At 71.3% G+C, this 55,537-nt stretch carries 55 protein-coding genes and 2 tRNA genes (1 of these 57 cut by a window edge); 38 read left to right on the forward strand and 19 right to left on the reverse strand.

Features of this window, described 5'->3' with window-relative positions; genetic code table 11:
- The first annotated feature begins 178 nt into the window (after positions 1-178).
- The 4 genes from gatC to ilvD all read left to right on the forward strand — a co-directional run bounded on the left by gatC (position 179) and on the right by ilvD (position 5,363).
- Positions 179-478, forward strand: a complete 300-nt coding sequence (gene gatC / locus AC54T1_RS04965) for an Asp-tRNA(Asn)/Glu-tRNA(Gln) amidotransferase subunit GatC (protein WP_484344895.1) — start codon at positions 179-181, stop codon at positions 476-478.
- On the forward strand, positions 475-1,989 hold the full coding sequence (gatA, locus tag AC54T1_RS04970) for an Asp-tRNA(Asn)/Glu-tRNA(Gln) amidotransferase subunit GatA (protein WP_484344894.1): 1,515 nt from the start codon (positions 475-477) through the stop codon (positions 1,987-1,989). Before gatC ends, gatA begins: the two co-directional genes overlap by 4 nt.
- Positions 1,986-3,494: an Asp-tRNA(Asn)/Glu-tRNA(Gln) amidotransferase subunit GatB gene (gatB, locus tag AC54T1_RS04975; RefSeq protein ID WP_484344893.1), complete on the forward strand. Its 1,509-nt coding sequence runs from the start codon at positions 1,986-1,988 to the stop codon at positions 3,492-3,494. The genes gatA and gatB overlap by 4 nt, the downstream gene beginning before the upstream one ends.
- Positions 3,495-3,629: 135 nt before the next feature.
- The gene (gene ilvD / locus AC54T1_RS04980) at positions 3,630-5,363 is read left to right on the forward strand and encodes a dihydroxy-acid dehydratase (RefSeq protein ID WP_484344892.1); all 1,734 of its coding nucleotides are present in this window, start codon (positions 3,630-3,632) and stop codon (positions 5,361-5,363) included.
- Between the two features lie 28 nt (positions 5,364-5,391).
- On the opposite strand, the gene AC54T1_RS04985 is transcribed toward ilvD, so the two are convergent.
- Positions 5,392-6,012, reverse strand: coding sequence for a DUF4352 domain-containing protein (locus AC54T1_RS04985; RefSeq protein WP_496911266.1), 621 nt, complete (start codon positions 6,010-6,012; stop codon positions 5,392-5,394).
- A gap of 416 nt (positions 6,013-6,428) precedes the next feature.
- On the opposite strand from AC54T1_RS04985, the gene AC54T1_RS04990 reads away from it, so the two are divergent.
- The 5 genes from AC54T1_RS04990 (at position 6,429) to AC54T1_RS05010 (ending at position 11,066) form a co-directional block, all read left to right on the forward strand.
- Entirely contained in the window at positions 6,429-8,306 is a 1,878-nt protein-coding gene (locus AC54T1_RS04990) for an acetolactate synthase large subunit (RefSeq protein WP_484344890.1), read from the forward strand.
- A gap of 21 nt (positions 8,307-8,327) precedes the next feature.
- On the forward strand, positions 8,328-8,849 hold the full coding sequence (ilvN, locus tag AC54T1_RS04995; protein WP_484344889.1) for an acetolactate synthase small subunit: 522 nt from the start codon (positions 8,328-8,330) through the stop codon (positions 8,847-8,849).
- Between the two features lie 45 nt (positions 8,850-8,894).
- The gene (ilvC, locus tag AC54T1_RS05000) at positions 8,895-9,923 is read left to right on the forward strand and encodes a ketol-acid reductoisomerase (RefSeq protein WP_484344888.1); all 1,029 of its coding nucleotides are present in this window, start codon (positions 8,895-8,897) and stop codon (positions 9,921-9,923) included.
- Positions 9,924-10,062: 139 nt separating this feature from the next.
- The gene (locus AC54T1_RS05005; RefSeq protein ID WP_484344887.1) at positions 10,063-10,527 is read left to right on the forward strand and encodes a nitroreductase family deazaflavin-dependent oxidoreductase; all 465 of its coding nucleotides are present in this window, start codon (positions 10,063-10,065) and stop codon (positions 10,525-10,527) included.
- A complete protein-coding gene (locus tag AC54T1_RS05010; protein ID WP_496911267.1) occupies positions 10,524-11,066 on the forward strand; it encodes an ASCH domain-containing protein in 543 nt (180 codons plus the stop codon). Before AC54T1_RS05005 ends, AC54T1_RS05010 begins: the two co-directional genes overlap by 4 nt.
- 50 nt (positions 11,067-11,116) lie before the next feature.
- Here the strand turns inward: AC54T1_RS05010 and AC54T1_RS05015 are convergent, their stop codons facing one another.
- A complete protein-coding gene (locus AC54T1_RS05015; protein ID WP_484344885.1) occupies positions 11,117-11,440 on the reverse strand; it encodes an antibiotic biosynthesis monooxygenase family protein in 324 nt (107 codons plus the stop codon).
- Between the two features lie 87 nt (positions 11,441-11,527).
- Here AC54T1_RS05015 and AC54T1_RS05020 point away from each other — a divergent pair, with 87 nt between their 5' ends.
- From AC54T1_RS05020 to lplAB, 4 genes are all read left to right on the forward strand, one after another.
- Positions 11,528-12,571 carry a 3-isopropylmalate dehydrogenase gene (locus AC54T1_RS05020; RefSeq protein ID WP_496911268.1) on the forward strand — a complete coding sequence of 348 codons (1,044 nt, stop codon included), beginning with the start codon at positions 11,528-11,530 and terminating at the stop codon, positions 12,569-12,571.
- A 118-nt stretch (positions 12,572-12,689) separates the two neighbouring features.
- Positions 12,690-13,817, forward strand: coding sequence for a branched-chain amino acid aminotransferase (locus AC54T1_RS05025; RefSeq protein ID WP_496911269.1), 1,128 nt, complete (start codon positions 12,690-12,692; stop codon positions 13,815-13,817).
- A 262-nt stretch (positions 13,818-14,079) separates the two neighbouring features.
- Positions 14,080-15,669: a citramalate synthase gene (gene cimA / locus AC54T1_RS05030; RefSeq protein ID WP_484344882.1), complete on the forward strand. Its 1,590-nt coding sequence runs from the start codon at positions 14,080-14,082 to the stop codon at positions 15,667-15,669.
- An 85-nt stretch (positions 15,670-15,754) separates the two neighbouring features.
- Positions 15,755-16,804, forward strand: a complete 1,050-nt coding sequence (gene lplAB / locus AC54T1_RS05035; RefSeq protein WP_484344881.1) for a lipoate-protein ligase LplAB — start codon at positions 15,755-15,757, stop codon at positions 16,802-16,804.
- Between the two features lie 7 nt (positions 16,805-16,811).
- On the opposite strand, the gene AC54T1_RS05040 is transcribed toward lplAB, so the two are convergent.
- The 5 genes from AC54T1_RS05040 to AC54T1_RS05060 form a co-directional block, all read right to left on the reverse strand.
- Positions 16,812-17,261 carry a hypothetical protein gene (locus tag AC54T1_RS05040; protein WP_496911270.1) on the reverse strand — a complete coding sequence of 150 codons (450 nt, stop codon included), beginning with the start codon at positions 17,259-17,261 and terminating at the stop codon, positions 16,812-16,814.
- Complete coding sequence (locus AC54T1_RS05045; protein ID WP_496911271.1) at positions 17,248-17,442, reverse strand: helix-turn-helix transcriptional regulator; 195 nt, start codon at positions 17,440-17,442, stop codon at positions 17,248-17,250. The genes AC54T1_RS05040 and AC54T1_RS05045 overlap by 14 nt, the downstream gene beginning before the upstream one ends.
- Positions 17,443-17,456: 14 nt before the next feature.
- Positions 17,457-18,341: a CPBP family intramembrane glutamic endopeptidase gene (locus tag AC54T1_RS05050; protein ID WP_496911272.1), complete on the reverse strand. Its 885-nt coding sequence runs from the start codon at positions 18,339-18,341 to the stop codon at positions 17,457-17,459.
- Between the two features lie 104 nt (positions 18,342-18,445).
- Positions 18,446-19,243, reverse strand: coding sequence for a hypothetical protein (locus tag AC54T1_RS05055; protein WP_496911273.1), 798 nt, complete (start codon positions 19,241-19,243; stop codon positions 18,446-18,448).
- Positions 19,244-19,312: 69 nt separating this feature from the next.
- Positions 19,313-20,071: a YggS family pyridoxal phosphate-dependent enzyme gene (locus tag AC54T1_RS05060; protein ID WP_496911274.1), complete on the reverse strand. Its 759-nt coding sequence runs from the start codon at positions 20,069-20,071 to the stop codon at positions 19,313-19,315.
- A 78-nt stretch (positions 20,072-20,149) separates the two neighbouring features.
- Here AC54T1_RS05060 and AC54T1_RS05065 point away from each other — a divergent pair, with 78 nt between their 5' ends.
- Positions 20,150-21,664, forward strand: a complete 1,515-nt coding sequence (locus tag AC54T1_RS05065; RefSeq protein WP_496911275.1) for a DUF2079 domain-containing protein — start codon at positions 20,150-20,152, stop codon at positions 21,662-21,664.
- A 77-nt stretch (positions 21,665-21,741) separates the two neighbouring features.
- Here the strand turns inward: AC54T1_RS05065 and ybaK are convergent, their stop codons facing one another.
- Complete coding sequence (ybaK, locus tag AC54T1_RS05070) at positions 21,742-22,245, reverse strand: Cys-tRNA(Pro) deacylase (protein ID WP_496911276.1); 504 nt, start codon at positions 22,243-22,245, stop codon at positions 21,742-21,744.
- Positions 22,246-22,324: 79 nt separating this feature from the next.
- On the opposite strand from ybaK, the gene AC54T1_RS05075 reads away from it, so the two are divergent.
- Complete coding sequence (locus tag AC54T1_RS05075; protein ID WP_496911277.1) at positions 22,325-22,963, forward strand: GNAT family N-acetyltransferase; 639 nt, start codon at positions 22,325-22,327, stop codon at positions 22,961-22,963.
- A gap of 10 nt (positions 22,964-22,973) precedes the next feature.
- Here AC54T1_RS05075 and AC54T1_RS05080 read toward each other — a convergent pair whose 3' ends face one another.
- Together AC54T1_RS05080 and AC54T1_RS05085 are read right to left on the reverse strand one after the other, a co-directional pair.
- A complete protein-coding gene (locus tag AC54T1_RS05080) occupies positions 22,974-25,577 on the reverse strand; it encodes a DEAD/DEAH box helicase (protein ID WP_496911278.1) in 2,604 nt (867 codons plus the stop codon).
- Positions 25,578-25,662: 85 nt separating this feature from the next.
- Positions 25,663-26,484: an endo alpha-1,4 polygalactosaminidase gene (locus AC54T1_RS05085; protein WP_496911279.1), complete on the reverse strand. Its 822-nt coding sequence runs from the start codon at positions 26,482-26,484 to the stop codon at positions 25,663-25,665.
- A 71-nt stretch (positions 26,485-26,555) separates the two neighbouring features.
- Here AC54T1_RS05085 and AC54T1_RS05090 point away from each other — a divergent pair, with 71 nt between their 5' ends.
- Positions 26,556-28,019, forward strand: coding sequence for an alanine/glycine:cation symporter family protein (locus tag AC54T1_RS05090; RefSeq protein WP_496911280.1), 1,464 nt, complete (start codon positions 26,556-26,558; stop codon positions 28,017-28,019).
- Here AC54T1_RS05090 and AC54T1_RS05095 read toward each other — a convergent pair.
- Genes AC54T1_RS05095 through AC54T1_RS05105 form a run of 3 tightly spaced genes read right to left on the reverse strand, consistent with a single transcriptional unit; the run spans position 27,944 to position 30,354 of the window.
- Positions 27,944-28,960, reverse strand: coding sequence for a 3-methyladenine DNA glycosylase (locus AC54T1_RS05095; RefSeq protein ID WP_496911281.1), 1,017 nt, complete (start codon positions 28,958-28,960; stop codon positions 27,944-27,946). The two genes, AC54T1_RS05090 and AC54T1_RS05095, sit on opposite strands and share 76 nt — an antisense overlap.
- A 10-nt stretch (positions 28,961-28,970) precedes the next feature.
- Positions 28,971-29,369 (reverse strand): MmcQ/YjbR family DNA-binding protein, encoded by a 399-nt coding sequence (locus AC54T1_RS05100; protein WP_496911282.1) that lies wholly within the window; start codon positions 29,367-29,369, stop codon positions 28,971-28,973.
- A gap of 1 nt (position 29,370) precedes the next feature.
- Positions 29,371-30,354, reverse strand: a complete 984-nt coding sequence (locus AC54T1_RS05105; protein ID WP_496911283.1) for an aldo/keto reductase — start codon at positions 30,352-30,354, stop codon at positions 29,371-29,373.
- A 109-nt stretch (positions 30,355-30,463) separates the two neighbouring features.
- Here AC54T1_RS05105 and AC54T1_RS05110 point away from each other — a divergent pair, with 109 nt between their 5' ends.
- The 6 genes from AC54T1_RS05110 (at position 30,464) to AC54T1_RS05135 (ending at position 35,021) form a co-directional block, all read left to right on the forward strand.
- Positions 30,464-31,360, forward strand: coding sequence for a class I SAM-dependent methyltransferase (locus AC54T1_RS05110; RefSeq protein ID WP_496911284.1), 897 nt, complete (start codon positions 30,464-30,466; stop codon positions 31,358-31,360).
- Positions 31,361-31,377: 17 nt separating this feature from the next.
- Positions 31,378-32,169 (forward strand): fumarylacetoacetate hydrolase family protein, encoded by a 792-nt coding sequence (locus AC54T1_RS05115; RefSeq protein WP_496911285.1) that lies wholly within the window; start codon positions 31,378-31,380, stop codon positions 32,167-32,169.
- 108 nt (positions 32,170-32,277) lie between these two features.
- Positions 32,278-33,825, forward strand: a complete 1,548-nt coding sequence (gltX, locus tag AC54T1_RS05120; protein ID WP_496911286.1) for a glutamate--tRNA ligase — start codon at positions 32,278-32,280, stop codon at positions 33,823-33,825.
- Positions 33,822-34,643, forward strand: a complete 822-nt coding sequence (locus AC54T1_RS05125; RefSeq protein ID WP_484344864.1) for an HAD family hydrolase — start codon at positions 33,822-33,824, stop codon at positions 34,641-34,643. The genes gltX and AC54T1_RS05125 overlap by 4 nt, the downstream gene beginning before the upstream one ends.
- 125 nt (positions 34,644-34,768) lie before the next feature.
- Positions 34,769-34,840 (forward strand) — tRNA-Gln (locus AC54T1_RS05130).
- 108 nt (positions 34,841-34,948) lie between these two features.
- Positions 34,949-35,021, forward strand: a tRNA-Glu gene (locus tag AC54T1_RS05135).
- Positions 35,022-35,169: 148 nt separating this feature from the next.
- On the opposite strand, the gene AC54T1_RS05140 is transcribed toward AC54T1_RS05135, so the two are convergent.
- Positions 35,170-35,889: an IclR family transcriptional regulator gene (locus AC54T1_RS05140; RefSeq protein ID WP_484344863.1), complete on the reverse strand. Its 720-nt coding sequence runs from the start codon at positions 35,887-35,889 to the stop codon at positions 35,170-35,172.
- A gap of 111 nt (positions 35,890-36,000) precedes the next feature.
- Here AC54T1_RS05140 and leuC point away from each other — a divergent pair, with 111 nt between their 5' ends.
- The 5 genes from leuC (at position 36,001) to AC54T1_RS05165 (ending at position 41,459) form a co-directional block, all read left to right on the forward strand.
- Entirely contained in the window at positions 36,001-37,440 is a 1,440-nt protein-coding gene (leuC, locus tag AC54T1_RS05145; protein ID WP_484344862.1) for a 3-isopropylmalate dehydratase large subunit, read from the forward strand.
- A gap of 38 nt (positions 37,441-37,478) precedes the next feature.
- Complete coding sequence (gene leuD, locus AC54T1_RS05150) at positions 37,479-38,117, forward strand: 3-isopropylmalate dehydratase small subunit (RefSeq protein WP_484344861.1); 639 nt, start codon at positions 37,479-37,481, stop codon at positions 38,115-38,117.
- A 131-nt stretch (positions 38,118-38,248) separates the two neighbouring features.
- Positions 38,249-39,565 (forward strand): UDP-N-acetylglucosamine 1-carboxyvinyltransferase, encoded by a 1,317-nt coding sequence (murA, locus tag AC54T1_RS05155; protein ID WP_484344860.1) that lies wholly within the window; start codon positions 38,249-38,251, stop codon positions 39,563-39,565.
- Positions 39,566-39,645: 80 nt separating this feature from the next.
- A complete protein-coding gene (locus AC54T1_RS05160; RefSeq protein ID WP_496911287.1) occupies positions 39,646-40,464 on the forward strand; it encodes a lysophospholipid acyltransferase family protein in 819 nt (272 codons plus the stop codon).
- Complete coding sequence (locus AC54T1_RS05165) at positions 40,461-41,459, forward strand: NAD(P)H-dependent glycerol-3-phosphate dehydrogenase (protein ID WP_484344858.1); 999 nt, start codon at positions 40,461-40,463, stop codon at positions 41,457-41,459. The genes AC54T1_RS05160 and AC54T1_RS05165 overlap by 4 nt, the downstream gene beginning before the upstream one ends.
- A gap of 18 nt (positions 41,460-41,477) precedes the next feature.
- On the opposite strand, the gene AC54T1_RS05170 is transcribed toward AC54T1_RS05165, so the two are convergent.
- Both AC54T1_RS05170 and AC54T1_RS05175 read right to left on the reverse strand, forming a co-directional pair.
- Positions 41,478-42,194 carry an AMIN-like domain-containing (lipo)protein gene (locus tag AC54T1_RS05170; RefSeq protein ID WP_496911288.1) on the reverse strand — a complete coding sequence of 239 codons (717 nt, stop codon included), beginning with the start codon at positions 42,192-42,194 and terminating at the stop codon, positions 41,478-41,480.
- Positions 42,195-42,231: 37 nt separating this feature from the next.
- Positions 42,232-43,395, reverse strand: coding sequence for a trans-sulfuration enzyme family protein (locus AC54T1_RS05175; RefSeq protein ID WP_496911289.1), 1,164 nt, complete (start codon positions 43,393-43,395; stop codon positions 42,232-42,234).
- A gap of 61 nt (positions 43,396-43,456) precedes the next feature.
- Between AC54T1_RS05175 and AC54T1_RS05180 the strand changes: the two genes are divergently transcribed.
- On the forward strand, positions 43,457-44,659 hold the full coding sequence (locus tag AC54T1_RS05180; protein WP_496911290.1) for a D-alanine--D-alanine ligase family protein: 1,203 nt from the start codon (positions 43,457-43,459) through the stop codon (positions 44,657-44,659).
- A gap of 57 nt (positions 44,660-44,716) precedes the next feature.
- Here the strand turns inward: AC54T1_RS05180 and AC54T1_RS05185 are convergent, their stop codons facing one another.
- The gene (locus AC54T1_RS05185; RefSeq protein ID WP_496911291.1) at positions 44,717-45,256 is read right to left on the reverse strand and encodes a DUF3515 family protein; all 540 of its coding nucleotides are present in this window, start codon (positions 45,254-45,256) and stop codon (positions 44,717-44,719) included.
- 35 nt (positions 45,257-45,291) lie between these two features.
- Here AC54T1_RS05185 and AC54T1_RS05190 point away from each other — a divergent pair, with 35 nt between their 5' ends.
- Complete coding sequence (locus AC54T1_RS05190) at positions 45,292-46,272, forward strand: thiamine-phosphate kinase (RefSeq protein ID WP_496911292.1); 981 nt, start codon at positions 45,292-45,294, stop codon at positions 46,270-46,272.
- Between the two features lie 29 nt (positions 46,273-46,301).
- Here the strand turns inward: AC54T1_RS05190 and AC54T1_RS05195 are convergent, their stop codons facing one another.
- Positions 46,302-46,817 (reverse strand): GNAT family N-acetyltransferase, encoded by a 516-nt coding sequence (locus tag AC54T1_RS05195; protein WP_484344852.1) that lies wholly within the window; start codon positions 46,815-46,817, stop codon positions 46,302-46,304.
- Positions 46,818-46,926: 109 nt separating this feature from the next.
- Positions 46,927-47,118, reverse strand: coding sequence for a 50S ribosomal protein L28 (gene rpmB, locus AC54T1_RS05200; protein WP_198733004.1), 192 nt, complete (start codon positions 47,116-47,118; stop codon positions 46,927-46,929).
- A 263-nt stretch (positions 47,119-47,381) separates the two neighbouring features.
- Between rpmB and AC54T1_RS05205 the strand changes: the two genes are divergently transcribed.
- The 9 genes from AC54T1_RS05205 to mutM all read left to right on the forward strand — a co-directional run.
- A complete protein-coding gene (locus tag AC54T1_RS05205) occupies positions 47,382-49,208 on the forward strand; it encodes a DAK2 domain-containing protein (protein ID WP_496911293.1) in 1,827 nt (608 codons plus the stop codon).
- 2 nt (positions 49,209-49,210) lie between these two features.
- A complete protein-coding gene (locus tag AC54T1_RS05210) occupies positions 49,211-51,490 on the forward strand; it encodes an ATP-dependent DNA helicase RecG (protein ID WP_484344850.1) in 2,280 nt (759 codons plus the stop codon).
- A 58-nt stretch (positions 51,491-51,548) separates the two neighbouring features.
- A complete protein-coding gene (gene rsmD, locus AC54T1_RS05215) occupies positions 51,549-52,118 on the forward strand; it encodes a 16S rRNA (guanine(966)-N(2))-methyltransferase RsmD (RefSeq protein ID WP_496911294.1) in 570 nt (189 codons plus the stop codon).
- Between the two features lie 4 nt (positions 52,119-52,122).
- On the forward strand, positions 52,123-52,635 hold the full coding sequence (coaD, locus tag AC54T1_RS05220) for a pantetheine-phosphate adenylyltransferase (RefSeq protein ID WP_484344848.1): 513 nt from the start codon (positions 52,123-52,125) through the stop codon (positions 52,633-52,635).
- A 1-nt stretch (position 52,636) separates the two neighbouring features.
- On the forward strand, positions 52,637-53,167 hold the full coding sequence (locus AC54T1_RS05225) for an ATP synthase subunit B family protein (RefSeq protein WP_484344847.1): 531 nt from the start codon (positions 52,637-52,639) through the stop codon (positions 53,165-53,167).
- 125 nt (positions 53,168-53,292) lie between these two features.
- Positions 53,293-53,862 (forward strand): YceD family protein, encoded by a 570-nt coding sequence (locus AC54T1_RS05230; RefSeq protein ID WP_484344846.1) that lies wholly within the window; start codon positions 53,293-53,295, stop codon positions 53,860-53,862.
- Between the two features lie 2 nt (positions 53,863-53,864).
- Entirely contained in the window at positions 53,865-54,059 is a 195-nt protein-coding gene (gene rpmF, locus AC54T1_RS05235) for a 50S ribosomal protein L32 (protein WP_083941789.1), read from the forward strand.
- 48 nt (positions 54,060-54,107) lie between these two features.
- On the forward strand, positions 54,108-54,845 hold the full coding sequence (rnc, locus tag AC54T1_RS05240) for a ribonuclease III (RefSeq protein WP_484344845.1): 738 nt from the start codon (positions 54,108-54,110) through the stop codon (positions 54,843-54,845).
- Positions 54,838-55,537, forward strand: partial view of a bifunctional DNA-formamidopyrimidine glycosylase/DNA-(apurinic or apyrimidinic site) lyase gene (mutM, locus tag AC54T1_RS05245; protein ID WP_496911295.1) — the 5' portion only. 230 nt of this gene lie beyond the right edge of the window; only the first 700 of its 930 coding nucleotides appear in the window; the start codon lies at positions 54,838-54,840; the stop codon falls past the right edge of the window. Before rnc ends, mutM begins: the two co-directional genes overlap by 8 nt.

Below are 55,537 nucleotides of genomic sequence, written 5' to 3' on the forward strand. Positions count from 1 at the left end.
GGAGACTGTGTGGGAGAGTAGGACGCCGCCGGACAACCATTGTCGAAGGCCCACCCCTCAAGGGGTGGGCCTTCGTCGTACCCAGACAGTTTTCAGCGCCAGGGACTGCACAGGGAACGGCTCGACTGCGCGAACGAGGCCTCACGGACGGCCGTGGCGCAGGCTCTAGACTGGGACCATGTCCACACTTTCTCGCGATGAGGTCGCGCGCGTAGCAGCGCTCGCCCGCATCGATCTGCGCCCAGAAGAGCTCGACCGTCTCGCCGGCGAGCTCGTCGTCATCGTCGATGCCATCGCCGAGGTCGGAAGCATCGTCACCCCCGACGTCCCCGCGACGAGCCACCCGCTGCCGTTGACGAACGTCTTCCGCGAGGACGTGCCGGTCGCGCCGCTCGACGTCGACGAGATCATGGCCGCGGCGCCTTCGAGCATCGACGGCCGCTTCGCTGTCCCGCAGATCCTCGGGGAGGACTCATGACCGACCTCATCCGCTCGTCGGCCGCCGACCTCGCTGCGGCGATGGAGTCGGGCGAGCTCACGAGCACCGAGATCACGCGCGCCCACCTCGAGCGCATCTCCGCGGTCGAGCCGTCCGTGCACGCCTTCCTCCACGTCGACGCGGACGCCGCGATGGCGACGGCGGGCGACGTCGACGCACGCCGGGCCGCGGGGGAGAAGCTCCACCCGCTCGCCGGGGTGCCGATCGCCGTCAAGGACGTCGTCGTCACCCGGGGCGTGCCGACGACCGCCGGCTCGAAGATCCTCGAAGGGTGGCTGCCGCCCTACGACGCGACGCTCGTCGAGCGCATCAAGGCGGCAGGGCTGCCGATCCTCGGCAAGACGAACATGGACGAGTTCGCGATGGGCTCGAGCACCGAGCACTCCGCGTACGGCAACACGTCCAACCCCTGGGACCTCGACCGCATCCCCGGCGGTTCTGGCGGTGGGTCCGCGGCGGCCGTCGCGGCGTTCGAGGCGCCCCTCGCGATCGGCACGGACACCGGTGGCTCCATCCGGCAGCCCGGTGCGGTGACCGGCACTGTCGGCGTGAAGCCGACGTACGGAGGGGTGTCCCGGTACGGCCTCATCGCGATGGCCTCCTCGCTCGACCAGGCCGGTCCCGTCAGCCGCACGGTGCTCGACTCCGCGCTGCTCCACGAGCTCATCGGGGGACACGACCCCCGGGACTCCACGTCCCTGGACGAGCCCGTTCCCGCCGTCGTGGACGCCGCGCGCCGTGGCGCCCTCGGCGACCTCACGGGCGTGCGGGTCGGTGTCGTGACGGAACTGAGCGGCGAGGGGTACCAGGCCGGCGTGTCCGCGCGCTTCGAGGAGTCGCTCGAGCTGCTGCGCCGCGCAGGTGCCGAGATCGTCGAGGTCTCCTGCCCGAGCTTCCGGTACGCACTGTCCGCGTACTACCTCATCATGCCGTCCGAGGCGTCGAGCAACCTCGCGAAGTTCGACGGGATGCGGTTCGGTCTGCGTGTGGAGCCGACGGACGGGCCGGTCACCGCCGAGCGCGTCATGTCCGCCACCCGGGGCGCCGGGTTCGGCGACGAGGTCAAGCGCCGTGTCATCCTCGGCACCTACGCACTCTCCGCCGGGTACTACGACGCCTACTACGGCAGCGCGCAGAAGGTCCGCACACTCATCCAGCGTGACTTCGACGCGGCGTTCGCCGTCGCCGACGTCCTCGTCTCGCCCACGGCGCCGACGACGGCGTTCCGCTTCGGGGAGAAGATGGACGACCCGCTGGCCATGTACCTCAACGACGTCGCGACGATCCCCGCGAACCTCGCGGGCGTGCCCGGCATGTCGGTGCCCAACGGGCTCTCCGACGACGGCCTCCCGGTCGGGTTCCAGATCCTCGCCCCGGCCCGCAAGGACGACCGGCTCTACCACGTGGGGGCTGCGTTGGAGTCCCTCCTCGAGAACACCTGGGGCGGCCCGCTGCTCGCCCGAGCACCAGAACTGGAGATCGCCCGATGAGCACCTCGAGCACCGTCGACCTCGTCGACTACGACGACGCCGTCTCGCGGTACGACCCCGTGATCGGCATCGAGGTCCATGTCGAGCTGGGCACCGTCACGAAGATGTTCTGCGCGGCCGAGGTCGCGTTCGGAGGAGCGCCGAACACCCAGGTGACCCCGGTGTCGCTCGGTCTCCCCGGCGCTCTCCCCGTGGTCAACGGCAAGGCCGTCGAGTACGCCATCCGCATCGGGCTCGCGCTCAACTGTGAGATCGCCGAGTCGTGCCGCTTCGCACGGAAGAACTACTTCTACCCCGACGTCCCGAAGAACTTCCAGACGTCCCAGTACGACGAGCCCATCGCGTTCGACGGGTACCTCGACGTGGAGCTCGACGACGGTTCCGTGTTCCGCGTCGAGATCGAGCGTGCGCACATGGAGGAGGACGCCGGGAAGAACACGCACGTCGGTGGCAGCACGGGGCGCATCCACGGGGCGGAGTACTCCCTCGTCGACTACAACCGCGCGGGCATCCCGCTCGTGGAGATCGTCACGCGTCCGATCACGGGCGCGGGGGACCGTGCTCCCGAGGTCGCGCGCGCGTATGTCCAGACGCTGCGAGACATCTTCCGGGCGCTCGACGTCTCCGAGGCCCGCATGGAGCGGGGCAACGTCCGTGCGGACGTCAACCTCTCGCTGCGCCCGACGCCCGAGTCGCCGCTGGGTACCCGCACCGAGACGAAGAACGTCAACTCGTTCCGGTCCATCGAGCGTGCGGTGCGGTACGAGGTGAGCCGCCAGGCCGCCGTGCTCGACGCTGGCGGGACGATCATCCAGGAGACCCGGCACTGGCACGAGGACACCTCGACGACGACGTCGGGACGCGTGAAGTCCGACGCCGAGGACTACCGGTACTTCCCGGAGCCCGACCTCGTGCCGGTCGCGCCGTCCCGCGAGTGGGTCGAGGAGATCCGCGCGACGCTCCCGGAGATGCCCGTCGCGAGGCGCCGACGCCTGCAGACCGAGTGGGGCTACTCGGACCCCGAGATGCGCGACGTCGTCAATGCCGGTGCTGTCGAGATCATCGAGACGACGATCGCGGCCGGCGCGAGCGCCGCCGCGGCGCGCAAGTGGTGGATGGGCGAGCTCGCCCGGGCCGCGAAGACCGCGGACGTCGAGCTCACCGATCTCCCGGTGACGCCCGAGCAGGTCGGTGAGCTCCAGGCTCTCGTGGACTCAGGTCGCATCAACGACAAGCTGGCGCGGCAGGTGCTCGAGGGAGTGCTCGCGGGGGAGGGCTCCCCGGAGGAGGTCGTCGTGACCCGTGGCCTCGAGATCGTCTCCGACGACGGCCCGCTGCTCGAGGCGATCGATGCGGCTCTCGCCGCGCAGCCCGACATCGCCGAGAAGATCCGCTCGGGAAACCTCGGTCCGGTCGGGGCCGTCATCGGAGCAGTCATGAAAGCGACGAGAGGGCAGGCGGACGCCGGACGGGTCCGCGAGCTCATCCTCGAACGCATCGGCTGAGACCAGGGGCGCTCCCGACCGTGCGAACCACGCGCGGTCGGGAGCGAACGAGCTCCGGGTCGCGCGCACGCCGACCGGCCGCCTCGGCGTGCGTCCTCGCGACGGGCGCCGAGGCGCGCCCATAGACTCGGGTGCATGACCACAACCAGCCAGCACGCCGGTTCTCCCGGGTCCACCTCGGGGATCGACATCAAGCCCCGGTCCCGGACCGTCACCGACGGGATCGAGGCGACCGCCTCCCGGGGGATGCTCCGGGCCGTGGGGCTCGGCGACGACGACTTCGCGAAGCCGCAGATCGGCGTCGCGAGCTCGTGGAACGAGATCACGCCGTGCAACCTCTCGCTCGACCGCCTGGCGAAGGCCGTGAAGAACGGCGTCCATGCCGGTGGCGGCTTCCCGCTCGAGTTCGGCACCATCTCTGTGTCCGACGGGATCTCGATGGGGCACGAGGGCATGCACTTCTCCCTCGTCTCGCGGGACATCATCGCCGACTCCGTCGAGACCGTCATGCAGGCGGAGCGTCTCGACGGGTCCGTGCTCCTCGCCGGGTGCGACAAGTCCCTGCCGGGGATGCTCATGGCCGCGGCGCGACTCGACCTTGCGTCCGTGTTCCTGTACGCAGGGACGATCATGCCCGGGTGGGTCAAGCTCGAGGACGGTACCGAGAAGGACGTCACGCTCATCGACGCCTTCGAGGCCGTGGGCGCGTGCTCGCGTGGCCTCATGAGCCAGGGAGACCTCGAGCGGATCGAGCGCGCGATCTGCCCGGGAGAGGGCGCCTGCGGCGGGATGTACACGGCGAACACCATGGCCTCGGTCGCCGAGGCGATGGGGATGTCCCTCCCGGGTTCTGCCGCACCGCCGTCCGCTGACCGCCGTCGCGACGCGTTCGCGTTCAAGTCAGGTGAGGCGGTCGTGGAGATGCTCCGCAAGGGGATCACCGCGCGGCAGATCATGACCAAGGAGGCGTTCGAGAACGCGATCGCCGTGGTCATGGCTTTCGGCGGATCGACGAACGCCGTCCTGCACCTGCTCGCCATCGCCCACGAGGCCGAGGTCGAGCTCACGCTCGCGGACTTCACCCGTGTCGCGGCGCGCGTGCCGCACCTCGGTGACCTCAAGCCGTTCGGACGCTACGTCATGGCCGACGTCGACCGGATCGGTGGGGTGCCCGTCGTCATGAAGGCACTGCTCGACGCGGGGTTGCTGCACGGCGACTGCCTCACGGTCACCGGCAAGACCGTCGCCGAGAACCTCGCCGACATCGCACCTCCCGACCCGGACGGGAAGATCCTCCGGGCGCTCGACAACCCGATCCACCGCACGGGCGGCATCACGATCCTGCACGGTTCCCTCGCGCCCGAGGGTGCCGTCGTGAAGTCCGCGGGGTTCGACAAGGACGTGTTCGAGGGGACGGCGCGGGTGTTCGACCGGGAGCGTGCTGCGATGGACGCCCTCGAGGACGGCACCATCCAGGCGGGGGACGTCGTGGTGATCCGGTACGAGGGGCCCAAGGGCGGCCCCGGGATGCGGGAGATGCTCGCGATCACCGGCGCGATCAAGGGGGCGGGCCTCGGCAAGGACGTGCTGCTCCTCACGGACGGTCGGTTCTCGGGTGGGACCACCGGACTGTGCGTCGGGCACGTCGCCCCCGAGGCCGTCGACGCTGGTCCTGTCGCGTTCGTCCGGGACGGTGACCGGATCCGGCTCGACGTCGCGAACGCGACGCTCGACCTGCTCGTGGACGACGCAGAGCTGGAATCACGCCGCGCCGGGTGGGCGCCGCTCGCGCCGACCTACACGCGCGGGGTGCTCGCGAAGTACGCGAAGCTCGTCCACTCCGCGTCGCAGGGTGCGGTGCTGTACTGATCGGCCCCGGGGGGCCGCACGAGGAGGGTCAGTCCAGGGGGAGGGAGACGCTGAACTCTGCGTCCCCCTCGCCCGGCTCGGCGGCTGTCCGCGTCCGGACGAGGACGAGCTCGGCGGACTCGAGGGTGGGGGTGTCCCACTCCATCGGAAAGGCGACCCAGCCTCGTTGCGTGCGGCCGGCCGACTGCGAACCGAGGGGCCACAGCGTCGAGTCCGTGAGCGCTGCCGGCACCGTCGCGAGCGCACGCAGCGGGTCGCCGGCATCCGACCGGAGCTCGAAGCTGTTCGGGCCGACCTCCCGGGGGTGCGTGGTGCCCGTGGTGACGGTGAGGTCGACGAGAAGCAGCGTGTCGACGCCGTCAGGCACGTCGGCGGAGTCCGGGGCCGGGTAGTTCGTCACGACCCCGTGCACGAGAACCTCGTGGTTGGCCACCCGGTCGTCGATGGAGCCGGTGAGCTCGACATAGGCCAGGTCGGCCGGACTGCTCGAGTCTGCGGGGGCGAGCGGGTCGCTCCCGCAGGCAGCGAGCGCGGGGAGCAACGCAGCGACGAGCGCGACCCTCGGCCATGCCCCGGCGGACCGACGAGCGGCTCCGGCCAGGGACGTGTGACGCGCTACGGGCTCGCGGACAACGGTGTCCTGCTCCATCGTGGGTGTCGTCCTCCTCGTCGGCGCCTGCCCGCGTGCTCGTGGCGCGGCTCCTCACTCTAGAGGGCCGCGGGTGGGCTGCAAGGGCCCCGGTCCCACCGGCTGAGACATGGCCGGAGACATGTGACATCGATGAGGACGAGGCGTACTGTGCTGGGTGTGCAGATGATCCTTCTCGTAGTACTTCCTGAGCGCGTCGGCTGAGGCCCACCACTGAGGTCTCGTCCGCGCGCTTACCCCTCGAAGAGCCCTACCCGGGTGCGAGGGGTTTTTTCATGTCACCACCAGTGAACCCCGCTCGGCGCCCATCCGGCGCAGGAGGGGTCGCATCCGGGACCGAGCGTCCCGGGACCGAGCAGCTCGACCAGCCTGACCGGTAGCACCTCCCACCCAGCATGAGCACACAGGAGAACCTGATGGTCCAGGGACCCACGCCGGCACCGCCCCGCGGTACCGCCAAGACAAGCGACACCGCGGCGCCCGGCGCCGCGAAGCCGGCTCCCGCACGTGGAGCTGCGACGGCTGCGTCGTCCGTCGTCGCGCCGTACGAGCTCAACGGCGCGGAGTCGATCGTCCGGTCGCTCGAGGCCGCCGGGGTCGAGGTCGTCTTCGGCATCCCGGGCGGGGCGATCCTCCCGACGTACGACCCGCTCATGGACTCGAAGAAGCTCCGGCACATCCTCGTGCGCCACGAGCAGGGTGGTGGGCACGCGGCCTCCGGGTACGCGCACGCGACCGGACGTGTCGGCGTGACCATGGCGACGTCGGGCCCCGGGGCGACGAACCTCGTCACGCCGATCGCGGACGCCAACATGGACTCCATCCCCATGGTCGCGATCACCGGCCAGGTCGGCGCCTCCCTCATCGGGACGGACGCCTTCCAGGAGGCGGACATCGTCGGCATCACCCTCCCTGTCACGAAGCACAACTTCCTCGTGACGAACCCGGACGACATCCCGCGCACGATCGCCGAGGCGTTCCACATCGCCTCGACGGGGCGGCCCGGACCTGTGCTCGTCGACATCGCGAAGTCGGCCATGCAGTCCCGGACGACCTTCTCCTGGCCCCAGGAGCTCAACCTGCCCGGGTACCACCCGGTGACGAAGCCCCACAGCAAGCAGATCCGCGAGGCGGCCCGGCTCCTGGCGTCCGCACGTCGCCCCGTGCTCTACATCGGTGGCGGTGCGATCCGTTCGGGTGCGGCCGCCCAGCTGCGCAAGCTCGTCGACCTGTCCGGCGCTGCCGCGGTGACGACCCTCATGGCCCGCGGCGCACTGCCGGACTCCCACCCGCAGAACCTCGGGATGCCCGGGATGCACGGCACGGTGCCCGCGGTCGCGGCGCTGCAGAAGGCGGACCTCGTCTTTGCCCTGGGCGCACGCTTCGACGACCGTGTGACGGGCAAGCTCTCGAGCTTCGCGCCCCACGCGACGATCATCCACGCGGACATCGACCCTGCGGAGATCGGCAAGAACCGCACCCCGGACGTGCCGATCGTCGGCGACCTCAAAGAGGTCATCGCCGACCTGCTGCCCGAGCTCGCGCGCGAGCACGAGCAGCACGGCAAGCCGGACCTCGAGGCGTGGTGGCGCCAGATCGACGGGTGGCGCGAGACGTACCCCCTCGGCTTCACCGAGCCCGACGACGGCCACCTCGCCCCGCAGCACATCATCAGCAGGCTCGGCGCGATCTCCGGGCCGGACTCCATCTACGTCGCCGGTGTCGGGCAGCACCAGATGTGGGCGTCGCAGTTCATCCGCTACGAGCGCCCGAACACGTGGCTCAACTCCGGCGGACTGGGGACCATGGGCTACTCGATCCCCGCAGCGATGGGCGCGAAGGTCGGCCAGCCCGACCGCACGGTCTGGGCGATCGACGGCGACGGGTGCTTCCAGATGACCAACCAGGAGCTGGCCACCTGCACCATCAACGACATCCCCATCAAGGTCGCGCTCATCAACAACTCGTCGCTCGGCATGGTGCGCCAGTGGCAGACGCTGTTCTACGAGTCGCGGTACTCCAACACCGACCTGCACACGGGGCACGGGACGCGTCGCGTCCCCGACTTCGTCAAGCTGGCCGACGCCTACGGCTGCGTCGGTATCCGCGTCGAGCACGCGAACGAGGTCGATGCGGCGATCAAGCGGGCCGAGTCGATCAACGACCAGCCCGTCGTCATCGACTTCAATGTCTCCAGGGACGCGATGGTGTGGCCGATGGTCGCCGCCGGAGTGAGCAACGACGACATCCAGTACGCACGCGGGATCTCACCCGCGTGGGACCGCGAAGACTGACACCGGAAGGCTGGTAGGAACATGACGCGTCACACCCTCTCGGTGCTCGTGGAGAACAAGCCGGGCGTGCTCACCAGGATCGCCGGGCTGTTCGCCCGCAGGTCCTTCAACATCCACTCGCTCGCGGTCGGTCCCACCGAGCACGACGACCTCTCGCGCGTGACGGTCGTCGTCGACGTCGACTCGCTGCCGCTCGAGCAGGTGACGAAGCAGCTGAACAAGCTCATCAACGTCATCAAGATCGTCGAGCTCGATCCCTCGGCAGCCGTCCAGCGCGAGCTCATGCTCGTCAAGGTGCGGGCCGACCTCACGAGCCGTACCCATGTGCTCGAGGTCGTCCAGCTCTTCCGTGCCCACGTCGTGGACGTCGTCCCCGACGCGGTGACGATCGAGGCGACCGGGAATCCCGAGAAGCTCTCGGCGCTGCTCACGGCGCTCGAGCCCTTCGGGATCCGTGAGATCGTCAAGTCCGGCACCGTCGGCATCGGTCGCGGCGCCCGCTCCATCACGGACCGCGCGCTCGAGCGCGTCCGTAGCGCCTGACCCCTTTCGCTTCCAACACACATACGAGAACCAAGGAGATCCACGGTGGCTGAGCTGTTCTACGACGACGACGCTGATCTGTCCATCATCGCTGCCCGCAAGGTCGCGGTCATCGGCTACGGCAGCCAGGGGCACGCGCACGCGCTCAACCTGCGGGACTCGGGCGTCGACGTGCGCGTCGGGCTCCGCGAGGGCAGCTCCTCGCGTGCCAAGGCCGAGAACGAAGGACTGCGCGTCCTGAGCGTCGCCGAGGCGGTCAAGGAGGCTGACGTGGTCGTCATCCTCGCGCCCGACCAGGTCCAGCGCCACGTGTACGCGCAGGAGATCGCACCCAACCTCAACGAGGGCACCGCGCTCGTCTTCGGGCACGGCTTCAACATCCGCTTCGGGTACATCAAGCCCGAGCCGGGCTTCGACGTCATCATGGTCGCGCCCAAGGGACCGGGGCACCTCGTGCGCCGCGAGTACCTCGACGGACGCGGCGTGCCGGTCATCGTCGCGGTCGAGCAGGACGCGTCCGGTCACGCGTGGGAGCTCGCGCTGTCCTACGGCAAGGCCATCGGAGGCCTGCGTGCCGCCGGGATCAAGACGACGTTCACCGAGGAGACCGAGACGGACCTCTTCGGCGAGCAGGCCGTCCTGTGCGGTGGCGCCTCGCAGCTCGTCCAGTACGGCTTCGAGGTCCTCACCGAGGCGGGCTACCAGCCCGAGGTCGCCTACTTCGAGGTGCTCCACGAGCTCAAGCTCATCGTCGACCTCATGTGGGAGGGCGGCATCGCGAAGCAGCGCTGGTCCGTCTCCGACACCGCGGAGTACGGCGACTACGTCTCCGGCCCGCGCGTCATCACGCCCGAGGTGAAGGAGAACATGAAGGCCGTGCTCGCCGACATCCAGAACGGTGCGTTCGCCGAGCGGTTCATCAACGACCAGGAGAACGGCGGCCAGGAGTTCAAGGAGCTGCGCGCCAAGGGTGAGCAGCACCCGATCGAGGCCACCGGCCGCGAGCTGCGCAAGCTCTTCGCGTGGGTCAAGCCGTCCGACTCGGACTACGTCGAGGGCTCCGCGGGGCGCTGACGCCTCGTCCGTCCCGCCGGGGCGGGTACCCCACTGTCGTGGCGGTGCCCGCCCCGGCGTGCGTCCGGACCCGCCGGGCGCCACGTCCGGTGCGCGTCGCGCCGTGCGCGCGCCTCGAGCACGATGGTTGACTAGGCACATGCCACTCGACGGAGTCTACGAACCCAGCCCCGACACCCGGACGCGCGAGCAGGTGGAGCTCTACGAGAGCTCCGGCGGCACGCAGGGCACGACCTGGGAGGGTCGGCCGGTCATCATCCTCACCTCGCTCGGTGCCCGTTCCGGCAAGGTGCGCAAGGTGCCGCTCATGCGCGTCGAGCACGGCGGCCGGTACGCGGTCGTCGCGAGCATGGGCGGAGCCCCGCAGCACCCGACCTGGTACCACAACCTGCGGGCGCACCCGCTCGTCACGCTCCAGGACGGGGCGCAGGTGCGGGACTACGTCGCCCGCGAGGTGACGGGTGACGAGCGCGAGGAGTGGTGGCAGCGGTCGGTCGCGGCATACCCCGACTATGCGGACTACGCGACGAAGACCGACCGTGTCATCCCTGTCCTCGTCCTCGAGCCGGTGGGCGACGCGACGGGTGAGGACGTGGTCGCATGACTGGCGCTACCGCTGGTCCCCAGGTGCCTGACGCCGGCCCTGAGACAGGTGCGGGCGACGAGGAGATCGTCGAGTTCTGGGAGAGTGCACGGACACGAGCCGGTCTCGGACGCATCGCCGTCGTCGGCGGGGTGTCGGTCGCCGCAGGCGTGCCGCCGATGGCCTGGTCGTTCGGAGACGACGCGACTCTCGCGGACGAGCTCCTCGGCCTCGTGCTCGAGGGGACCAAGACAGCGACGTCGTCATTGCTCGTGGAGTACGGCGACGAGACCGCTCCGCTCCCTGCGGTCGGCGACCTCTCGATCATCCTCGACGGCGCCCGGCACCCGAGGGCGCTCATCCGCACGACCGAGGTCGAGGTCCTGCCGTTCATGGACGTCACTGAGGACTTCGCGGCCGCCGAGGGGGAGGACGACCGGTCGCTCGCGGCCTGGCGCGAGGGCCACTCGAGGTACTTCGCGCGGCAGCTCGGCGTCGATGAGCTGCCCGCGGACCTCGAGGTCGTCGCTGAACGCTTCGAGCTGCTCTACCCGCAGTAGGCGCGCTGGTCTCCCGTCCGACCCCAGGGCCGGCCGGGAGACCCGCGGTGCTATCCCCGCTCGGCGGAGGCGTCCTCGACGAGCTCGAACTCCAGGAGCGACGCGCCGGTGGCGACGGGCGCCGGGCGTCCTTCTCCGCTCGGGCCGGCATGGGCCGCCCGAGCGCCGTTCGCGGCCCAGGCCTGGTAGTCCTCCTCCGTCGCCCAGCGGGTGTAGACGAAGTACCGGCTCTCACCGGCGACGGGGCGCAAGAGCTCGAACCCGAGGAAGCCCGGACTCCCCTCGACGGCTCGTCGACGCGCGGCGAACCGAGCCTCGAGCTCGGCTCCGGCGCCCTCGGGAACCTCGATGGCGTTGATCTTCACGACAGTCATGCGGTCCAGCATGCCATCGCCCTGGGAACGTGATCGGATCGTGGGACACGCGTTCCGGTTCATGGACGGCGGCGTACCCTCACCGTCATGACGAGGAACATCGAGCTGGCAGTGGTGGCAGGCGACGGCATCGGGATCGAGGTCGTGGAGCAGGGGCTCGCCGTGCTCGACGCGGTGCTCGCCGGCTCGGGGACGACCGTCACCACGACGGAGTTCAACCTCGGTGCGCAGCGCTGGCACGCGACGGGTGAGACGCTCACGGACGCGGACCTGGACGCGATCCGCACCCACGACGCGATCCTCCTCGGCGCCATCGGAGACCCGTCGGTCCCGTCCGGCGTGCTCGAGCGCGGGCTGCTGCTCAAGCTGCGCTTCGCCCTCGACCACTACGTCAACCTGCGCCCCGGAAAGCTGTACCCCGGCGTGCGCTCCCCGCTCGCCGAGCCGGGCGAGATCGACTTCGTCGTCGTGCGCGAGGGCACCGAGGGACCGTACGTCGGCAACGGCGGCGCGATCCGCGTCGGCACCCCGCACGAGGTGGCCAACGAGGTGAGCGTCAACACCGCGTTCGGTGTCGAGCGCGTCGTACGCGACGCGTTCGCCCGCGCGCAGGCGCGTCCGCGCAAGCACCTCACGCTCGTCCACAAGCACAACGTCCTCGTCCACGCCGGCCACCTCTGGCGCCGCACGGTCGAGGCCGTCAACGCTGACTTCCCCGACGTCACGACGGACTACCTGCACGTCGACGCCGCGACGATCTTCCTCACGACCAACCCGTCGCGGTTCGACGTCATCGTCACCGACAACCTCTTCGGCGACATCCTCACCGACCAGGCGGCCGCGATCACCGGTGGCATCGGTCTCGCCGCCTCCGCGAACATCAACCCGGACCGCACCGCACCGTCGATGTTCGAGCCCGTGCACGGATCGGCGCCCGACATCGCCGGGCAGGGCAAGGCGGACCCCACCGCGACGGTGCTGTCCGTCGCCATGCTGCTGGATCACCTCGGGCTGTCCGAGGAGTCTGCACGGGTGGAGTCGGCGGTCGCAGCCGACCTCGTCGAGCGCGACGGCCGAGTACGCTCGACGGCCGAGGTGGGAACTGCGCTCGCGGACCGCGTGCGCGGCTGATCCCCGACCCCGGTCGTCTTCACCGCTCCCTCCCGAGAAGGACCCCCTCCCACAGCGTGCAGCCATTCGGTCCACGGCGTGGAAAAATGCAGGGGTCGCCAGGTGAAAGGCACTGACCATGAGCACCACGCTTGCACGCTCCACGATGAGCATCGATGAGGCTGCCGCCCGTTTTGACGTCCGACGCAGCGAGTCCCCGCTGCCCACCGCCGAGCGGGAGGCCGTCACCGCGGCACCCCAGTTCGGCACCGTCTTCACCAACCACATGGCACGGGCCACGTGGTCCTCGACGAGCGGCTGGGGGCAGCGTCGGGTCGAGAAGTACGGCCCGCTGCTCATGGACCCCGCGAGCGCCGTCCTGCACTACGGCCAGGAGGTGTTCGAGGGCCTCAAGGCGTACCGGCACGCCGACGGCTCCGTGTGGACGTTCCGCCCGGAGGCGAACGCCGAGCGGTTCGCGAGGTCGGCGCGCCGGTTGGCGCTCCCCGAGCTCTCCACGGAGGACTTCCTCGGCGCGGTCGCTGCGCTCGTGCGCACGGACGTCGAGTGGATCCCCTCCGGAGACGAGGCGAGCCTCTACCTCCGACCGTTCATGTACGCCTCGGAGGTCTTCCTCGGCGTCCGCCCGTCGCTCGAGGCAGAGTTCCTCGTCATCGCCTCGCCCGTCGGCCCGTACTTCGCCGGCGGGGTCAAGCCCGTGTCCATCTGGGTCGCGCAGGACTACCACCGCGCCGGTGAGGGCGGGACGGGGGCCGCGAAGTGCGGCGGGAACTATGCCGCGAGCCTGCTCCCGCAGATGTACGCGCAGGGCAAGGGGTGCGAGCAGGTCTGCTTCCTCGACGCCGCGACGAACTCGGTGATCGAAGAGCTCGGCGGCATGAACGTCTTCTTCGTTCGTGCGGACGGCTCGGTCGAGACTCCCGAGCTCTCGGGGTCGATCCTCGAGGGCGTGACTCGCTCGTCGATCATCCAGCTGCTCGGCGACCGTGGCCTCGAGGTGCGCGAGCGCCGGATCCCGCTGGCACAGGTCCTGGCCGACCTGGTCGACGGCTCGATCACCGAGGCCTTCGCGTGCGGGACCGCCGCGGTCGTCACACCCATCGGACGGCTCGCGGGGGAGGACTTCGACCTGACGATCGGCGACGGGCACGCAGGTGACCTGACGATGTCGGTGCGCGCCGAGCTCACGGACATCCAGAACGGGCGGGCCACCGACCGGCACGGGTGGATGACCCGACTCGTGTGACGTGCGTCCGCCGGCCGGCGGGGCAGTCGATGACCGACACGGGAGGTGTGTGCCATGATGTGTCTCGTGGCACACACCTCCGCCTGCATGGCGCTCATTCGCACCTAGCGCGTCCCGGACGACCCGGACGCGCGAACCTCCCGTACCCCGGGAGGTTTTTTTGTTGCTGGACGACGGCGCCACCCCTGCCGCGGATCCAGCACAATGCTTCTGGACGTCGGGACCGTCCATCTCCTCACCCAGCACGGAAAAGAGCTCACGCGTGAACTTCCACGTCTACGACACGACCTTGCGCGACGGAGCGCAGCAGGAGGGCATGAACCTGTCCGTCTCGGACAAGCTCGCGATCGCGCCCCTCCTCGACGAGCTGGGTGTCGGGTTCATCGAGGGTGGATGGCCCGGTGCGGTGCCCAAGGACACGGACTTCTTTTCCCGCGCGGCCACCGAGCTCCAGCTGAAGAACGCGGTGCTCGCCGCGTTCGGCGCCACCCGGAAGGTCGGGCTGCGCGCTGCCGAGGACCCCCAGGTCCTCGCACTGCTGCGGTCGCAGGCGCCGGTGGTCACCCTCGTGTCGAAGTTCGACATCCGACACGTCGAGCGGGCACTACGCACCGACGGCGCCGAGAACCTCTCGATGATCCGCGACACCGTCGCGTTCCTCGTCGCCGAGGGACGGCGGGTCGTCGTCGACGCGGAGCACTTCTTCGACGGGTTCCGGTACGACGCCTCGTACGCCCGGGAGGCGCTGCTCGCGGCGTTCGAGGCCGGTGCGGAGGTCGTGGCACTCTGTGACACCAACGGCGGGATGCTGCCGCAGTGGATCACCGAGGTCGTCGGCGACGTCCGGAGCCTGGTGGGCGAGGACGCCGTCCTCGGCATCCACGCGCACAACGACTCCGGCTGCGCCGTCGCGAACTCCCTCGCCGCGATCGACGCCGGCTGCTCGCACGTGCAGGGCACGGTCAACGGCTACGGCGAACGGACCGGCAACGCGGACCTCGTCACGGTCATGGCCAACCTCGAGCTCAAGCACGGCAGGTCGCTGCTCGCCGGTGCGGGCCTCGAGGAGTCGACCCGGATCGCGCACGCGATCAGCGAGATCACGAACATCTCCCCGTACGCCCGCCAGCCGTACGTCGGGGCGAGCGCGTTCGCCCACAAGGCCGGGATCCACGCCAGCGCGATCAAGGTGGACGCGGACCTCTACCAGCACATCGACCCCACGCGGGTGGGCAACGACATGCGGATGCTCATCTCCGACATGGCCGGGCGCGCGTCGATCGAGCTCAAGGGCAAGGAGCTCGGATTCGACCTGTCCGGGCAGGCCGAGGTCCTCACGAGGATCACGGCGCGCGTCAAGGCCGACGAGGCCGACGGGTACACCTACGACGCCGCGGACGCCTCGTTCGAGCTGCTGCTCGTCGAGGAGATGATCGGTGAGCGACCCCGGTACTTCGATGTCGAGAGCTGGCGGACCATCGTCGAGCGCAGCGGGCACCGGGGGACGGAGGCCACCGCCGAGGCGACGGTCAAGCTCAACGCGGGTGGCGCGCGCATCGTGTCGACGGGCGAGGGGAACGGGCCGGTCAACGCGCTCGATGCCGCACTGCGTCTCGCGCTGACCCGGGTCTACCCCGAGATCGAGGCGTTCGAGCTCATCGACTTCAAGGTGCGCATCCTCGACCAGATGCACGGGACCGGTGCCATCACGCGGGTGCTCATCGAGACGACGGACGGGCAGTCGAGCTGGTCGACCGTGGGTGTGGGGCCGAACCTTCTCGAGGCCTCCTGGGAGGCGCTCACCGACTCGGCGATCTACGGGCTCATCCACGCCGGGGTCAACCCGCGCTGACGCCGGGGGGTAAGCCGGTCGTGCTCGCTCGGACCGTGTGTCGGTGCTGGCACGGCGGGTCGCCGGGCGGGCATAGGCTGAACCGGTGAGAGGCGAATACAAGGTTCCTGGTGGCAAGCTCGTGGCGATCGACCTCGAGGTCGAGGAGGGCCGGCTCGCGCACGTCGCGGTGAGCGGTGACTTCTTCCTCGAGCCGGACACGGCGCTCGCGGACATCGACGGGGCGCTCGAGGGGATGCCGGCGGACTCCTCGGTCGCTGTGCTCGCGGCGGCGATCGCGCGGTCCCTCGACCCGTCCGCGGTCCTCGTGGGGTTCACCCCCGAGGCGGTGGCGATCGCTGCGCGGCGCGCGCTCGGCCGGGCGACGGGCTGGCACGACCACACCTTCGAGATCGTGCACGAGGGCCCTCAGGCGCCCGAGATGCACATGGCCCTCGACCAGGCCATGGCCGAGTCGGTGGACGCGGGCCTGCGTCCGCCCACCCTGCGGATCTGGGAGTGGGGCGCGCCGGCTGTCGTCATCGGCTCGTTCCAGTCGTTGAAGAACGAGGTCGACCCCGTCGGTGCCGAGAAGCACGGCATCACCGTGGTGCGACGCGTGTCCGGCGGCGGCGCGATGTTCATCGAACCCGGCAACACCATCACCTACTCGCTCACCGTCCCGGGCTCGCTCGTCGAGGGACTGAGCTTCGAGCGGTCCTACGCCTTCCTCGACGACTGGGTCCTCGGGGCGCTCGCCGACCTCGGCGTGCAGGCCACGTACCAGCCGCTCAACGACATCGCGTCGCCCGCCGGCAAGATCGCCGGCGCGGCCCAGAAGCGCTTCGTCGGGGGCGCGGTGCTGCACCACGTGACGATGGCGTACGACATCGACGCGGACAAGATGCTCGAGGTGCTGCGGATCGGCCGGGAGAAGATGAGCGACAAGGGCACCAAGAGCGCCAACAAGCGGGTGGACCCCGTGCGGTCGCAGACGGGGATGGCCCGTGCAGAGGTCATCGAGGCGTTCAAGTCCCACTTCCGCAGCCGCTACGACACGGTCGACGGTGCGGTGACGGACGCGGAGCGCGCACGCGCCGAGGAGCTCGTGGCGACGAAGTTCTCGAGTCCTGAGTGGACCGCGCGGGTGCCATGACGAGGGTTCAGGTGCGGCGGTCGACGACGACGAACGTCACGCCGCCTGTCGCGAGGAGCACGTAGGGCAGGGACCGCAGCGCGGCGTCGGCGTCGAGCCCGAGGTTCACGGCCGCGGGCAGGAGCGACGCGGTGACGAACGCGACGAGTCCGACGACGGTCATGGTCGTGAGGTACACGCGGACGTCGCGTTCGTCGCCCCGGCCCGAGAAGACGCGTTCCGCGGTGGCTGCGTCCGCCCCCCGGCGCGCGGCACGGCGTCCGGCGACCGAGAGCAGGGCGAGCGCGAGACCGCCCCCGCAGAGCACCCCGGATGCCGTCGCCCAGTCGCCGAAGGCGGCGTAGGTCCCGGCGATGGCGAGCACCAATCCACCGGCCGTGAGTGCGAGGGCCCGCTGGCCGCCGGCAGTGCGACGGGGAGACGGGCCGCGGGGCGGAGCAGGGTCAGGGGTCGACATGGAAGATCTCCTCGACGGTCGTGGTGAAGAAGCGGGCGAGGGCGAGCGCGAGCGGCAACGACGGGTCGTACTTGCCCGTCTCGATCGAGTTGATGGTCTGCCGGGACACGCCCAGGGCAGTGCCGAGTGCACCCTGGGAGAGACCGGCGGCCTCGCGGAGGCGGCGGACGTCGTTGCGCACGAGGACTCCTCTCGTCAGGCGGAGGGATGGTGCGCCGGGCCGGCTCCCTGGGGGGTCGGCGCGGCGGGGTCGTCGGTCGCGAGGGCCGAGGCGGGCAGCAGCAGCACCCGCAGGTCCACGAGGGTGTGCAGCACCACGGGCAGCAGCAGGCTGCCGGTGGCGAGGTAGAGGGCAGCGAGGACGCCTCCGACGAGCCCGGTGGCGAGGATCCCGGTCCAGCCCTGGTAGGCGTGCGCGATGCCGAACAGCGCTGCAGCGGTGACGACGAGCGTGAGCTGCGAGGTGCTCGCCGGCAGGAGCACGGCGAGAGTGAGCAGGAGAAGCCCCCGGTAGGTGATCTCCTCGGTCACCCCGGCGCTCAGCGAGAGCATGGCCCACCCGCGCCGGCCGGCGGGCGTGCGGGGCAGCATGGGCAGGACGGCTGCCATCTGCCCCCGGGCGGCCTGGGGTGCTGCCGCGCCTGTCTCGCCGTCCGGCGTCGTGCGGGCCCGGCGCCGGGAGACGACGAGGCCGGCGACGATGGTGCCGACGACGGCGAGCAGAGCACCGGTGATCATCCCGGCGACGGTGGAGGACGTGATCGTGCCGTCCGTGAGCCCGAACCGGTCTGCCCCGGCGAGGTCGGGGAGCCGGAAGCCGATCTCGGAGAGCCCGACGCCGGGCAGCGCGAGCACGAGCGCGAGCGCGAGCGCTGCGGTGACGCACCCCTGACGGGTCCAGGAGCGGTAGAACCGCACGCGCGCCGGCTCGCCCTCGACGGCTTCCTCCGCCCGGAAGCGGGCGTAGGAGCGGCGTCCGGACAGGGGCTCGTGGATGACGAGCGCGAGGACGGCGACGACGAGCACGACGGACGTCGACGTCGGCGGGGAGAGGGACTGGAGGTGATCGAGCAACGACATGCGGGCTCCCGGCGGTGTCAAAGATCCTTGACTAGATATGTCAAGGATGCTTGACCTCCGACTGTCCTGTCAAGCGTCTTTGACACCGCCGCGGCGGGGGGCGGTCAGCGGGCGGCGAGCATCTCCTCGACCGTCGCGCGCGGCTCCGTCATGGCCACGAAGTCGACGCGGGTGTCCTCGAACTGGGCCTCCCCGGCCTCGAACAGCTTCTCGGTCAACGGACCGACGGCATCGTCGTTGACGACGACCGTGAGCCAGACCGGGTAGTCGGCCGGCGCCGTCGCCGGGACGAGACCACGGGTGGTCGGTGCCCCCAGGGCCGCGATCGTCAGCTCCACGAGGGCGCGGACGTCCGCCGCGGTCTGGGCGTCGTCGCCTGCCGCGCCGAGGTGGACGATCTCGGCCCGGAGCCGGTCGTTCTCCTCGTCCCACATGTACGGTGCGGCGACGAGCCCGGGGGAGGGCTCGGTGGCGAGGGGGGCCGGCCCTGCTGGAACGGCCGTCGTCGTGACTGCCGGAGCTTCGACCGGCTCGTCCTCCGAAACCGTGGGCGGGTCCTGGGTCACCACGCTCAGCGGGATGGACACACCGAGCCGCTCCTGGAGGATCTCGACGTGCCGCGCGGCCAGGGGGCCGAGCGGCACGGAGCCCGTGTCGACGACGATCCGCACGCCGGCATCACGTGTGCCCTCGGGGATCGAGTGCCCGAACTCGCCGGCCTGCACGGCGGCGACCGTCGCGACGACGACAGCGGACAGCCGGTCGGCCGTCGCGGCGTCGTCGCGGGGGTCCGGGACGAACGTCAGGCGCACGAGGACAGCGTTGTCGTCCGCCGACCACTCCTCGGTGGCGCCGTCGGGGAGGTCGTTGGAGGCGGAGCGGCGGGAGAACGGCATCTTCATGCTCCGACCATCCCGCATCGCTGCCCCCGGAGCAAAACGAGCCCGTCCGTGCGCGAGAGCCGGACGGCGCTAGCCGCCGAGCGCGGGGCGGGCGCCGAAGACCGCGGTACCCACCCGGACCGTCGTCGCGCCGTGGCGGATCGCGAGCTCGAGGTCCCGGCTCATGCCCATCGACAACCCGGCCGCGCTCGCGCACCCTGGGGCGCCGGAGCCCACCACCTCGTCGCGGATCGCCGCGAGCAGCGCGTACCCGGCACCCACCTCGTCCTCGTCGGACGTGTTCGCGCCCACCGTCATGAATCCCGTCAGACGGATCCCCGCCGTCACGGCGACCTGCGCGGCGAGCGCAGCCGCGTCCTGGGGCCGCGCACCGGCCTTGGTCGGCTCGCCCGAGACGTTCACCTGGATCATCACGTCAAGGGGCGTGTCGTGCTCGGCGGACCACCGCGAGCCCACCCGCTCCGCCAGTACCAGCGAGTCGATGCTCTCGATGCACGCCGACGGGTACTGTCCGAGGGCCCGCAGCGCCGCGTTGACCTTGTTCGACTGGAGCGGCCCGATGAGGTGGGCGGTGAGGCCGGGCCCGGCGAGGCCTGCAGCCTTCGCCGCGAGCTCCTGCACGCGGTTCTCCCCGAGCAGGACGGGGCGGTCCGGATCGGCGGCCAGTGCCCTGGCGGCAGCTGCTGCGGCGCGCACGACCTCGACGGGCTGCGTCTTGGTCGCGAGGAGCACGTCGACGTCGCTCACCGGGCGGTCCGCCGCCGCGCACGCCGCCACGACGCGCTCGTGCACCCGCCGCAGAGCGGGTGTGAGGTCGGGGATCGGCACGCGGACAATCGTAGCGATCGCACGGCCGGCGGTGGTCGTGAGCGGCGCCGTACTCCCCGTGTGCGGAAGACTGTGCAGGTGACCACCGCGCGCGTGACGATCCCGGAGGAGCCGCCAGGCCCTGCGGACCCGAGCGTCCGCGGGTCGACGGGCGAGCCGCGGTCCCGTCCGGGGGGACGGGCCCCCGGCAGCATCGTCGTCGACGACGGCCCAGCGGTCTGGCCGGTGGCCGTCCTGACCGTCCTCGCGTTCGTCGCCTACCTCGCGCTGTCCCTCGCGCGCTGGTACCGGTGGGACAACCCGTCGTGGGACCTCGCGATCTTCGAGCAGGCCGTGCGCGGCTGGGCGCACCTCGGCGCGCCGGTCGTCGACATCAAGGGCCCGGGGTTCCATCAGCTCGGCGACCACTTCTCGCCGCTGCTGGCCGTGCTGGCACCGTTCTACCGACTCTTCCCGACCCCCGTGACCCTTCTCGTCGCGCAGTGCGTCCTCGTCGCGGTGTCCGTCGTCCCGATCACGCTCGCGGCCCGCCGGATCCTCGGACCCGTGCGCGGGCTCTGTCTCGGCGCCGCGTACGCGTTCTCCTGGGGCATCCAGTCGGCGGTCGACGTCCAGTTCCACGAGTACGCGCTCGCCGTGCCGCTGCTCGCGTTCGGCCTCGTGGCCTACCTCGAGGGGCGGTGGCGGGCGAGCGCGGTCTGGATCGTGCTGCTCCTCGGGGTCAAGGAGGACCTCGGGCTCACCGTCGCAGCGTTCGGGCTCGTGCTGTGGATGCGCGGGCAGCGGCGGCTCGGTGCGCTCGTCGCGGGCGCCGGAGCACTCGGGATGGCGCTCGTCGTCGGCGTCATCGTGCCGGCGTTCAACCCGGCAGGCCGCTACGACTACTGGGGGAACCTCACCGACGAGGGCGCGTCCGGGACGAGCGACGGGCTTCTCGGCACCGTCCTGCAGATGGCCGCCGACCTCGTCACCCCGGCCGTCAAGGTCGAGACGGTCGTGCTCCTGCTCGCGACGACGGCGTTCGTCGCACTGCGCTCCCCGCTCGTGCTGCTCGTCGTCCCCACGCTCGCGTGGCGGTTCCTGGGCTCGACGGAGTTCTACTGGGGCACGACCTGGCACTACTCGGTCATCCTCATGCCGATCGTCTTCGTCGCCGCGATCGAGGGACTGCGAGCCCTCGGCACGAGCCCGAGGGCGATCGTGCGGAGGTACGCCCTTGTCGCCCCCGCGATCATGCTGGCGCTCGCGGTGCTCCTCGTCCCGCGGTACCCGCTCGCGGACCTCGCGGACGCGGCGTCGTACGAGCGCAGCCCCCGGCATGCCGCGGCGGAGCGTGCCGTCGCGGCCGTGCCACCGGGCGCGTCGGTCGCGACCGACCGCGGACTCATCGTGCAGCTCGCGGGGCAGCGTCGGGTGTTCTGGATCGGTGCCGACCCGACGGCCCGCCCGGACTACGTCGTCGTCGACCGCGCGACGTGGGGAGCGGGACCGCCGCGTGACGTGGCGGAGTACGCCGAGCGCGCGTATCCCGGAGCGCGGTATGCCGAGGTGCTCGACGACTCGGGCTACGTCGTCGTGCAGCGCGTCGAGTGAGCGAGCAGGACCTGCGCGACGAGCGCTCGGGAGCCGTGGTCTGACCTCGCTCGGTGCGTGCTCTCCGGGTGCGCTGCTCAGGTGCGGGAGATCGGTGCGGCCGTGCCCTGCGTCAGCCGCAGCAGGTCTGTGGGCGCCAGGCCCACGTCCAGCCCGCGGCGCCCCCCGGAGACGTACACGGCGTCGTACGCGAGAACCGACTCGTCGAGGATCGTCGGGTGCGCCTGGCGCTGGCCCAGCGGCGAGATGCCGCCCACGACGTACCCCGTCGCCCGCTCGGCGGCAACCTGGTCCGCCATCGTGGCCCTCTTGCCGCCCGCGGCGTGCGCGAGGGCCTTGAGGTCGAGCTTGCGGTCCACAGGTATGACCGCGACGACGAGCGAGCCGTCCACCTGCGTCATGAGCGTCTTGAGCACCCGTGCCGGTTCGACACCGATCGCGGCGGCAGCCTCGAGGCCGTAGCCCAGCTCGCTCGTCGGGTCGTGGGTGTACGGGTGGACCGTGTGCGCGACGCCGGCGCGCTCGAGCGCGACGAGGGCTGGCGTCCCCGACGTCCCGGACCGAGCGACCTTCTTCGCCATGACCCCACGCTAGCCGCTGGGGGCCGCGAGGGAGAGGAAAGTGCTCGACGTGCGGCGCGTGCAGGTGCTGAGATGCCCCATGCCTCTCAGCGCGCCGCTCCAGTTCCCCGACGCCGTCCCCACCCTCGTCAGCGGGGATGTGACGCTGCGTGCCCACCGCCCTGCGGACGTCGCAGGCGTGGTCGAGCAGTGCACCGACCCGCTCTCCGTGCGCTGGACGACGGTCCCTGTCCCGTACGACGCGACGTTGGCGTCCGACTGGGTCACGACGGTGGCTCCCGCTGGCTGGGGCGACGGGTCTGTGCACCTCTTCGCCATCGAGTCGACCCACCCCGACGGGAGCCGGGGATTCTCCGGCAGCCTCTCCCTGCGTGACCGGGGGAACCGCCGGGCCGAGATCGGCTTCGGCGCCCACCCGGCCGTCCGTGGCCGGGGCGTCATGACGTCCGCGGTCACCCTGCTGCTCGACCACGGCTTCCACGACCTCGGGCTCGAGACCGTGCTCTGGCTCGCAGCGGTCGGCAACGTCGGCTCGCGACGGGTGGCCTGGAAGACGGGCTTCACGTTCGGCGGGACGCTCCGCGGCTGGCTCGACCACCGTGGCGCCCCGACCGACGCGTGGGCGGGCACCCGCCACCGTGACGACGGGCCGGGCCCGGTCGGCGAGTGGACGGTGCCGACCGGCCTGAGCCCGGTTCGTCCCGACCAGCGCGTGTGAGGGGCGCACCTCACATGGGCGCGACTCCGGTGATGCGCACGACGGCCTGCCCCTCGGTGTCCGAGGCATCGAGGTCGACGACTGCGGTGATCCCCCAGTCGTGGTCGCCGTCAGGGTCGTCGAGCACCTGACGGACCGCCCACAGGCGAGGGTTTCCCTCGACCTGCTCGGTGATGCTCAGGAGCTTGGGGGAGCGGGCCTGAGGACCGACCCCGATCGCGTCGTCACCGTAGTCCTCGAACATCGGGTCGAGCGCGTCACGCCAGGCGTGCGCGTCCCAGCCGGACGCCCCGTCGAGGTCTCCGAGCACGGAGTACGCCTCGCGGGAGGCGAGCTCCACCCGGCGGAACATCGCGTTGCGGACGAGGACGCGGAACGACCGCACGTTGCCCGTGATCGGCCGCACCGGAGCCTGCTCCGCGGCGCTCCCGTCGGACCCGGCCACGACGACGCCCGCCTCGTCGACGGGGTGGGACAGCCGCTCCCACTCGTCGAGCAGGCTCGAGTCGACCCCACGGACGAGCTCCCCGAGCCACTCCGTGATCTCCTCGACCTCCTCCGTACGGTGCTCGGCGGCGACGGTCTGCCGGAGCGTCCGGTACGCGTCGGCGAGGTACCGCAGCACGACCCCCTCGGTCCGGTCCAGCTGGTAGCGGGAGACGAACTCGGCGAAGGTCATGGCCCGCTCGACCATGTCCCGGACGATCGACTTCGGGGAGAGCTCCTGGTCGGCCACCCACGGGTTCGCGCGCTTGTAGGTCGCGAACGCGGCGTCGAGCAGCTCCGCGAGCGGCTTGGGCCACGACACGTCCTCGAGCGCCGCCATGCGCTCGTCGTAGTCGTAGCCCTCGGCCTTGAGCGCGCCGATCGCCTCGCCGCGTGCGGCGCGCTGCTGACCGTAGAGCACCTGGCGCGGGTCGCTGAGCGTCGCCTCGATGACCGAGACGACGTCGAGCGCGTGCGTGGGGGACTCCTGGTCGAGCAGCTCCTGGGCGGCGAGCGCGAACGGCGAGAGCGGCTGGTTGAGCGCGAAGTCCCGCGGCAGGTCCACCGTGAGGCGGACGGTGTAGCCGCGCGGTCCGGCGTCGGCCACCTTCTCGACGATGCCCGCCTGGCGCAGCGAGCGGTAGATGCGGAAGACCTGCCGCACGTGGGCAGCCTTCTGGCCCTCCGAGTCGTGGTTCGCGTTGAGCAGGTGACGCATCGCGGCGATCGGGTCCTTGTCGCCGTTCGCCCCGCGGGCGAGGACGTTGAGGACCATCGCGTGGTTGACGGTGAAGTGGCTGGTGAGGAGCTCCGGCTCGGAGTCGCGCAACCGCTCGAACGTCTTGTCCGTCCAGTTGACCGCGCCCGCCGGCGCCTTCTTGCGGACGATCTTCTTGAGCTTCTTCGGGTCGTCGCCCGCACGCTCGAGGAGCTTGCGGTTCTCGATGACGTGCTCGGGTGCCATGACGAGCACGTCACCCGCCGTGTCGTAGCCGGCGCGTCCGGCGCGGCCGGCGATCTGGTGGAACTCCCGCGCGGAGAGGTGGCGCATGCGCTCGCCGTCGAACTTCACGAGGCTCGTGAGGAGCACCGTGCGGATCGGCACGTTGATCCCGACCCCGAGGGTGTCCGTCCCGCAGACGATCTTCAGCAGGCCCTTCTGCGTGAGCCGCTCGACGACCCGGCGGTACTTGGGCAGCATCCCCGCGTGGTGCACCCCGATGCCGTGCCGCAGGAACTTGCTCAGCGACCTGCCGAAGCCCGAGCTGAACCGGAAGTCCGCGAGCTCGGCGACGATCGCGTCCTTCTCCGCCCTCGAGGCGACATTCATGCTCAGCAGCGACTGTGCGCGGTCGACCGCGTCCTTCTGCGTGAAGTGCACGACGTACACCGGCGCGCGGTGGGTGTGCACGAGCTCGTCGAGCACCTCGGTGAGCGGCTCCACCACATAGCTGAAGTTCAGGGGCACGGGCCGGTCGGCGCTCGTCACCTCGGCCACCGGGCGGCCGGTGCGCTGCTCGAGCTCCGCAGCGAAGCCGCTCGTGTCGCCGAGGGTCGCCGACATGAGCAGGAACTGCGCCCGGGGCAGCTCGAGCAGTGGCACCTGCCACGCCCACCCGCGCTGGGGGTCGGCGTAGAAGTGGAACTCGTCCATGACGACCTGGTCGACGTCGGCGTCCGCGCCGTCGCGCAGGGCGATGTTCGCGAGGATCTCCGCCGTGCAGCAGATGATCGGTGCGGTGGGGTTGACGGACGAGTCCCCGGTCATCATGCCGACGTTCGCCGACCCGAACGCCTCGACCAGTGCGAAGAACTTCTCGCTCACGAGCGCCTTGAGGGGCGCGGTGTAGAACGTGCGCTTGTTCGCGGCCAGGGCGGCGAAGTGCGCGCCCATCGCGACGAGCGACTTGCCGGAGCCGGTCGGCGTGCTGAGGATGACGTGCGAGCCGGAGACGAGCTCGATGAGCGCCTCGGACTGCGCCGGGTAGAGGTCCAGCCCGCGGTCCTGCGCCCAGGACGTGAAGCCCTCGTAGAGCTCGTCCGGGTCCGGTTCGCCGGACGCGCCGGCGGGCGGGATGTGGTCGAGGAGGCTGATCTGGACGGGCGCGGAGATGGACACCTTGCCCATTGTCCCAGGTCTGCCGCCCGGCGAGCGCGGTGGCCGACAGGCCGGTAGGCGGCGTTCGACGAGTGGTCGCGCTCGCCGCGGCCGGTCAACAGGTCTCGAAGACGTAGCCCGGGCTTCCCGGGTCGGTCAGGGCGCGGTCCCGGCCGACGATCGACACGTGCGACCCGCGTGCGGCGCAGGCCTCCTCCATGAGACGGGCGAAGTCCTCGCTGTCGGCGTACTCGATCTCGATCATGGAGTCGTAGACCTCGAGGTACTGGCCGCACTCGTCATCCTCGGCGTAGACCTGGCAGTCCTCGGCGACGACGAGGTCGAACCCGAGCGCCTTCCCCCGCCCCTCGAGCTCGACGGTGTTCTTCTGCGCGACGGCCAGACCGCGCGCGTGGGCGTGGGCGACGATGATCGCCGCGAGCGCGAGGTTGTCCTCCTCGGCGAGAGCGCCGTCGGAGCGCGTGAACGTGTCGAGGTTGTCGAGCTCGACCGCGTCGAACCCTGCCTCGGCGCAGTCGTCGACGAGGTCGTTCATCGCCGCACCGACGACCTCGCGGGCTGACCGGTCCGACGTGTCGAACAGGACCTCGTCCGGCCAGTCCGGGTCGACGAACGGCTCGCCGGTCGGCGTGCGCAGGACCGCCTCGGGGTGGTGCTCGACCCACCACGACGTCGTGTCCGGCTGCGTCTGGAACGCGTTGACGTAGCAGATCGAGTAGAGGCCCATGGCGGGGGTGTCGCTCGCGTCGCGGACGACGATCCCCACGTCGTCGGCCGGCGGGTAGCCGGACGCCAGCTGGTAGTCGACGCCGGCCCCCCTTGGCGGGAGGGTCACGGACGGCTGCCCCGTGCGCCCGCAGCCGCTGAGGGCGAGGGCGACGACGAGCGGAACGACGAGCGCTGCTGGACGATGCATGGAAGCAGTCAACCCGACAATCTCCGCACACTCCACGGTGCGGGACGAGTGGCGCGAGCAGGGAGAATCGGATGGATGCGTTCCGGACCTCAGTGATCGATCCCCTGAGCAACGTCCTCTACAGCTATGTCCTCGTCTATCTCCTCGTCGGCGTCGGCATCTACTTCACGGTCAGGACCCGCGCGGTGCAGGTGCGCCTGGCACGCCAGATGCTGCGGGTGGTGCTGCGCTCGAGGGGTGACTCCGAGGGCGGCATCTCGTCGTTCCAGGCGTTCTGCGTCGGTCTGGCGTCCCGCGTCGGCACGGGGAACATCGTCGGTGTGGCCATCGCCCTCACGCTCGGCGGCCCGGGGGCGATCTTCTGGATGTGGGTCGTGGCGCTCGTCGGCATGGCCACGGCGTTCATCGAGGCCACGCTCGCCCAGATGTTCAAGGTCGGTAACCCTGACGGCAGCTTCCGTGGCGGCCCGGCCTACTACATCCAGCGCGGTCTGGGGTCCAGACCGTTCGCCGTGCTCTTCGCCGTGCTGCTCATCTTCACCTTCGGATTCGCGTTCAACATGGTCCAGGCCAACACGATCAGCGACGCGCTCGCCACCGGCCACGGCGTGAGCACCGCGTGGGCCGCCGTGGGCCTCGTCGTCTTCGCGGCCCCCGTGCTCTTCGGCGGCGTCCGACGCGTCGCCTCGGTCGTCGGAATCGTCCTGCCGATCATGGCCAGCGTCTACGTGCTGCTCGCGCTCCTGATCGTGGCGCTGAACATCGATGCTGTGCCCGGAGTCCTGCGACAGATCGTCGAAGGTGCGTTCGGCCTCGACGAGGCGGTGGCCGGGACGGGCGGCGGGCTGCTGGCCGCCCTGGTCAACGGCGTCAAGCGCGGGCTCTTCTCGAACGAGGCGGGGATGGGCAGCGCTCCCAACACCGCCGCGACGGCGACCGTGAGCCACCCGGCCAAGCAAGGCCTCGTCCAGTCCCTGGGGGTGTTTGTCGACACGATGGTCGTGTGCACGGCGACGGCCTGCATGATCCTCGTCGCCGGACCGTCCGTCTACGACCCGGGGACGACGACGGAGGCGGCGGGAGCCGCTCTGACCACCGACGCGGTCGCGGCCACGCTCGGGGACTGGACGACACCGCTCATGACGGTCCTGGTCCTCGTCTTCGCGTTCTCCTCAGTCCTGGGCAACTACTCGTACGCCGAGGTCAACCTCACGTTCCTCGGAATCCAGGGCAAGGCACTCACCGGTCTGCGGACGCTCGTTCTCGCGGCCGTCGGCTTCGGAGCACTGCTGAGCCTCGAGACCGTGTGGGCGCTCGCGGACGTCGCCATGGGGTTCATGGCCATCGTCAACCTCGTCGCGATCACCCTCCTCGGGAAGTGGGCGTTCGGCGCGCTGCGCGACTACGAGCACCTGCGGGACACCGGCGGGGGCGACCGGTTCGTCGCGTCGAACAACCCTTACCTGCCGGGCGAGCTGCCCGGGGACGTCTGGGCGGCACGGGCGGCGGCGACCGGCGTCGACGACAAGGCGTAGCCGCCGGCGGCGAGCACGACGTCGCACGCCGCGACGATCGCTGCGCGCAGCGGGGCGGCACGCTCGGCGAACGCGCGCTGGCGGCGCGCGTAGAGGGCCTTGCCCTCGGGCGTCTCGATGCGGACGGCCTCGGCGCCCAGCCCCGAGACGTCGTAGGGGGAGGCCTCCATGTCGAGCTGGCGCACGTCCCGCGACAGCTCGAAGCAGTCGAGGACGAGCTCACCCGGCGCGGCGGGCCCGAGCTTCGAGACCCACTTGTAGAGGTCCATCGTCGCGTGCAGGCACCCCGGCTGCTCGTCCGTGGGCTGCGTCTCGCGTGTCGGCTGCAACCGGTTGAGGGGACGCGCCTGCGGTGTGAAGAAGCGGAACGCGTCGAAGTGGGAGCAGCGGATCTGGTGCGCCTCGACGACGGCGTCCGTGCCGTCGGGACCGAGCCGCAGGGGGAGGCCGTGGCGCGCGTCCCCGCCCTGCCGGTAGACCATCGCCCACTCGTGCAGCCCGAAGCATGCCGTGTTCGCCGGTCTGCTCGCCGTCGCTGCGAGGAGGTCGCGCACGTAGGTCACGGTGGCGCCGCGGTCGGCGACGAAGGCCGCGGCGTCGAGCGTCACCCCACCGCCCGGGGTCGCTGTGTGCCAGCGCCAGGTCAGACGCTCCTCGATCCCGGCCACGCCCGGCCCGGGCGGACGGCATGTCGGATCCCCGACGTCGTCGTGCAGGGCGCCGTCGTGCAGGACGACGCCGACGCCCGGGTGCCAGCGGCGCAGCTGCGCCGGACGGGTCTTGTAGTACGTGAAGAGGAAGTCGTCGATCTCGTGCTGCCCACCGGCGGCCCGGCGCTCCCGCCACCCAGCCGTGAGTGCGTCCGCGCGCGCCGCGTGGGCCTCCGCGCGCGGCTGCCAGACCGACGCAGCGAGCGCGGGTTCTCCGGCGGTGGTGAGCATGCTCCCGAGTCTACGGATGCCCGCGCAGGTGCTCGTCGACGAGCCGCGCGGGAGCCCGGCAGAGCCAGGCGTCCTCGACGAGCTCGGCCAGCTCGTCGTCGGGGATCGTAGCGAGCCGCGCGAGCACGATGTCCCGCGATGCCAGGTGCTCGATGGTCAGGTAGACGTCGGGCCGGTCGGCGATGAGGGCGTCCCGGACCCCGACGTCGGGCACGTACGCGGCGACGAGCGGCCCCTCGGGGAGCGGTGCGCCGACCGCAGCGAGCCGGGCCGCGTCTGTCGGGCCGAGCGGACGTTCCCAGACGAACAGCGTCGTCCGCACACGCCAGCCGACGTTTCCCCACGTCGTGCCCTCGGTGGTCCCGGGCAGCGCGAGGGCGAGGCGCCGCACGTCCGCCAGGTCGCTCATGTCAGAACAGGGCGACGGGGTCGGGCGCAGGGAAGATCGCGTCGAGGGCAGCGAGGTCGTCAGCCGAGAGCGGGTGCACCGCTGCGGCATTCTGCTGCACCTGCTCGGGCCGGGTAGCGCCTGCGATGACGCTCGCCACCGTGGGCTGCGCGGCCAACCACGAGAACGCGACCTCGACCTCGGTGAGCCCACGGTCTGCGGCGAACGCGGAGAAGGTCTCGAGGGCGTCCCACGGGGCCGACTCGAGCAGGGCGGGCTTGGAGTGCGTGAGGCGGCCGTCGGTGGGGCGGTGCGCACGGCTGTACTTGCCCGTGAGCAGCCCGTTCGCGAGCGGGAAGTACGGCAGGATCCCCAGCCCGTAGGCGGCTGCGGCCGGGACGATCTCGAGCTCCGCCCGGCGGTCGAGGAGGTTGTAGTGGTTCTGGCTGGAGACGAACCGCTCGGTGCCGAGCGTCCGTGCCACGTGCTCGACGTCGGCGACCTGCCAGCCGGCCCGGTTCGAGTGGCCGATGTAGCGCACCTTCCCCGCGCTCACGAGGTCGTCCAGAGCGCGGAGCGTCTCCTCGACGGGGGTGCCCGGGTCGGGGGTGTGGAACTGGTAGAGGTCGATCCGGTCGGTCCCGAGGCGCCGCAGGGACGCCTCGACGGCACGGACGATGTAGTCCCTCGACCCGCGCGCCCCGAAGTCGGGCCCGTTGGCCCCACGGACGTCCATGCCGAACTTCGTCCCGACGACGACCTCGTCGCGCCGAGCACCGAGCGCCGCACCCAGCAGCTCCTCGGAGAGCCCTGGCCGGGAGCCGTAGACGTCGGCGACGTCGAAGAACGTGATGCCGGCGTCCACAGCCGCGTGCACGACGGCGCGGCTGCCCTCGAGCGACTCGGTCGCGGTGCGTGGACGGCCCAGGTTGTTGCAACCCAGACCGACGACGGAGACAGTGAGGCCGGACGTGCCGACGCGCCGCAGCGCGGGGGAGGTGGTCATGCCAGCGAACGTACGCCGCGGTCTGCGTCGACGACCAGTCGCCGGGCCAGCATGACCACGATCTGAGAACCTTGTCTCGCGGGCGCACGACGGGCATACCGTCGTGACTATGAACCAGTCCGCACCCGTGCGCACCGCCGCCCAGTCCGACTCGCTCCGGCAAGCCCCGACCGGCGCGCTGGGCAGCGAGCAGTCGCGGGAGTCGGAGTCCTACACGCACGGGCACCACGAGTCGGTGCTGCGCTCGCACCGGTCCCGGAACGCGGCGAACTCGGCCGCGCACCTCGTCCCGCTGCTCCGCGAGGGCATGACGATCCTCGACGTGGGCTGCGGGCCCGGCACGCTCACCGTCGACCTCGCCCGGATCGTCGCACCCGGACGCGTCGTCGGCGTCGATGCGGCGACCGCGATCCTCGACAGCGCGCGCGACCTCGCGCAGACGTCGGGCGCCTTGAACGTCACCTTCGAGCAGGCTAACGCCTACGAGCTCCCCTTCGAGGACGACTCCTTCGACGTCGTGCACGCCCACCAGCTCCTCCAGCACCTGTCCGACCCGCTCGCCGCGATCCGCGAGATGCGACGGGTCGCCCGCCCCGGCGGCATCGTCGCGGCACGCGACGCGGACTACGCGGCCATGACGTGGTTCCCCGAGTCGGCGGGTCTCACCGAGTGGAACACGCTCTACCACGAGGTCACCGCGGCCTACGGCTACCAGGCGGACGCCGGGCGACGCCTGCTGTCCTGGTTCGAGGAGGCCGGCTTCGACGCCGAGCAGCTCACCGCCTCCGCGGGCGTCTGGTGCTACGCGACCCCCGAGGCCCGCACGTGGTGGGGCGGGCTGTGGGCCGAGCGGTGCATCGCGTCCAACTTCGCCGTCCAGGCCAAGGAAGCCGGGCTCGCGGACGACGTCGCGCTCGAGGAGCTCGCGCACGAGTGGCAGCGCTGGGCGGAGCAGCCCGACGGGTGGTTCAGCGTGCTCAACGGCGAGATCCTCGCCCGCGTCTGACGTCGTAGGCTGGGCCCGTGCGCATCGCGAGATTCACCACTGGAGACGACCCACGATTCGGCCTCGTGCAGACCGAGAACGGCAAGGACTACCTCGCCGTCCTCACCGGGGACCCCCTCTACATGCCCGTGACTCCCACGGGTGAACGGATCGAGATCGGCGACGGCGTCCGGCTCCTCGCCCCCGTCATCCCGCGGTCCAAGGTCGTGGGCGTCGGTCGCAACTACGCGGACCACGCTGCCGAGATGGGCAACGAGCTCCCCGCGGCACCCCTGCTGTTCTTCAAGCCCAACACGGCCATCATCGGACCGGACGACCCCATCGTGCTGCCCGACTTCACGAGCGACGTGAGCTACGAGTCCGAGCTCGCCGTCGTCATCGGGCGCGTGACGAAGAACGTCACTCCCGAGAGCGCGCTCAAGCACGTCCTCGGGTACACCGTCGCGAACGACGTCACCGCGCGCGACGCCCAGCGGTCGGACGGGCAGTGGGCACGCGCCAAGGGCTTCGACACCTCGTGCCCCATCGGTCCCTGGATCGTCACCGACCTCGAGACCGATGAGCTCGGCGTGCGCTCGCGCGTCAACGGTGAGCCCCGCCAGGACGGCAGCACCCGGGACCTCGTCTTCGACGTCGCCTTCCTCGTCTCGTACATCTCCGAGGCGTTCACGCTGCTGCCCGGGGACATCATCCTCACCGGCACCCCCGCCGGGGTCGGCCCGATCGTCGCCGGCGACCGGGTCGAGTGCGAGGTCGAGGGCATCGGCGTGCTGAGCAACCCCGTGGTGCGCCGCAGCTACGACGACTGAGCGCCGCGCGACCGGTCGTGCGGCTCGCGGCGCCCACCGGTCGCGGCTCGGGGCCTGTGCGAGTCGCTAGGCTGGTGTGGGCCGCCGGGACCGGCGGTGCCGACCCCGATGCGAAAACCAGGTGTGTCCGTGAGTGCGCTGTCCCCCCTCCCCGTGACCGACGCAGACCCCGCCGTGAGCGGCGTCCGCGTCCGCTTCTGCCCGTCCCCGACGGGCACGCCGCACGTCGGGCTCATCCGGACGGCGCTGTTCAACTGGGCGTACGCACGCCACACGGGCGGCACGTTCGTGTTCCGCATCGAGGACACCGACACCGAGCGGGACTCGCAGGAGAGCTACCTGCAGCTGCTCGAGGCGATGCGCTGGCTCGGGCTCGACTGGGACGAGGGCGTCGAGGTCGGGGGGCCGCACGAGCCGTACCGGCAGTCGCAGCGCTCCGACCTCTACCGCGACGTCGTCGCGAAGCTCGTCGAGGGCGGGTACGCGTACGAGTCCTTCTCGACCCCCGAGGAGATCGAGGCCCGCAACGTCGCTGCCGGCCGCCCCAAGGCCATGGGCTACGACGGTTACGACCGGCACCTCACGGACGAGCAGAAGGCCGCGCTGCGCGCCGAGGGGCGCGAGCCGGTGCTCCGCCTGCGCATGCCGGACGAGGACGTGACCTTCACCGACCTCGTCCGTGGCGACGTGACGTTCAAGGCCGGGACCGTCCCCGACTTCGTCATCGTCCGCGCCAACGGGCAGCCGCTCTACACGCTCGTCAACCCGGTGGACGACGCGCTCATGGAGATCACCCACGTGCTCCGTGGGGAGGACCTCCTGTCCTCCACCCCGCGTCAGGTCGTGCTCTACCGCGCCCTGCTCGACCTCGGCATCGCGACGACGATGCCGAAGTTCGGTCACCTGCCGTACGTCATGGGGGAGGGCAACAAGAAGCTCTCCAAGCGTGACCCCGAGTCCAACCTCTTCCTGCACAAGGAGCGCGGTTTCACCCCGGAGGGTCTGCTCAACTACCTCGCCCTCCTCGGGTGGAGCATCTCGGCGGACAACGACATCTTCAGCGTGGACGAGCTCGTCGCCGCGTTCGACATCTCGGACGTCCTGGCCAACCCGGCACGGTTCGACCTCAAGAAGGCCGAGGCGATCAACGCCACCCATCTGCGGATGCTCGCCCCGGAGGACTTCCGGGACCGGCTCGTGCCGTACCTGCACGACGCGGGCGTGCTGCCCGCGGGCACCTACGCGGAGCTCAGCCCCGCCCAGCAGCGGTTGCTCGACGCCGGTGCGCCGCTCGTGCAGGAGCGCATGACACTCCTCGGCGAGGCCCCCGGGATGCTCGGCTTCCTCTTCGTCGCGGACGACGCGGTCGCCCTCGAGCCCGAGGCGGTCGCGGCGCTCAAGCCGGAGGCGCCCGCGATCCTCGAGCGGGCCATCGACGTGCTCGCCGGCCTCGAGGACTTCAGCCCCGCGTCCCAGCAGGAGGCCCTCAAGGCGGCGCTCGTCGAGGACATGGGCGTCAAGCCGAAGTTCGCGTTCGCGCCGCTGCGTGTCGCGATCACGGGGCGCCGGGTGTCGCCGCCGCTGTTCGAGTCGATGGAGATCCTCGGCAAGGAGTCCTCGCTCGCCCGGCTGCGCGTGCTGCGCTCCACGGTGTGAGCGCACGCAGCGTCCGGGACGACGAGGCCCAGCCGGCCCCGGCTGGGTCCCCGCGGGCCCCGGTCGCCCGGACGCTCGCCGGCGCGCCCTGCGACGGCGTGCTGTTCGACGTCGACGACACCCTCGTCGACACGCGGGGTGCCTTCGTCCGGGCGATGGAGGCGATCGCCCGGACGTACCTGCCGCACCTCGACGCGACGCGGTACCCGGAGGTCGTCGGCGTCTGGCGCACGGACTCGGGCGGTCGCTACCGGGCGTACACCCGGGGCGAGCTGACGTTCGCCGAGCAGCGGCTCCTGCGTGCCGAGGAGCTCCAACGAGTGTTCGCAGGAGCGCCCGTCACTCGCGAGGGTTTCCCCGCGTGGGATGCCGTCTTCGAAGCGGCCTTCCAGGCCGGGTGGCGGGCGCACGACGACGCTGCGCCGGTGGTGAGTGCTCTGCGAGCGCTCGGGGTGCGGGTCGGTGCGCTGTCGAACGCGGCTGCCGCGTACCAGGAGCGCAAGCTCGACCACGTCGGTCTCGGGTCCGTGCCGCTGCTCGTCGGCGTCGACACCCTCGGGGTGGGGAAGCCCGACCCCAGGGTGTTCCTCGAGGCGTGCGCGCGGCTCGGGACCGATCCGGCGCGGACGATGTACGTGGGCGACGAGCTCGACGTGGACGCTCTCGCTGCGCGTGCGGCCGGCCTCGTCGGGGTGTGGCTCGACCGGCCGGGTGGGCGCCGCGGGGGGCCGCACGTCGAGGACCCGGAGCTCGCCCGCGAGGCCGGCATCCCCGTCGTCGCGACGCTCTCGGAGGTCGAGAACCTCGCCCGTCGGTGAGCGGCGCGGACCCCCGGTTTGGCGGTAGGCCCGGACTCCGGTAATGTTCCACGTCGGTAGCGCCCCTCGGGGAGCGTCGCTCGGACAGAGATCCGGGTGGGCTCACCGTCGAGGTGGTACCCCCATGGGGTATGGTGTAATTGGCAACACAACGGTTTCTGGTACCGTCATTCTAGGTTCGAGTCCTGGTACCCCAGCGCAGAGTTCTTCCGTTTCGCAGGTGGTCAGCCCACCGGAAATGATGCGGTAGAGTTCTCACTCGGAAGTCGAGAAGCACTGCGAAAGCAAGGCTGCTCGGTCCACAGGCCCCCATCGTCTAGCGGCCTAGGACGCCGCCCTCTCACGGCGGTAACACGGGTTCAAATCCCGTTGGGGGTACAGCGAAAGGCCCGGTCATCTGACCGGGCCTTTGTTGCGTCCGGCGGACGCTGCCGCCCGTTCCGCCCCGAGGAACGTGACGAACCGGGTGGACCCCTGGAGGTCCACCCGGCGTCGGGGGAGCACGCGGCGTCAGCCGGGGGTCACGTCACTCGCCGGAGCGGCGCAGGACCTCGGTCAGTCGGTTCGCCGCAGCGACGACGGACCCGGCGTGCAGGCGTCCGGGCTGGCGGCTCAGGCGCTCGACCGGTCCCGAGATGGACACGGCGGCCACGATGCGACCCGAGGGCCCGCGCACGGGGGCCGACACGGACGCGACGCCCACCTCGCGCTCGGAGACCGACTGGGCCCAGCCGCGGCGACGGACCCCCGAGAGGATCGTCGCGGTGAACTTCGCGCCCTGCAGGCCGCGGTGGAGGCGGTCGGGCTCCTCCCAGGCGAGCAGGATCTGCGCCGCCGACCCGGCGTGCATGGTGAGCGTCGCGCCCACGGGGATCGAGTCGCGCAGTCCCACCGGTCGCTCGGCCGCCGCGACGCAGATGCGCTGGTCGCCCTGGCGCCGGTACAGCTGCGCGCTCTCGCCCGTGTGGTCGCGCAGCGCGGTGAGCACGGGGTTCGCCGCGGCGAGCAGGCGGTCCTCGCCGGCCGCGGTCGCGAGCTCGTTGAGGCGCGGTCCGAGGACGAACCTGCCCTGCATGTCCCGGGTCACGAGCCTGTGGTGCTCGAGCGCGACCGCGAGGCGGTGGGCCGTCGGGCGAGCCAGGTGGGTAGCTGCGACGAGCTGTGCCAAGGTGGCGGGGCCGGCCTCGAGAGCGCCCAAAACGGAGGCTGCCTTGTCCAGCACTCCGACTCCGCTAGAATTGTCCATAGGTCGATATTGCAGTCTCGAAGGCTGAGACGCAAGTAGGCTCTCCGGAAGTAACCCGAGAAGCGCCCGTGCATCGGTGGGCGAACGTGTACGCGTACGAGAGGAACAGTGATGGCCGGCACGCTGGCAGAGAAGGTTTGGGACGCGCACCTCGTGCGCAGGGGTAGTGACGGCTCGCCCGATCTTCTCTACATCGACCTCCACCTCGTCCACGAGGTCACGAGCCCGCAGGCGTTCGAGGGACTCCGCCTCGCGGGCCGTGGCGTCCGTCGTCCGGACCTGACGATCGCGACGGAGGACCACAACACCCCGACGCTCGACATCGACCGGCCGATCGCGGACCTCACGAGCCGCACGCAGATCCAGACCCTGCGCAACAACGCCGCGGAGTTCGGCGTGCGCCTCCACTCGCTCGGCGACGCCGACCAGGGGATCGTGCACGTCGTCGGCCCGCAGCTCGGCCTGACGATGCCCGGCCTCACGGTCGTGTGCGGCGACTCCCACACCTCGACCCACGGCGCCTTCGGTGCGCTCGCGTTCGGTATCGGGACGAGCGAGGTCGAGCACGTGCTCGCCACCCAGACGCTCCCGCTCCAGCCGTTCAAGACCATGGCGATCACCGTCAACGGCGCGCTGCCCGAGGGCAGCACCGCGAAGGACATCATCCTCGCGGTCATCGCCAAGATCGGGACGGGCGGCGGGCAGGGCTACGTGCTCGAGTACCGCGGCGAGGCGATCCGCCGGCTCTCCATGGAGGGCCGCATGACGATCTGCAACATGTCCATCGAGGCTGGCGCGCGCGCTGGCATGATCGCACCGGACGAGACGACGTTCGAGTACCTCAAGGGCCGCCCGCACGCGCCCGAGGGGGCGGACTGGGACGCTGCCGTCGAGTACTGGCGCACGCTGCGCTCCGACGACGACGCGGTGTTCGACGCCGAGGTCGTGCTCGAGGCGGACGACCTCGAGCCGTTCGTCACCTGGGGCACCAACCCAGGGCAGGGGCTGCCGCTCTCCGCGAACGTCCCCGTCCCCGCCGAGATCGCCGACGAGAACGAGCGTGTCACGGCTGAGCGTGCGATCGAGTACATGGGCCTCAACCCCGGCACCCCCCTGCGGGACATCGCGATCGACACCGTCTTCATCGGCTCGTGCACCAACGGTCGCATCGAGGACCTGCGCGCGGTCGCCGAGATCGTCGAGGGCCGCAAGAAGGCCGACTCGCTGCGCGTGCTCGTCGTCCCGGGCTCGGCCCGCGTGCGCCTGCAGGCCGAGGCCGAAGGGCTCGACAAGGTCTTCCTCGACTTCGGTGCGGAGTGGCGCAACGCCGGCTGCTCCATGTGTCTGGGCATGAACCCCGACCAGCTCGCTCCCGGCGAGCGCAGCGCCTCGACGTCGAACCGCAACTTCGAGGGCCGTCAGGGCAAGGGCGGACGGACCCACCTCGTCTCGCCGCTCGTCGCGGCGGCCACCGCCATCCGCGGCACGCTCTCGTCGCCCGCCGACCTCGCGCAGGACGCGGCAGACGCCGACGCGCTGCAGACCGCCTGACCGTCCACCGCCACCGCTTCCTGGAGTAGTCACACATCATGGAGAAGTTCACAACGCACACCGGCGTGGGCGTCCCGCTGCGGCGCAGCAACGTCGACACCGACCAGATCATCCCGGCGGTCTACCTCAAGCGCGTCACGCGCACGGGATTCGAGGACGCACTGTTCGCGGCCTGGCGCGGTGACGAGTCGTTCGTCCTCAACCAGCCCGCCTACACGCGCGGCTCGGTGCTCGTCGCCGGTCCCGACTTCGGCACCGGCTCGTCGCGCGAGCACGCTGTCTGGGCACTCAAGGACTACGGGTTCAAGGCCGTCCTGTCCGCGCGCTTCGCCGACATCTTCCGGGGGAACTCGGGCAAGCAGGGGCTCCTGGCCGCTCAGGTCGCGCAGGAGGACATCGAGCTGCTGCTCAAGATCCTCGAGACGAGGCCGGGCACCGAGATCACCGTGAACCTCGTCGACCGCACCGCGACCGCCGACGACGTCGTCGTGCCGTTCCAGGTCGACGACTACACGCGCTGGCGCCTCATGGAGGGTCTGGACGACATCGGCCTGACCCTTCAGCACGAAGAAGAGATCACCGAGTTCGAGGCCACGCGGGCGTCCTGGCGCCCGAAGACGTTGCCGGCGAAGCACCTCCCGCCCGTCGAGATCGAGGCTGCACGGCCCGTCTCCTGACGGCTCGGACACCTGAGGACGCGAGGTCACCTGGGAACAGGTGGCCTCGCGTTCGTGTTGGGACGTGAAGACTCGGTGCACGTGCACGCGGGGAATAGGTCCGCACGCGATGGATAGGCGACGATAGCCCCATGAATGATCTGCTCTATGTCAACGGCGGCAACCCGTTGAACGGAACCATCACGGTCCGCGGCGCCAAGAACTTCGTCTCCAAGGCGATGGTCGCCTCGCTGCTCGGCGACGGCCCGAGCGAGCTGCGGAACGTCCCGGAGATCCGCGACGTCGCCGTCGTGTCCGGGCTCCTCGAGCTGCACGGGGTGACGGTCGACTACGACGTCCCCGCCGGGGTGCTGCGGCTCGACCCGAGCAACGTCGAGGCCGCCCACGTGGCAGACATCGACGCGCACGCGGGATCGAGCCGGATCCCCATCCTCTTCTGCGGGCCGCTCCTGCACCGCCTGGGTGAGGCGTTCATCCCGGACCTGGGCGGCTGCCGCATCGGCGACCGGCCGATCAACTATCACCTCGACATCCTGCGTCAGTTCGGTGCGACCGTGGAGAAGCGTGCTCAGGGGATCTACCTGGCGGCCCCCAACGGGCTGCGCGGCACGAAGATCACCCTGCCGTACCCGAGCGTCGGTGCGACGGAGCAGCTGCTGCTCACCGCGGTGCGCGCGGAGGGCATCACCGAGCTGTCCAACGCGGCGACCGAGCCCGAGATCATGGACCTCATCAACGTCCTGCAGAAGATGGGCGCGATCATCTCGGTCGACACCGACCGGGTCATCCGGATCGAGGGCGTCGAGCGGCTATCGGGGTACCGGCACACCGCCCTCGGCGACCGCATCGAGGCGGCCTCCTGGGCCTCGGCGGCGCTCGCCACCCAGGGCGACATCTTCGTCAAGGGCGCCACCCAGCCCGAGATGACGGCGTTCCTCAACACCTTCCGCAAGGTCGGAGGAGAGTTCGAGGTGGAGGACGAGGGCATCCGCTTCTTCCACCCCGGCGGTGAGCTGCGTTCCATCGTCCTGGAGACGGATGTGCACCCGGGCTTCATGACGGACTGGCAGCAGCCGCTCGTCGTCGCGCTCACGCAGGCCACCGGGCTGTCGATCGTCCACGAGACGGTCTACGAGAACCGCTTCGGGTTCACGGACGCGCTGCGCGGGATGGGCGCGAACATCCAGGTGTACAAGGAGTGCCTGGGAGGCCGGCCCTGCCGGTTCGGACAGCGCAACTTCTACCACTCCGCCGTCGTGTCCGGCCCGACCCCGCTCGCCGCAGCGGAGATCGAGGTCCCCGACCTGCGCGGTGGCTTCAGCCACCTCATCGCAGCGCTCACCGCCAAGGGCACCTCGACGGTCCGTGGGATCCAGCTCATCGACCGTGGGTACGAGAGCTTCATGGACAAGCTCGGGGCCCTCGGCGCAGAGTTCAGCCGGAGCTGAGCTTCTCCCGCCGGGCGCGCCCGTCCTCCGGCCCGCCGGAGGACGTCGGGGATGCGCCCGGCTCGCGGTAGCCTGTCCCGGTGACAACTCAGGGAACCTCACCTGCCGGGGGAGCGAAGCCGGCGGGCGACGGCAAGAACGTCACCTACCGCCTCGTCGCCGGGCTCCTCAAACCGTTCCTGTTCGCCGTGAGCACGCGAGACTGGCGCGGCACCGAGAATCTGCCGCGCACAGGTGGCTTCATCGCCGCCAGCAACCACATGACGAACATCGATCCGCTGACGTTCGCGCACTTCCTCTACGACGAGGCCCGTGCGCCGCGCATCCTCGCCAAGGCGTCCTTGTGGAAGATCCCCGTGCTGCGCACGGTGCTCGACAAGACGGGCATGATCCCCGTGCACCGCAACACGACGGGAGCGGCCTCGTCGCTCTCCGCGGCGGTCGAGCAGCTGCGTGCGGGGGAGTGCGTCGCGGTGTTCCCCGAGGGGACGCTCACACGTGACCCCGACCTGTGGCCGATGACGGGCAAGACCGGTGCTGCGCGCCTCGCCCTGAGCAGCCGGGCGCCGGTCATCCCCATCGCGCAGTGGGGCCCCCAGGAGATCCTCGGCCAGTACTCCAAGCGTCTGCGCCCCTTCCCCCGCAAGCGGGTGCACATCGTCGCCGGCCCGCCGGTGGACCTCGACGACCTCTACGACCGGCCGATGGACTCCGCCGTCCTGCGTGAGGCCACCGAACGCATCATGGACGCCATCACCCGCCTGCTCGAGGACCTGCGTGGCGAGCGCGCGCCCGCGGTCCGGTACGACATGCGAAAGGCCCCCGGGGCTGCCGGCCCGACAGGTGGCACGAGCGCGGCTCCCGACCCGGGCGACACGCTCGCTGGGGACGTCCGGTGATCGCAGCGGTCCTGGGCGCCGGTGCATGGGGCACGACCTTCGCGCAGGTGCTCGCCGACGCAGGGTGCACGGTGCGCGTCTGGGGTCGGGACGCCGCAGTCGCCGAGGCCATCACGACGCGCCACGTCAACGTGCGCTACCTCCCGGACGTGGTCCTGCCGGACGGGGTGTCCGCGACGACCGACGTGCGGGCGGCGCTCGCCGGCGTCGACCTCGTCGTCGTCGCGATCCCCTCGCAGAGTGCACGGGCGATCCTCGAGCCGCTCCGTGACCTCGTCCCCGCCGGTGCGGTGGCGGTGTCGCTCATGAAGGGTGTCGAGCTGAGCACGGACCGTCGGATGAGCGAGGTCGTGGCCGACGCGCTCGCCATCGACCCGGGGCGCGTCGCGGTCGTGTCGGGACCGAACCTGGCCGGCGAGATCTCGCAGCGCCAGCCGACGGCGACGGTGGTGTCGTCCACCGACCCGAGGACCGCGGCGCTCGTCGCTCGGGCCTGCTCCTCCGGGTACTTCCGTCCCTACACCAACGCGGACGTCGTGGGCGTCGAGCTGTGCGGTGCCGTGAAGAACGTCATCGCTCTGGCCGTCGGCATGGCCCAGGGGCGGGGATTCGGGTTCAACACGACCGCGACGGTCATCACCCGCGGCCTCGCGGAGATCGCGAGGCTCGGGGCGGAGCTGGGAGCCGATGCCGAGACCTTCCCCGGCCTCGCGGGGATGGGCGACCTCATGGCCACGTGCGCCTCACCGTCGTCGCGCAACCACACCCTCGGCAAGCACATCGGCCAGGGCATGTCGCTCGACGACGCGATCATCGCGACCGGGGGAACCGCCGAGGGCGTGAAGTCGTGCCGGTCCGTCCTGGCTCTGGCCCGCTCCGTGGGCGTCGAGATGCCCATCACCGAGGCAGTCGTCGCGGTCCTCCACGAGGGCCTGCCCGTGGAGCGCATGGCCCGGGGTCTGCTCGCCCGGCCGCAGAAGGCCGAGGGCGTCTGACACCCGGACCTGCCGCGGTCAGAGGGTGCTGTGGGCGACGTCCACGACCACGCGTACGGGGTTCTCGAGCATCTGGACGCGGAACGGGTGCCCGGCTGTCGTCAGGCCGATGTTCGAGTCCGTGACGCCCTCGTACACCGCCCAGCCGTGGACCTCGGTGACGACCTGCGTGTCTGCCGCGGACACCGGGCCGCTCGCCTCGAACGGCTCCGCACCGCTGTCCATGGGGTAGGCGCTGCCGGTGATGAGCACGCTGAGGGTGCCGTCGCCCGGGATGTCGAGGACGGTCCCGCTACCCGCCTGGACCGCCTCGTCGGCGTACTCGACGGTCCATCCGGGCAGGCCGGTGCCGGCCATCTCGTAGACGACACGGTCGAAGCCGTCGTGGCCCGCGGTCCGGACGTCGACGACGGTGAGCAGCGCGCCCGGGGTGGCCTCAGCCGTGTCCGCGCTGGTGTCGGCAGGGAAGGGGAGGCCGCCCAGCTCGTCCTCGCCGTCCTGCGGGGACGGCTCCGGTGCGGAGGGTTCCGCAGGGGGCGGGTCGGCCGTGGGCGAGGGGGAGGGCGACGGCGTCCCGGACGGGCTCTGCGTGGCGGGAGACGGAGGGGTGTCGCTCGTGCAGCCGGCGAGGGCGAGCCCGGCCACGAGTGCCAGAGCGGCCGCGCGCGCTGGCACGGGCCGTCCGCCCGGTCCCGGGCGACCTGCTCGGCGGCGTGCGTCGCTGCTTGTGCTCATCGTCATCCTCGTGCGCTCCTTGTGGTCGTCGTCGGGGTCATCTGCTCAGCGCCTGCTCGAGATCGGCCCAGAGGTCGTCGACGTCCTCGATGCCGACGCTCATGCGCAGGAGGTCCTCGGGGACGGTGGGCGACTCGGTGGCGAACCTGCGGCGTCGCTCGATCGTGGACTCGACCCCGCCGAGGCTCGTGGCGGGGACCCACAACCGTAGAGCCCCGACGACCCCGTCGGCCGCCGCGATCCCGCCCTGCGGCCGGAGGCCGATGATCGCCCCGAATCCGTCCATGACGCGTCGGGCGGTCTCGTGGCCGGGGTCGTGCGGCAGGCTCGGGTGGCGCACCTCGGCAACGGCCGGATGCGCGGCGAGCCTGCGCGCCAGCTCGGCAGCATTGGCCTGGGCACGCTCCACCCGGAGCGCGAGGGTCCGCAGTCCACGCAGGGCCAACCACACCTCCCACGGACCGGCGATGGCACCGTGCAGCGTGCGGTGGGCGCGCAGGAGTCCAGCGAGGTGCGCGGAGCTCGTCACGGCGATCCCGAGGACGACGTCCGAGTGGCCGGCGAGATACTTCGTCACCGAGTGCACGACGACGTCCGCACCGTGGGTGAGCGGGCGCTGGACGAGGGGCGTGGCGAAGGTGTTGTCGACCGCGACGAGAGCGCCGGCCCGGTGCGCCGCGTCGACGAGCACCGGCAGGTCCGCGACCTCGAGCATGGGGTTGGTCGGCGACTCGATCCACAGCAGGTCGGTCGCGTCGAGCTGGGCGATCACCGCGGCGGTGTCTGCGATGTCTACGCGGACGACGGTCACGCCGTGCCGGGCTGCCATGTCGTCGACGAAGCCGAGCGTGACCTGGTACGAGTGCCGTGGGAGCACCACGCGGCCCCCGTCGGGCACGAGGGCCAGCACAGCGGCGATCGCCGCCATGCCCGACGCGAACACGATGCCTGGCTCGGTCGCGCGCTCCAGCGCGGCGACGGCCGTCTCGAACGGGCCCCACGTCTCGGTGTCCATCCGCGCGTAGAGCCTCTCGCCGGGCGCGGGTACGCCGGCCGAGACGTAGGTGGAGGACAGCACGACAGGAGGGTTCACCGGTGCCCCCTGCGTGCGCGCCGGCCGGCCGGCCGTGACGGCGAGAGTCGCGGGTGCCGGCTCGTGCTGCGGGAGGGAGGTGTCTGCGCGCGGAGGAACGTCGGTCATGCGTCCGACCCTATGCCCCGCCTGTACCAGGGCATGTCCGGCGCCGGTAGAGTCGCCCCTGATGTCTACCGAGCCCCAGCCCCAGCCCCCGCACACGCCCGAGTCCCCGACGACCGGACCGGACGCAGCCGTCGCACCCGACGTGCCCCGCGAGCCGCGTCGCACCCGGGTCGTCCTGCTCTTCGGAGGGCGCTCCGGGGAGCACGTCATCTCCTGCGCGACAGCAGCCGGGGTCATGCGCGCGATCGACCGGGAGAGGTACGACGTCGTGCCCGTGGGCATCACGCCCGACGGGCAGTGGGTCCTCGTCCCGGACGACCCCGACCAGTGGGAGATCCGCGACGGACGCCTCCCCGAGGTCGCGACCGGTCCCCAGGAGGCCCTGCTCCCGCTCGCCGTCGGGCAGCGCGGTCTGCGGGTGCTCGTGCCCGGTGAACCGCCTCGCGTCGTGGGCGACGTCGACGTCGTGTTCCCGCTGCTGCACGGACCGTTCGGAGAGGACGGCACGCTCCAGGGGATGCTCGAGCTCGCGGACCTGCCGTACGTGGGTGCAGGCGTGCTCGCCTCGGCCGTGAGCATGGACAAGCACTACATGAAGCTCGTGCTCGCTGGCCACTCGCTGCCGATCGCCCCGTTCACGGTGGTGCCGGCAGAGCAGTGGGAGGGCAACGAGCAGGCGTGGACGCAGTCGATCGCGCACCTCGGTCTGCCGGTGTTCGTCAAGCCCGCACGCGCCGGCTCGAGCCTCGGCATCTCGAAGGTCAGTCGTCTCGAGGACCTGCCAGCGGCCATGCGTGAGGCGCAGCGGCACGACCCCAAGGTCATCGTCGAGGCCGCCGTCGTCGGGCGGGAGATCGAGTGCGCCGTGCTGGGTGGCCGCCCCGGCGAGCGTGCCCGCGCCTCACTCCCCGGCGAGATCCAGGTGACGGGCGCCGACCGTGACTTCTACGACTTCGAGGCGAAGTACCTCGACGAGGCGAGCGTCAACCTCGTCTGCCCCGCCGACCTGCCCGCAGACGTCGTGGCGCAGGTGCGCGACATCGCGGTCCGGACGTTCGAGGCCGTCGGTGCTGAGGGGCTGTCGCGCGTCGACGTCTTCGTCACGGACGACGGAACGGTCGTCGTCAACGAGATCAACACCATGCCTGGCTTCACGCCGTTCTCGATGTACCCGCGGATGTGGCAGGAGTCCGGGCTCGCCTACGCGGACCTCATCACCGAGCTCCTCGAGCTCGCGCTCGCGCGTCCGACGGGCCTGCGCTGACGCAGGACCTGTACGGCTGCCACGAGGGGCGGCACGGGTGCTCCCAGGGCGCGCGGATCAGCGGCAGCGCTGCGTGGCCTCGACCTCGGTGACCGCCGCGGCGAGGTCGACGAGAGCAGCGGTGGGCTGGCTCCCGGAGAGTGCCGCGGGCACCTGCACCGCGATCGCGGGGTCGCGTCCGTAGGTGACGAACGTCCATCCCTTCTCGTCCTGCGTGGTGATCCAGTCGACCGCGGTCGCGGCGTCCGACGCATCGAGGGAGATCGACTGGCAGTCCGAGCTCGTCGGGGAGGGCTGCTGCACCCCGCACGTGAGCGTGATCGCCCGGCCCGGCTCACCCCAGGCCGCCGTCGCCTGCCCGGAGGCCCGCACCTTCGGCTGGCCACCGACCTCGGCCGGTGCGGCGAGCACCACCCGCGCGCACAGCGGGTCGGCAGCATCCTGTCCTGCGGGCACGGTGATCGTCGGGGTGCACCCGGAGAGGACCGTCACCGCCACGGCGGCGAACGCCGCCGTGCGTCTCCGGAGGGCCCGTACGGGAGGCCCGGACAGCTGCGCCGGGGGCCGGCGGACGCCGCCGGCGGGACGTGAGGGCATGACGTCATCCTAGTGCTCCCCGGTACTGTGGCGCCGTGGCCCCCGAACACGTCCGACAGCTCTCCGAGGAGCAGCTGCTGGCGCGCATCCTCCCGCACTTCCCTCCCGTGCCGTCGACGCTCGTGGGTCCCGGCGACGACGCAGCCGTGGTCAGCGCGCCGGACGGCCGCTTCGTCGTCTCGACGGACGTCCTCGTCGAGGACCGGCACTTCAGGCGCGCCTGGTCCACCGGGTACGACGTCGGGTGGCGCGCGGCGGTGCAGAACCTCGCTGACGTCGCCGCCATGGGGGCGCGAGCGTCCTCCCTCGTGGTGTCGCTCGTCGTCCCCGGTGACCTCGAGGTCGAGTGGGTCGTCGGACTGGCACGCGGCCTCGCTGCTGCGTGCCAGCAGCACGGAGCGTCCGTGGTGGGCGGTGATCTGTCGGGTGGTGCCTCGGTCGTCGTCGCGGTGACCGTGCACGGCGACCTCGACGGCCGCGCTCCGGTCCTCCGGTCCGGAGCGAGAGACGGGGACGTGCTGGCGCACTGCGGGGTGCTCGGTCGCTCTGCCGCGGGCCTCGCGCTGCTCGCCGCTGGGCGTCCGGACGTGGACGCCGGGCTCGTCGCGGCCTTCCTCCGCCCGGATCCGCCCGTCGGCGCCGGGGTCGATGCCGCGGTGTGCGGCGCGACCGCGATGCTCGACGTCTCGGACGGACTCCTCCGGGACGCCGGACGGATCGCTCGAAGCAGCGATGTGGCGATCGACCTGCACGGACCCCAGGGGGCGCTGTCGACGGACGTCGCTGCTGTCTCCGCGGCTGCTCGGGCGCTCGCCGTCGACCCGTGGCACCTCGTCATCAGCGGCGGTGAGGACCACGGGCTGCTCGCGACGTTCCCTCCGGGGAACGCCCTGCCCGCGGGGTTCCGGGTGATCGGTCGGGTCACCGAGCGCTCGGACCCGACCAGCGCAGGAGGCGTGACCGTGGCGGGCCAGGAGGTGACCGCGAGCCCCGGGTGGGACCACTTCGGCGGGTAGGGCCGCCCGTCCGGCTGGCAGGCGACCGCTCAGCTGCGGCGGTAGCGCACCTCGGTGAGCTTCTCCCCGGCGTACTCCTCGAGCTTCTCGACGCCGTCGGGCGCGAAGCCGTGGCGGCGGTAGAAGTGCCGCGCGCGTTCGTTGTCCGCGATCACCCACAGGGACAGGGGAGTGTGGTCCGGCACACCGGCGAGCGCCTCGCGCATGAGATGCCGTGCGACACCCCGGCCCCAGGCCTCGGGCTCGAGGTAGATGTAGCGGAGCTCGAGGTCGCCGTGCTCGGCGTCCTCGTCACGGGCGGGTCCGATGCTCGCGAAGCCCACCGTCCGCCCACTGAGCTGTGCGAGCCACGTGAGGTTCTCGCGGGCGGAGAGGATGTCTGTCCAGAGGTTCGTGCGCGTCTGCACGGAGATCGATCCGAGGTACTCGTCGGGGATGATCCCGGTGTACGCCTGCCGCCACGAGGAGGTGTGGATCTGCGCGACGACCTCGGCGTCGGCGGGGGTGGCCCTGCGGATCGTCACGTCGTCGGTGTGGTCGTCCATAGGGTTAGCCTGCCACGAGGAGCGTGGACGACCAAGGCGCAGCGGACAAAAACGTCGGAGCCCGCCGGACGAGGTCCGACGGGCTCCTGAAGAGCTGTGCTGCTGGTGCTCAGACGTTGCGCGTGACCTTGCCTGCCTTGAGGCAGGAGGTGCACACGTTGAGGCGCTTGGGTGCACCGTTGACGATTGCGCGAACGCGCTGGATGTTCGGGTTCCAGCGGCGCTTCGTGCGCACGTGCGAGTGCGAGATGCTGTGCCCGAAGCTCGGGCCCTTTGCGCAGACTTCGCAGTTGGCAGCCACGGTCTCTCCTGATCGTCGTGCACGCCGCGAGGCGGCGAATTCAATGGTCTGTGGATAGCGGAAAACGCTGGCCCAGCCATGGATGAGCCATGACGACGGGTAGCAGAGCGGTCCGCGACTGCCCCGATACGAATCCGGGCAACCTCGATAGGGTAACGGATCCGGCGCTCCAGACTCAAGTTGCCTCGTGGGTGCCGGCCAGGACACTGTCCCGGGTCATCATTATGACGTCACGACCACGGACCGGGTGAGGAGGATGAGACGTGGACCAGCGCACCACCCAGGACCTCGGACGGGCCGCCCGGCTCGACGCGCAGGTCGTGCGGGAGTGGGCGCGCAGGAGCCTCGAGCTCGTCACGTCCGCACGCACGGTGATCGACAGCGCGAACGTCTTCCCGGTCGCCGACCGCGACACAGGGACCAACATGTCGCTCACCCTCGGCGAGGGTGCCCGGGCCGTCGAGAGGCTGCCGGCCGGGGCGACCGTCGTTGCGGTGCTGCACGCCTGGGCGAGCGGCGCACTGCTGGGGGCTCGGGGCAACTCAGGTGTGATCCTCAGCGAGTACCTGCGGGGGTTTGCCAGGGGCATCGGCGAGGCTGGCGCGCCCGGAGGCGGCGCGGCCCCCGAGCCGGGGGTGCAGGACGTCGCTCGAGCGTTGGACCTGGCGGCACGCAAGGCGTACGACGCCGTCGGCCAGCCGCGGCAGGGCACCATCCTGTCGGCCGCGGACGGCGCGTCACGTGGCGCCGCGAACGTCCTGGCCGCCGCGCCCGCAGGTGCACCGCTCGAGGACCTGGTCGCGGGTGCGACGGAGGGAGCCCGCGCCGCGCTGGGACGCAGCGTGCAGGACCTCGACGTGCTGCGCGCGGCCGGGGTGCTCGACGCCGGGGCCTACGGGCTCGTGCTCGTGCTCGATGCGCTCTCCGTCTCGCTGCGCACCGGGGCGCCCCACCGGCGGGAGGACCCGCAGGGGGACGGGGTGTCGGTGGCCGCGGGCACGATCGCCGTCATGGAGACACTGCAGGTCGCACCCGCGGGCGCGCTGACGCCGGCCGACGACCCGGATCGCGACGACCCGGATCGCCCCGACGGCGAGGACGGGTCCTGGCGGTCCGTCCCCGAGCGCCACGACCACACAGGGGTCGACGGAGAGTTCGAGGTCATGCTCGTCGTCGAGGATCCCGCATCCGAGCGGACGGGGCCTCCGACGGTGCCCGACGGGTCGGGCGCCTGCGGCTCGACGCGCGACGTCGCCGAACGGCTGCGGTGCGAGCTCCAGGAGATCGGTGACTCCGTCGTCGTCGTCGGCGGTGACGGGTCCTGGCAGGTTCACGTGCACACGGACGACCCGCACGCGGTGCTGCGACGCACACAGCGATGGAGCCAGCGCCAGATCGTCGTCCGCAGCCTGCCGCACCAGGTGGCGCAGCGGGCGGAGGGTGAGCGTGCGCCGACGGGCGTCGTGGCGTGCACCGCGTCGCCGGGTCTGGTCGCGGACCTCGCCCGGGCAGGTGCGGTCGTCGTGCTGCGCGGGTCCGTCCCGGTGTCCGCCGACGACCTCGTCCGGGGTGCCACCGAGACGGGGGCGGTGCGGGTGGTCCTGCTGCCGGCCGACGCGGCGACCCTGGAGGCCGCGCGGCAGCTCGCCCGGGCGGGCGCGCCGCTCGCGGACAGTGCCACCGGGGCGCTGCCGCCGGACGTCGCCGCGCTGGGTCACCTCGACGGCGTCATGGTCGCGCCCACGACGAGCGACCTCCATGTCGTCGCGGCGATGGCCGCCTGGGCGGGGATGGAGAGCACCGAGGACGCACCGGCGGTGCTGGCGGCGCTCGAGGGGGCAGCGGCCGCCGTCCGGGCCGTGCGCGTCCCGAGCGACGACGTCGTCGCCGTCCGGGCATCGCTCGACGACCTGCTGGCAGCCGCCGCGGCCGACGAGGACCCGGTCCTCACGGTGCTCGCGAGCGAGCTGGTCCCCGCGCGCGTCGTGACCGACGTCACGGCGTACGCACAGGGGGCGCGCCCCGGGATGGACGTCGTCGTCCTCGCCTCAGGCCGACGGTCCGCATCGCTCGTCATGGGGATCGACTGACGATGGACCTCGCCGCCGTGCCGCCATCGGTCGCCGATCCTGCCCCGTCGGCGCCCCTGCTCGACGAGCCGCTCACCAAGGTGCTCGGAGCCCGGACGGCCGGGCCCCTCGCCAAGCTGGGACTGACGACGACGGGGGAGCTGCTGCGGCACTACCCCCGTCGCTACGGCGAGCCCGGGCGGATGACCGACATGTCCGGCCTCGTCGTCGGCGAGCATGTCACGGTGGTCGCGCGGGTGATGACCGCCACCGTCCGCCAGATGCAGTCCCGGGGCGGCGCCATGCTCCAGGCCGTCGTCTCCGACGGCACCCATCGCCTCGCCCTGACGTTCTTCGCGAAGCGCGCTGGTGTCCTGCGCGTGCACGAGGACCGCATCCGCCCCGGCCGGACAGGACTCTTCACGGGCGTCGTCTCCGACTACCGGGGCGAGCGGCAGCTCGCCCACCCGGACTACCTCATCGTCGGTGTCGACGCTGACGACGAGGCGTCGGCGCTCGTCGAGGCGAGCCGCCCGATCCCGCTCTACCCCGCGAGCTCGGCCGCGCCCACCTGGCGGATCGAACGCTGCGTCCGCACCGTCCTCGACCCGTTGGTGCCCGCTGACGTCCCCGATCCGGTCCCGCACGACGTCCTGGCCCGGCGTGGGCTCGTCGGTCTGCACCAGGCGCTCCTCGACGTCCACCTCCCGCAGGACGAGGCGCAGTGGCAGCGCGGGCGGGAGCGGCTCCGGTACGAGGAAGCCTTCGTGCTCCAGGCGGCGCTCGCCCGGCGGCGCTCCCGGGCCGCCCGGCTCGAGGCGGTACCACGCCCGGTGCAGCCCTCCGAGGGTGCCAGCGGGGCCGCCCCGAGCATCCTGCGCGACTTCGATGCGCGGCTGCCGTTCGACCTCACCGAGGGGCAGCGTGCGGTGGGGGCCGAGATCGCGGGCGAGCTGGGTCGCTCCCAGCCCATGCAGCGCCTCCTGCAGGGCGAGGTCGGCTCGGGCAAGACCGTCGTCGCGCTGCGGGCGATGCTGCAGGTGGTCGATGCCGGCGGACAGGCCGCGCTCCTCGCGCCGACCGAGGTCCTCGCCGCTCAGCACGCCAGGACGCTGCGGTCGCTCCTGGGGGACCTCGCGCAGGGCGGGCTCCTCGGTGGCGCGGGGCACGGGACACGCGTGGCGCTGCTCACCGGCTCGCAGGGCGCGCGGGCTCGCAAGGAGAACCTCCTCGACGCCGCGAGCGGTGCCGCGGGGATCGTCGTGGGGACGCACGCACTGCTGAGCGCGACCGTGCAGTTCGCCGACCTCGGGCTCGTCGTGGTGGACGAGCAGCACCGGTTCGGCGTCGAGCAGCGCGACGCCCTGCGCGCGAAGGCGCAGCACGTCCCGCACCTGCTCGTGATGACCGCCACACCTATTCCCAGGACGGTCGCCATGACGGTGTTCGGCGACCTCGAGACGTCCGTCCTGCGGGAGATCCCGGCCGGTCGTGCCGGGATCACCACCCACGTCGTCCCCGCGGGCAACGAGGCGTGGGTGGACCGCACCTGGGCGCGGGTGCGCGAGGAGGTCGACGCGGGCCGCCGGGCGTACGTCGTCTGTGCGCGCATCTCACCGGACGACGCGGACCCGGACCCGGACGAGGGCCCTGAGGGAGAGCTCGACCTCGACGACGACACCCGTGCGCCGCTCCGTGCGGTGCTCGAGGTCGCAGAGGAGCTCCGGGCGAAGCCGGTGCTCGCCGGCGTCCGGATCGGTGTGCTGCACGGGCGGCTGCCTCCGGCCGAGAAGGACGCGGTGATGGCGGCCTTCACCACGGGCGAGCTCGATGTCCTCGTCTCGACGACGGTCATCGAGGTGGGCGTCGACGTCCCGAGCGCGACCGCGATGGTCGTCCTCGACGCCGACAGGTTCGGCATCTCCCAGCTGCACCAGCTGCGGGGTCGGGTGGGCCGGGGCGCGGACGCGGGCATCTGCCTGCTCGTGACCCATGCGCCGCCGGGGTCGCCCGCGGGAGCACGGTTGGCGGTCCTCGCGGGCTCGACCGACGGGTTCGAGCTCGCTGCGGCCGACCTCGAGCTCCGGAGCGAGGGGGACGTGCTCGGCGCCGCCCAGTCGGGCCGGTCCAGCTCGTTGCGGTTCCTGCGGGTCGTCAAGGACGCGGACGTCATCGCCCAGGCCCGCGAGGATGCCGCGAGGGTCGTCACGAGCGACCCGGACCTCGCCGAGCACCCGGCGCTGCGCGCGGCCATCGCCGTGCGGCTCGACGACGGGCGTGAGGAGTTCCTGGACCGGACCTGACCGGGCCGTCCCTGCGCGGGCGCGAGACGGCGTCGCGGTGCTGAGTAGGCTGTGCGACGTGACGAGGATCGTGGCGGGGACGGTCGGTGGCAGGACGTTGGCTGTGCCGGCGAAGGGCACACGGCCGACGAGCGAGCGCGTCCGGGAGGCGATCTTCTCGCGGCTCGAGCACTACGGGGTCCTGCAGGGTTCCCGGGTCCTCGACCTCTACGCGGGATCCGGCGCGCTCGGCCTCGAGGCGGCGAGCAGGGGAGCGAGCGCGGTGGTGCTCGTGGAGGCTGCCCGGTCTGCGGCGCAGGTGTGCGCGCGCAACGTGGCTGCGCTCGGCCTGGACGGGGTGGAGGTCGTCACGGAGCGCGCCGAGCGGTTCGTCCTCGACGAGGCCGTCGGACCGTGGGACGTCGTCTTCCTCGACCCGCCGTACGACGTCACGGACGCCGCGGTCGCGCAGGTGCTCCTGGCCCTCGAGGACGCCGTGGCGCCGGACGCCGTCGTCGTCGTCGAGAGGGCAGCACGCGGGCCGGCGCCGGTGCTCCCACCGACATGGCACCTCATCACCTCGAAGGCCTACGGGGACACCGCGGTCTACTACGCAGAGCCGCGACCCCAGGCCGGTGTACTACCGTGAACGCGTGACCATCGCCGTCTGCCCCGGCTCCTTCGATCCCATCACGCTCGGCCACGTCGACGTCGTCCGACGTGCCGCCAGCCTCTTCGACGAGGTCGTCGTGGGGGTCGCGCGCAACTCGAGCAAGGCTCCGCTCCTCGACGTCGACCGGCGCGTGGAGCTGGCGCGTGCGGCGGTGTCCGGCCTGCCCGGTGTGCGCGTCGAGGTCGTGCCCGGGCTCCTCGTCGACTTCTGCGCCCAGATCGGGGCGACGGTGGTCGTCAAGGGGCTGAGAGGTGGTGGCGACTTCGAGGCCGAGCTGCCGATGGCGCTCATGAACCAGCACATCGGGGGTGTCGAGACCGTGTTCGTGCTCGGGCGTCCGGACCTCGCGCACGTCGCCTCGTCGTTGGTCAAGGACGTCGCGCGGTACGGCGGTGACGTGAGTGCGATGGTGCCGGACGGCGTCGCCTCCGCGCTGCAGGCGGCACTCGGTGGCACCGTGGACCGCGGCGACACCTCAGCGAGCAAGGAGTGACATGAACATGCAGGACGAGAACGAGACGTACGTCGAGGGTGAGCAGCGACCCGGGGTGCCGGGACTGCTCGACGCCCTGACCGACCTCGTCGAGCGCGCACGAGCCATGCCGATGTCCGCATCGGTGCTCGTCAACCGCAACGAGGCCCTCGACCTGCTCGACGAGCTCCGGGAAGCCCTGCCGTCACAGCTCACGCGCGCTGACGAGGTCCTCTCCGACGCCGACAACGTCCTCGAGGACGCGCAGGCCGATGCCGAGGAGATCATCGCCACCGCCCGGGTTCGAGCTGCCGAGCTCGTCAGCTCGGAGCAGGTCGTCGTGCAGGCCGGCGCGCGCGCACGGGCGATCCTCGAGGAGGCGCACACCACCGCGCAGACGCTGCGCCGGGAGGCTGACGACTACTGCGACCGTCGACTCGCGGAGTTCGAGATCGACCTGGGCAAGATCCTCGCCCAGGTGCACGCCGGACGGGACAAGCTCGCCGAGCGGCTCGCCGGGAGCGACGCTGCCGGCGCTGGAGCAGATCGGTAGCAGCACCGCTCGCGGACGGACGACGTCGGGGACCGGTGTTGGGCGCCGCGCAGCCATGACGTAGTATTGCCTGTTGGTCCTGCCACTCACGGCTCCGACCGAGATCACACCTGTTTGGATATCCTGTGCAGCGTCCCATCAAGCTTGACCACCGTTCGCCTCTCGTCCTCGACACCGTCGAGCTGGGCAGGCGGCCGGGATCGATGCGGACCGAGCACCGGAAGGTGTCCGCTCCCGCGGATCTCGGCACGATCGTGATCGGCATCCCCGAAGGCAGTGAGCTCGACCTCGACCTGAGGCTCGAAGCCGTGATGGAGGGGGTTCTCGTCTCCGGTTCCGTCTCCGGCCGTGCGGTCGGAGAGTGTGTCCGGTGCCTGGAGGAAGTTGTCGAGGACGTCGACATCTCGATCCAGGAGCTGTTCGTCTATCCGGAGCGCGCGGAAGCCGCTGTGGAGGCGGGCGACGACGAGGACGAGGTGCGGGAGGTCCAGGACGATCTGATCGACCTGGAACCGGCGCTTAGGGATTCGGTCGTCACTGCACTACCATTCCAACCGTTGTGCTCACCGGACTGCCCGGGTCTGTGCTCCGAGTGCGGGGTGCGACTGGCAGACGAGGTCGATCACAGGCATGACATCGTCGATCCCCGGTGGTCGACACTGAAGAGCATGTTCAACGAAACGAAAGAGAGCTAGCCGTGGCTGTTCCGAAGCGCAAGATGTCGCGCAGCAACACCCGTGCGCGTCGTTCGCAGTGGAAGACGACTGCCGCGAACCTGACGACGTGCCCCCAGTGCAAGGGCGACAAGCTCTCGCACGCTGCGTGCCCCACGTGCGGCACCTACAAGGGTCGCCAGTACGCCGAAGCAGTGCGTACCGAGCACGCCAACTGATTCTCTGACGCCTGTGGCGTCATCCAGCTGGGTTTGAAGGGTCTGTCCGTGGCGAGCAAGGTTCGACGTCAGGTCTCGCCCGCGAACCAGCTGCTCGAGAAGCTCGGGGTCCACCTGGACCCCGAGCTTCTCGTGCTTTCCCTCACCCACCGGTCCTTCGCGCACGAGGCCGGTGGGATCCCCACGAACGAGCGGCTCGAGTTCCTCGGTGACGCGGTGCTCGGTCTCGTGTCCGCCGAGGCGCTCTACCGTCGGCACCCCGACCGCCCGGAGGGCGAGCTCGCGAAGATGCGTGCGGCGACCGTGTCGCAGCGTGCCCTCGCTGCCGTGGCACGGGAGCTCGGGCTCGGGGACTACATCCTCCTCGGCAAGGGCGAGTCGGGGACCGGCGGGTTCGACAAGGACTCGATCCTCTCCGACACGGTCGAGGCGCTCATCGGTGCCGTGTACCTCAGCCACGGTCTCGACGTGGCGCGTGAGTTCGTGCACCGCCTCATCGACGCGACCCTCGCGGCCGCGTCCACCCTCGGCGCCGGGCTGGACTGGAAGACCTCGCTCCAGGAGGCCGCTGCCGAGCGTGGCGTGGGTGTGCCCGAGTATGCGAGCGAGGCCGAGGGGCCCGACCACGCGCGCGTGTTCACCTCGCGCGTGATGCTCGGCGGTGAGGTCGTCGGTACCGGCCGCGGGACGTCCAAGAAGCTCTCGGAGCAGGTCGCCGCCCAGGCGGCGTACGAGACCGTGCTCCGGGGCTCTGCGTCCGGCGGGTCCGGCCCCGGCGGTGCCTGAGCTTCCCGAGGTCGAGACCGTCCGTTCCGGGTTGGAGCGGCACGTGCTCGGCGCACGGGTCGAGCACGTGGAGGTCTTCCGCGACTACAGCGTCCGACGGCATGCACCGGGCCCGGCGGACTTCGCCGCGCAGCTCGTCGGGCAACGGTTCACCGCCGCAGCGCGACGTGGCAAGTATCTGTGGTTGCTCCTCGACGCACCGGGATCCGCGCTCCTCGCACATCTGGGCATGAGCGGACAGCTCCTCGTGCGGTCGAGCGAGGGACTTGGCGTGACGTCCCCCCACCTGCGCGTGCGGCTCGCGCTCAGCGGGCCTCGGGACGAGGAGCTCACTCTCGACTTCGTGGACCAACGGACCTTCGGGCACCTGAGCGTGTGCGACCTCGCACCGACCGCGGACGGTCTCCCCGGCGGTTCCGGCACCGACCGTGCGGTCGTGCCTGGTCCGGTCGCGCACATCGCGCGCGACCTGCTCGACCCGGCCGTCGGGTCGGGCACCGCGGGTCGCGCCGCGCTCGTCGATGCGTTCCGGCGGCGCAGGACCGGGATCAAGCGCGCGCTCCTCGACCAGTCGCTCGTCTCGGGCATCGGGAACATCTATGCCGACGAGGCGCTCTGGCGTGCGCGGATGCACTTCGCGCGCAGCACCGCGACGATGCCGCGCGCCGACGTCGCGCGCGTCCTCGCGGCCG

This window comes from Sanguibacter sp. Z41_6 (assembly GCF_059621145.1).

Bases quoted from the DNA above. Each gene is read 5' to 3' on its own strand.
- gatC (WP_484344895.1), top strand. From the start codon at position 179: ATGTCCACACTTTCTCGCGATGAGGTCGCGCGCGTAGCAGCGCTCGCC.
- gatA (WP_484344894.1), top strand. From the start codon at position 475: ATGACCGACCTCATCCGCTCGTCGGCCGCCGACCTCGCTGCGGCGATG.
- gatB (WP_484344893.1), top strand. From the start codon at position 1,986: ATGAGCACCTCGAGCACCGTCGACCTCGTCGACTACGACGACGCCGTC.
- ilvD (WP_484344892.1), top strand. From the start codon at position 3,630: ATGACCACAACCAGCCAGCACGCCGGTTCTCCCGGGTCCACCTCGGGG.
- AC54T1_RS04985 (WP_496911266.1), bottom strand. From the start codon at position 6,012: ATGGAGCAGGACACCGTTGTCCGCGAGCCCGTAGCGCGTCACACGTCC.
- AC54T1_RS04990 (WP_484344890.1), top strand. From the start codon at position 6,429: ATGGTCCAGGGACCCACGCCGGCACCGCCCCGCGGTACCGCCAAGACA.
- ilvN (WP_484344889.1), top strand. From the start codon at position 8,328: ATGACGCGTCACACCCTCTCGGTGCTCGTGGAGAACAAGCCGGGCGTG.
- AC54T1_RS05005 (WP_484344887.1), top strand. From the start codon at position 10,063: ATGCCACTCGACGGAGTCTACGAACCCAGCCCCGACACCCGGACGCGC.
- AC54T1_RS05010 (WP_496911267.1), top strand. From the start codon at position 10,524: ATGACTGGCGCTACCGCTGGTCCCCAGGTGCCTGACGCCGGCCCTGAG.
- AC54T1_RS05015 (WP_484344885.1), bottom strand. From the start codon at position 11,440: ATGACTGTCGTGAAGATCAACGCCATCGAGGTTCCCGAGGGCGCCGGA.
- AC54T1_RS05020 (WP_496911268.1), top strand. From the start codon at position 11,528: ATGACGAGGAACATCGAGCTGGCAGTGGTGGCAGGCGACGGCATCGGG.
- AC54T1_RS05025 (WP_496911269.1), top strand. From the start codon at position 12,690: ATGAGCACCACGCTTGCACGCTCCACGATGAGCATCGATGAGGCTGCC.
- AC54T1_RS05040 (WP_496911270.1), bottom strand. From the start codon at position 17,261: ATGTCGACCCCTGACCCTGCTCCGCCCCGCGGCCCGTCTCCCCGTCGC.
- AC54T1_RS05050 (WP_496911272.1), bottom strand. From the start codon at position 18,341: ATGTCGTTGCTCGATCACCTCCAGTCCCTCTCCCCGCCGACGTCGACG.
- AC54T1_RS05055 (WP_496911273.1), bottom strand. From the start codon at position 19,243: ATGAAGATGCCGTTCTCCCGCCGCTCCGCCTCCAACGACCTCCCCGAC.
- ybaK (WP_496911276.1), bottom strand. From the start codon at position 22,245: ATGGCGAAGAAGGTCGCTCGGTCCGGGACGTCGGGGACGCCAGCCCTC.
- AC54T1_RS05075 (WP_496911277.1), top strand. From the start codon at position 22,325: ATGCCTCTCAGCGCGCCGCTCCAGTTCCCCGACGCCGTCCCCACCCTC.
- AC54T1_RS05080 (WP_496911278.1), bottom strand. From the start codon at position 25,577: ATGGGCAAGGTGTCCATCTCCGCGCCCGTCCAGATCAGCCTCCTCGAC.
- AC54T1_RS05085 (WP_496911279.1), bottom strand. From the start codon at position 26,484: ATGCATCGTCCAGCAGCGCTCGTCGTTCCGCTCGTCGTCGCCCTCGCC.
- AC54T1_RS05090 (WP_496911280.1), top strand. From the start codon at position 26,556: ATGGATGCGTTCCGGACCTCAGTGATCGATCCCCTGAGCAACGTCCTC.
- AC54T1_RS05095 (WP_496911281.1), bottom strand. From the start codon at position 28,960: ATGCTCACCACCGCCGGAGAACCCGCGCTCGCTGCGTCGGTCTGGCAG.
- AC54T1_RS05100 (WP_496911282.1), bottom strand. From the start codon at position 29,369: ATGAGCGACCTGGCGGACGTGCGGCGCCTCGCCCTCGCGCTGCCCGGG.
- AC54T1_RS05105 (WP_496911283.1), bottom strand. From the start codon at position 30,354: ATGACCACCTCCCCCGCGCTGCGGCGCGTCGGCACGTCCGGCCTCACT.
- AC54T1_RS05110 (WP_496911284.1), top strand. From the start codon at position 30,464: ATGAACCAGTCCGCACCCGTGCGCACCGCCGCCCAGTCCGACTCGCTC.
- gltX (WP_496911286.1), top strand. From the start codon at position 32,278: ATGCGAAAACCAGGTGTGTCCGTGAGTGCGCTGTCCCCCCTCCCCGTG.
- AC54T1_RS05140 (WP_484344863.1), bottom strand. From the start codon at position 35,889: ATGGACAATTCTAGCGGAGTCGGAGTGCTGGACAAGGCAGCCTCCGTT.
- leuC (WP_484344862.1), top strand. From the start codon at position 36,001: ATGGCCGGCACGCTGGCAGAGAAGGTTTGGGACGCGCACCTCGTGCGC.
- leuD (WP_484344861.1), top strand. From the start codon at position 37,479: ATGGAGAAGTTCACAACGCACACCGGCGTGGGCGTCCCGCTGCGGCGC.
- murA (WP_484344860.1), top strand. From the start codon at position 38,249: ATGAATGATCTGCTCTATGTCAACGGCGGCAACCCGTTGAACGGAACC.
- AC54T1_RS05170 (WP_496911288.1), bottom strand. From the start codon at position 42,194: ATGAGCACAAGCAGCGACGCACGCCGCCGAGCAGGTCGCCCGGGACCG.
- AC54T1_RS05175 (WP_496911289.1), bottom strand. From the start codon at position 43,395: ATGACCGACGTTCCTCCGCGCGCAGACACCTCCCTCCCGCAGCACGAG.
- AC54T1_RS05180 (WP_496911290.1), top strand. From the start codon at position 43,457: ATGTCTACCGAGCCCCAGCCCCAGCCCCCGCACACGCCCGAGTCCCCG.
- AC54T1_RS05185 (WP_496911291.1), bottom strand. From the start codon at position 45,256: ATGCCCTCACGTCCCGCCGGCGGCGTCCGCCGGCCCCCGGCGCAGCTG.
- AC54T1_RS05195 (WP_484344852.1), bottom strand. From the start codon at position 46,817: ATGGACGACCACACCGACGACGTGACGATCCGCAGGGCCACCCCCGCC.
- AC54T1_RS05210 (WP_484344850.1), top strand. From the start codon at position 49,211: ATGGACCTCGCCGCCGTGCCGCCATCGGTCGCCGATCCTGCCCCGTCG.
- AC54T1_RS05225 (WP_484344847.1), top strand. From the start codon at position 52,637: ATGAACATGCAGGACGAGAACGAGACGTACGTCGAGGGTGAGCAGCGA.